47 protein-coding genes, 1 tRNA gene, 1 pseudogene and 1 other annotated feature (1 of these 50 running past the window's edge) are annotated in these 57,671 nt (G+C 44.6%); of the genes and pseudogenes, 43 read left to right on the forward strand and 6 right to left on the reverse strand.

Going from position 1 to position 57,671, the window contains the following annotated elements; translation table 11 throughout:
* Window positions 1–140 precede the first annotated feature (140 nt).
* From H8S54_RS12125 to H8S54_RS12215, 20 genes are all read left to right on the forward strand, one after another.
* Complete coding sequence (locus H8S54_RS12125) at window positions 141–770, forward strand: HNH endonuclease (RefSeq protein ID WP_186901574.1); 630 nt, start codon at window positions 141–143, stop codon at window positions 768–770.
* 354 nt (window positions 771–1,124) lie between these two features.
* Window positions 1,125–1,913, forward strand: a complete 789-nt coding sequence (locus H8S54_RS12130) for a DUF5986 family protein (protein WP_147343033.1) — start codon at window positions 1,125–1,127, stop codon at window positions 1,911–1,913.
* A 48-nt stretch (window positions 1,914–1,961) separates the two neighbouring features.
* Window positions 1,962–3,155 (forward strand): XRE family transcriptional regulator, encoded by a 1,194-nt coding sequence (locus H8S54_RS12135; RefSeq protein ID WP_117854406.1) that lies wholly within the window; start codon window positions 1,962–1,964, stop codon window positions 3,153–3,155.
* 499 nt (window positions 3,156–3,654) lie between these two features.
* Window positions 3,655–5,112, forward strand: a complete 1,458-nt coding sequence (locus H8S54_RS12140) for a hypothetical protein (RefSeq protein ID WP_117854405.1) — start codon at window positions 3,655–3,657, stop codon at window positions 5,110–5,112.
* 220 nt (window positions 5,113–5,332) lie between these two features.
* The gene (locus H8S54_RS12145; RefSeq protein ID WP_021925051.1) at window positions 5,333–6,163 is read left to right on the forward strand and encodes an MBL fold metallo-hydrolase; all 831 of its coding nucleotides are present in this window, start codon (window positions 5,333–5,335) and stop codon (window positions 6,161–6,163) included.
* Window positions 6,160–6,990, forward strand: coding sequence for an SDR family oxidoreductase (locus tag H8S54_RS12150; protein WP_021925052.1), 831 nt, complete (start codon window positions 6,160–6,162; stop codon window positions 6,988–6,990). The genes H8S54_RS12145 and H8S54_RS12150 overlap by 4 nt, the downstream gene beginning before the upstream one ends.
* Window positions 6,991–7,152: 162 nt before the next feature.
* Complete coding sequence (locus tag H8S54_RS12155; RefSeq protein WP_021925053.1) at window positions 7,153–7,380, forward strand: hypothetical protein; 228 nt, start codon at window positions 7,153–7,155, stop codon at window positions 7,378–7,380.
* Window positions 7,381–7,446: 66 nt separating this feature from the next.
* Window positions 7,447–9,840: an AAA family ATPase gene (locus H8S54_RS12160; RefSeq protein ID WP_021925054.1), complete on the forward strand. Its 2,394-nt coding sequence runs from the start codon at window positions 7,447–7,449 to the stop codon at window positions 9,838–9,840.
* Entirely contained in the window at window positions 9,837–10,889 is a 1,053-nt protein-coding gene (mcrC, locus tag H8S54_RS12165; protein WP_021925055.1) for a 5-methylcytosine-specific restriction endonuclease system specificity protein McrC, read from the forward strand. The genes H8S54_RS12160 and mcrC overlap by 4 nt, the downstream gene beginning before the upstream one ends.
* Window positions 10,886–11,488 carry a class I SAM-dependent methyltransferase gene (locus tag H8S54_RS12170; protein WP_021925056.1) on the forward strand — a complete coding sequence of 201 codons (603 nt, stop codon included), beginning with the start codon at window positions 10,886–10,888 and terminating at the stop codon, window positions 11,486–11,488. Before mcrC ends, H8S54_RS12170 begins: the two co-directional genes overlap by 4 nt.
* Before the next feature lie 33 nt (window positions 11,489–11,521).
* Entirely contained in the window at window positions 11,522–11,830 is a 309-nt protein-coding gene (locus tag H8S54_RS12175; RefSeq protein ID WP_021925057.1) for a helix-turn-helix domain-containing protein, read from the forward strand.
* A gap of 92 nt (window positions 11,831–11,922) precedes the next feature.
* Entirely contained in the window at window positions 11,923–12,072 is a 150-nt protein-coding gene (locus H8S54_RS18305; protein ID WP_021925058.1) for a hypothetical protein, read from the forward strand.
* Window positions 12,018–12,362 carry a hypothetical protein gene (locus H8S54_RS12180; protein ID WP_021925059.1) on the forward strand — a complete coding sequence of 115 codons (345 nt, stop codon included), beginning with the start codon at window positions 12,018–12,020 and terminating at the stop codon, window positions 12,360–12,362. Before H8S54_RS18305 ends, H8S54_RS12180 begins: the two co-directional genes overlap by 55 nt.
* A gap of 99 nt (window positions 12,363–12,461) precedes the next feature.
* A tRNA-Ser gene (locus H8S54_RS12185) sits at window positions 12,462–12,535 on the forward strand.
* Window positions 12,536–12,871: 336 nt separating this feature from the next.
* The gene (locus H8S54_RS12190; protein WP_330600181.1) at window positions 12,872–13,489 is read left to right on the forward strand and encodes an HAD hydrolase-like protein; all 618 of its coding nucleotides are present in this window, start codon (window positions 12,872–12,874) and stop codon (window positions 13,487–13,489) included.
* A gap of 127 nt (window positions 13,490–13,616) precedes the next feature.
* The gene (locus tag H8S54_RS12195; protein WP_186901575.1) at window positions 13,617–15,320 is read left to right on the forward strand and encodes a hypothetical protein; all 1,704 of its coding nucleotides are present in this window, start codon (window positions 13,617–13,619) and stop codon (window positions 15,318–15,320) included.
* A 385-nt stretch (window positions 15,321–15,705) separates the two neighbouring features.
* Window positions 15,706–16,182 carry a low molecular weight protein-tyrosine-phosphatase gene (locus H8S54_RS12200; RefSeq protein WP_117854403.1) on the forward strand — a complete coding sequence of 159 codons (477 nt, stop codon included), beginning with the start codon at window positions 15,706–15,708 and terminating at the stop codon, window positions 16,180–16,182.
* Between the two features lie 228 nt (window positions 16,183–16,410).
* Window positions 16,411–16,688, forward strand: a binding site (T-box leader).
* 154 nt (window positions 16,689–16,842) lie between these two features.
* Window positions 16,843–17,793, forward strand: a complete 951-nt coding sequence (locus H8S54_RS12205) for a bile acid:sodium symporter family protein (protein ID WP_173765588.1) — start codon at window positions 16,843–16,845, stop codon at window positions 17,791–17,793.
* 292 nt (window positions 17,794–18,085) lie between these two features.
* Window positions 18,086–19,690 carry a phosphoenolpyruvate carboxykinase (ATP) gene (gene pckA / locus H8S54_RS12210; protein ID WP_117854402.1) on the forward strand — a complete coding sequence of 535 codons (1,605 nt, stop codon included), beginning with the start codon at window positions 18,086–18,088 and terminating at the stop codon, window positions 19,688–19,690.
* Window positions 19,691–19,966: 276 nt separating this feature from the next.
* Window positions 19,967–20,956, forward strand: a complete 990-nt coding sequence (locus H8S54_RS12215) for a DUF5688 family protein (RefSeq protein WP_186901576.1) — start codon at window positions 19,967–19,969, stop codon at window positions 20,954–20,956.
* A 117-nt stretch (window positions 20,957–21,073) separates the two neighbouring features.
* On the opposite strand, the gene H8S54_RS12220 is transcribed toward H8S54_RS12215, so the two are convergent.
* The 3 genes from H8S54_RS12220 to H8S54_RS12230 all read right to left on the reverse strand — a co-directional run bounded on the left by H8S54_RS12220 (window position 21,074) and on the right by H8S54_RS12230 (window position 23,952).
* Window positions 21,074–21,868, reverse strand: coding sequence for an ABC transporter ATP-binding protein (locus tag H8S54_RS12220; protein WP_021925533.1), 795 nt, complete (start codon window positions 21,866–21,868; stop codon window positions 21,074–21,076).
* Window positions 21,861–22,787, reverse strand: coding sequence for an ABC transporter permease (locus H8S54_RS12225; protein WP_021925534.1), 927 nt, complete (start codon window positions 22,785–22,787; stop codon window positions 21,861–21,863). Before H8S54_RS12225 ends, H8S54_RS12220 begins: the two co-directional genes overlap by 8 nt.
* 187 nt (window positions 22,788–22,974) lie before the next feature.
* Window positions 22,975–23,952: an ABC transporter substrate-binding protein gene (locus H8S54_RS12230; protein ID WP_021925535.1), complete on the reverse strand. Its 978-nt coding sequence runs from the start codon at window positions 23,950–23,952 to the stop codon at window positions 22,975–22,977.
* A gap of 146 nt (window positions 23,953–24,098) precedes the next feature.
* On the opposite strand from H8S54_RS12230, the gene H8S54_RS12235 reads away from it, so the two are divergent.
* Window positions 24,099–24,863, forward strand: a complete 765-nt coding sequence (locus H8S54_RS12235) for an N-acetylmuramoyl-L-alanine amidase (RefSeq protein WP_186901577.1) — start codon at window positions 24,099–24,101, stop codon at window positions 24,861–24,863.
* 153 nt (window positions 24,864–25,016) lie between these two features.
* The gene (locus H8S54_RS12240; protein WP_186901578.1) at window positions 25,017–25,619 is read left to right on the forward strand and encodes a YdcF family protein; all 603 of its coding nucleotides are present in this window, start codon (window positions 25,017–25,019) and stop codon (window positions 25,617–25,619) included.
* Window positions 25,620–25,723: 104 nt separating this feature from the next.
* On the opposite strand, the gene H8S54_RS12245 is transcribed toward H8S54_RS12240, so the two are convergent.
* A complete protein-coding gene (locus tag H8S54_RS12245; protein WP_117854400.1) occupies window positions 25,724–27,010 on the reverse strand; it encodes an HlyC/CorC family transporter in 1,287 nt (428 codons plus the stop codon).
* A gap of 384 nt (window positions 27,011–27,394) precedes the next feature.
* On the opposite strand from H8S54_RS12245, the gene H8S54_RS12250 reads away from it, so the two are divergent.
* The 13 genes from H8S54_RS12250 to aspS all read left to right on the forward strand — a co-directional run bounded on the left by H8S54_RS12250 (window position 27,395) and on the right by aspS (window position 44,808).
* The gene (locus tag H8S54_RS12250; RefSeq protein WP_117854399.1) at window positions 27,395–29,440 is read left to right on the forward strand and encodes a hypothetical protein; all 2,046 of its coding nucleotides are present in this window, start codon (window positions 27,395–27,397) and stop codon (window positions 29,438–29,440) included.
* Between the two features lie 75 nt (window positions 29,441–29,515).
* Window positions 29,516–29,866, forward strand: a complete 351-nt coding sequence (locus tag H8S54_RS12255; protein WP_021926838.1) for a TIGR04086 family membrane protein — start codon at window positions 29,516–29,518, stop codon at window positions 29,864–29,866.
* Between the two features lie 71 nt (window positions 29,867–29,937).
* Window positions 29,938–30,078 carry a six-cysteine ranthipeptide SCIFF gene (scfA, locus tag H8S54_RS12260; RefSeq protein WP_021926839.1) on the forward strand — a complete coding sequence of 47 codons (141 nt, stop codon included), beginning with the start codon at window positions 29,938–29,940 and terminating at the stop codon, window positions 30,076–30,078.
* Window positions 30,079–30,176: 98 nt separating this feature from the next.
* On the forward strand, window positions 30,177–31,544 hold the full coding sequence (scfB, locus tag H8S54_RS12265; protein WP_186901579.1) for a thioether cross-link-forming SCIFF peptide maturase: 1,368 nt from the start codon (window positions 30,177–30,179) through the stop codon (window positions 31,542–31,544).
* 72 nt (window positions 31,545–31,616) lie between these two features.
* Complete coding sequence (gene secD, locus H8S54_RS12270; RefSeq protein WP_117854398.1) at window positions 31,617–34,040, forward strand: protein translocase subunit SecD; 2,424 nt, start codon at window positions 31,617–31,619, stop codon at window positions 34,038–34,040.
* A gap of 104 nt (window positions 34,041–34,144) precedes the next feature.
* Entirely contained in the window at window positions 34,145–35,857 is a 1,713-nt protein-coding gene (recJ, locus tag H8S54_RS12275; protein WP_186901580.1) for a single-stranded-DNA-specific exonuclease RecJ, read from the forward strand.
* A gap of 161 nt (window positions 35,858–36,018) precedes the next feature.
* Window positions 36,019–36,543, forward strand: a complete 525-nt coding sequence (locus tag H8S54_RS12280) for an adenine phosphoribosyltransferase (protein WP_021926843.1) — start codon at window positions 36,019–36,021, stop codon at window positions 36,541–36,543.
* Window positions 36,544–36,631: 88 nt separating this feature from the next.
* Entirely contained in the window at window positions 36,632–38,965 is a 2,334-nt protein-coding gene (locus H8S54_RS12285) for a RelA/SpoT family protein (RefSeq protein WP_243000355.1), read from the forward strand.
* A gap of 19 nt (window positions 38,966–38,984) precedes the next feature.
* On the forward strand, window positions 38,985–39,614 hold the full coding sequence (locus H8S54_RS12290; RefSeq protein ID WP_021926845.1) for an MBL fold metallo-hydrolase: 630 nt from the start codon (window positions 38,985–38,987) through the stop codon (window positions 39,612–39,614).
* Window positions 39,562–41,145 (forward strand): coproporphyrinogen dehydrogenase HemZ, encoded by a 1,584-nt coding sequence (hemZ, locus tag H8S54_RS12295; RefSeq protein ID WP_186901581.1) that lies wholly within the window; start codon window positions 39,562–39,564, stop codon window positions 41,143–41,145. Before H8S54_RS12290 ends, hemZ begins: the two co-directional genes overlap by 53 nt.
* A gap of 16 nt (window positions 41,146–41,161) precedes the next feature.
* Window positions 41,162–41,734, forward strand: a complete 573-nt coding sequence (locus tag H8S54_RS12300; RefSeq protein WP_186901582.1) for an HD-GYP domain-containing protein — start codon at window positions 41,162–41,164, stop codon at window positions 41,732–41,734.
* Window positions 41,735–41,747: 13 nt separating this feature from the next.
* On the forward strand, window positions 41,748–42,998 hold the full coding sequence (gene hisS / locus H8S54_RS12305) for a histidine--tRNA ligase (protein WP_186901583.1): 1,251 nt from the start codon (window positions 41,748–41,750) through the stop codon (window positions 42,996–42,998).
* A 13-nt stretch (window positions 42,999–43,011) separates the two neighbouring features.
* Window positions 43,012–44,808 (forward strand): aspartate--tRNA ligase, encoded by a 1,797-nt coding sequence (gene aspS / locus H8S54_RS12310; protein ID WP_021926849.1) that lies wholly within the window; start codon window positions 43,012–43,014, stop codon window positions 44,806–44,808.
* A gap of 79 nt (window positions 44,809–44,887) precedes the next feature.
* On the opposite strand, the gene H8S54_RS12315 is transcribed toward aspS, so the two are convergent.
* The gene (locus tag H8S54_RS12315) at window positions 44,888–46,012 is read right to left on the reverse strand and encodes a hypothetical protein (protein WP_173765568.1); all 1,125 of its coding nucleotides are present in this window, start codon (window positions 46,010–46,012) and stop codon (window positions 44,888–44,890) included.
* 308 nt (window positions 46,013–46,320) lie between these two features.
* Between H8S54_RS12315 and H8S54_RS12320 the strand changes: the two genes are divergently transcribed.
* From H8S54_RS12320 to H8S54_RS19385, 7 genes and pseudogenes are all read left to right on the forward strand, one after another.
* A complete protein-coding gene (locus H8S54_RS12320; RefSeq protein ID WP_186901584.1) occupies window positions 46,321–47,844 on the forward strand; it encodes an efflux RND transporter periplasmic adaptor subunit in 1,524 nt (507 codons plus the stop codon).
* Window positions 47,841–48,512 carry an ABC transporter ATP-binding protein gene (locus H8S54_RS12325; protein WP_021926852.1) on the forward strand — a complete coding sequence of 224 codons (672 nt, stop codon included), beginning with the start codon at window positions 47,841–47,843 and terminating at the stop codon, window positions 48,510–48,512. Before H8S54_RS12320 ends, H8S54_RS12325 begins: the two co-directional genes overlap by 4 nt.
* Window positions 48,513–48,516: 4 nt before the next feature.
* Entirely contained in the window at window positions 48,517–50,592 is a 2,076-nt protein-coding gene (locus tag H8S54_RS12330; protein ID WP_186901585.1) for an efflux RND transporter periplasmic adaptor subunit, read from the forward strand.
* An 11-nt stretch (window positions 50,593–50,603) separates the two neighbouring features.
* Window positions 50,604–51,875, forward strand: a complete 1,272-nt coding sequence (locus tag H8S54_RS12335; protein ID WP_186901586.1) for an ABC transporter permease — start codon at window positions 50,604–50,606, stop codon at window positions 51,873–51,875.
* A gap of 282 nt (window positions 51,876–52,157) precedes the next feature.
* On the forward strand, window positions 52,158–54,536 hold the full coding sequence (locus tag H8S54_RS12340; protein ID WP_186901587.1) for an extracellular solute-binding protein: 2,379 nt from the start codon (window positions 52,158–52,160) through the stop codon (window positions 54,534–54,536).
* A gap of 76 nt (window positions 54,537–54,612) precedes the next feature.
* Window positions 54,613–55,917: a sensor histidine kinase gene (locus H8S54_RS12345; RefSeq protein ID WP_186901588.1), complete on the forward strand. Its 1,305-nt coding sequence runs from the start codon at window positions 54,613–54,615 to the stop codon at window positions 55,915–55,917.
* A 441-nt stretch (window positions 55,918–56,358) separates the two neighbouring features.
* Window positions 56,359–56,430 (forward strand): annotated as a pseudogene (locus H8S54_RS19385) (hypothetical protein); the annotation flags it as partial.
* Between the two features lie 16 nt (window positions 56,431–56,446).
* On the opposite strand, the gene H8S54_RS12350 reads toward H8S54_RS19385, so the two are convergent.
* Complete coding sequence (locus H8S54_RS12350; RefSeq protein WP_117854388.1) at window positions 56,447–57,124, reverse strand: response regulator transcription factor; 678 nt, start codon at window positions 57,122–57,124, stop codon at window positions 56,447–56,449.
* A gap of 198 nt (window positions 57,125–57,322) precedes the next feature.
* Here H8S54_RS12350 and H8S54_RS12355 point away from each other — a divergent pair, with 198 nt between their 5' ends.
* On the forward strand, window positions 57,323–57,671 hold the beginning of the coding sequence (locus tag H8S54_RS12355; protein ID WP_243176810.1) for a carbohydrate ABC transporter permease. 497 nt of this gene lie beyond the right edge of the window; 349 of the gene's 846 nt are visible here — the first part of the coding sequence; its start codon is at window positions 57,323–57,325; its stop codon lies off the right edge, out of view.

The following is a 57,671-nucleotide window of genomic DNA, read 5'->3' on the forward strand; positions in this document are numbered from 1 at the left end:
AGTTACATCACAATAATAAAGGAAAAACGTACCGCTTTGAGCAGAAAACGCATACCGCTAAATCAGAATGGATGTACCGCTAATTTCAGAATAGGCGTACCGTTCGGGCAGAATTTGCAGATTCAACGATTAAACATTATTTGCAAGCGTTGAAGTCTATTTCAAAATTTCTTGTTGAAAAAAAGAAAATAAAACAGTCAATATATGAGATTAAAGATATTGATGATTTAGTGGTAGTAAAAGAATATCTGTATAAGGATCCTGACTTTGTTGATTTGGATACACGCGGACATCGAATGTACAGCGTTGGTTTTAATCATTATTTCAGATTTGCTAATGGCGATGGATTTGAAAATATTCATGAGCAGATAAAAAGCATGGATATTGAAATTCCAATTGCGAATAAACAGATTGTTACTATAAATACGTGGAAAAGATCTTCTATAATAAAAATGCAATCTATAGAATCAGCTGGATATAAATGTGAAATAAATTCAAACCATAAAACTTTTACTGCAAAAAGAACAGGAAAACCATATATGGAAGGACATCATGCTTTGCCAATGAAGTACCAGAACAGATTCCAAAATAGTTTGGATATTTATGCTAATGTAATTTGTTTATGTCCAACATGCCATAGGCGATTACATTATGGTGTTGAATCTGAAAAAATGAATGTTGTAGATAAAATATATTATGATAGGTCTGATCGGTTAGCTGCAAGTGGTATAAAAATTGGAAAAGAGGAATTTGAAAGTTTAATAAAATAGTATTTTTAGACAAAGGCAGTATAATTAAAATATTCTATTTACGGTATTAGTGGATTATTGAAAGGTATTCATATAAATTTGTTTTTTGAAAGATAAAAAAGTTCTGTATTTATAGACGTGTGCCCAATATTTTTATGTAGTGATAAAAATATTTTGTTTGGAATGAAATTTTTATAATACTGCTAAAGTAGTTGTAGCTGAGGTAACTAAATATAAAAAAGGTTTAAGAACAATCTGATATGAGTTGACATATTAGATTGTTCTTTTGAAAATAAATTAACAAAATAAAAGAAATATCAAAATAAACTTGACAAAATAAGCGATTTATGTAAAAATACGAATAGAAAATCTCTTATGGAGGTAAATGAATTAATGACAATAAGCGACAATCTTATGACTACGATGACAATGATCGGAAAAGCAATTGAAAAAGGTGCAGTTGAAGATGTCAGATCATACTTTCAAAATTGTAATACGATTACTACAAATGGAATGCCAGGCGTAAGGGCAGACAAAGTTAATACGAATCTGAGTAAAATGGTGGTTTCTGAAGATGTGAAAATTAAGGTGTTTAGTAGGAGTTCGTGGAAGGGGGTTCTGGTAGTAGACAATGGGAATAAAGCGTTGTTTTCTGTCTGTACCAAAAACACCCTTAATAGGATTATCAAAAATAGAGCTAGGAGAAGTCCTCATTATGCACAGACGATGGTCAATACAATCAATAAAGATGAGGTTGCAGAAGTAAAACAGATGACTATTGCTGATTATGATCCAACATTTACATCGGCATTTAGCGAGGAGGACTTTGAAAAAGATTTTTTCTCAATAATGGAAGAGGCTGTATGCGAATATGAAGGTTATCGTTTTTGGATAGTTTCATATGAAGTTGAGAAATTTGTAATGAAAAGCTTATCGGCAGTTTTGATGGACAAAGATTTTGATAAAGTTCAAGAAATATCGATACTTGAAGCATTAAAACCAAACTTTGGGGAATTAACAGCAGTAGAGCCAAAACCAGAAGAGAAAAGAGATGTGCGTAGCTTACTCTCTGTTAAAGCAAAAATACCTGCAAGCAAATCTACTGAACCAAAAAAACGTACTGAAATATTGCCGAAGTCTGTAGAGGAGAATAAGGAAGCATAAGTTCTTCGACAATAAGTTATTAAATAAAATTATGTTTCCTGTACAGATATGAATGTACAAAAATTTAATGGTCAAAGATTAAAAGAGGCTTTACAATTTAGGGGAAAAAAAATGACAGAGCTTGCTGATGAAACTGGCATCAGCAAGCAATCATTGTCTCTTTATGCAAATGCTGGAAATAAGCCTCCCTTTGAGAATGTTGAAAAAATTGCAAGAACATTAGACTTTCCGGTTGATTTTTTTACATCTGAGGATTTATGTACTGTATCGACGGGAAATACGTATTTTAGATCTCAGGCATCAGCAACTAAAAAATCTCGAAATGCACAGAAAATAAAGCTGGAATACGTATCTAAAATGTATGAAGTGATTTTAAATTATGTGAATGTTCCAGAACTAAATCTTCCAGATACGACAGGGATCGATATACCTGAAGATATTATTAATGTAGATTCTGAGCAAGCAATTAATGAAATTGAAAAATTGGCTATGTTAATTCGTGAATTTTGGGATCTAGGAAGCGGACCTATAGATAATTTACAGTATGCACTGCAGTCTAATGGAATAATTGTGACAGGATTTAGAAATGTAGACAGTGATATAGATGCATTTAGCCAGCAGATTAAAATAGATGGAAAAACAATTTATATAATTGCATTGGCAATTGGTTCAAAACCAATTGAAAGGCTTCGATTTGATATGGCTCATGAATTAGGACATATATTGTTGCACACTTGGGGAGAGGATAACGAAGAAATATCAAGGGATGAGTTTAATGCAAGAGAAAAACAAGCTAATATGTTTGCCAGTGCATTACTGCTTCCTAAAAAGTCTTTTTCGAAGTCTGTTTCTGCCTATCCAACAAATATAGATTACTATTTTGCTTTAAAGAAAAAATGGAAAGTGTCTATGCAGGCAATGATGTATAGGGCAAGACAACTGGATATTATCTCAGCAAATCAGTTTCAGTATATGATGCGTATAATGTCGAAGAATGGATATAGGCTACATGAGCCTGGAGATAAACCGGGAGAAATTGGAGATACAATTTTTCAAGCTGCATTAGACATGTTGTTTGAAGGTGGATATCTTACTGTAAGTGAGTTATTAAGGGAATTTGGAAGATATGGAATTTATCTTTCCCAACATGACTTGGAGAATCTTATGTATCTTAGAGAAGGAACGTTGTATCAGGAATCAAAAGTGATACCGTTTATGACAATTAAGAAAGATACAGAATAACAATTCACCTGATAAGGTAAGAAAGTATTCGCTTTATCAGGTGTTTTATTGATAAAAGAGGAAATTTGTCATAGATATTGCGAAATAAATACATACAGTAGCATTAATAATATTGTAATTAATGATAGCTTTTTGATGATTGGATCAGTTTGATTTTATAATTGTAGGATATATATTTTGAACTTAATTAAAAGAATCTATGATAGAGTTGGGGATGAACATTTGAGTGGTATATGGTAGGAGAAATGCCATTTTGGAGAGGGGATATTAGAGCAGCATAAGGAGTGATGGTACTGGAAATATAGGTATGCAGTACAAAAAATGTTTATAGTATATTTGGAAAAAACTAAATATCATAACAATAAAACACTATATATAGACGACGGTAAAATATAAGACACAATATATTGCAAAGAAAACGTTGACTTGATCGTACGTTTGTTCTATAATATCTTTTGGAACTATCAATTCTTCTCTTTTTTCTACGGAGGAATTAAACGTGTCAATAAAGAAAACATCTAATAATCTAATTTTACACAAAAGAGATCTGGTATTGTTAAAGCGAAGTGAAGAGGCGAAAAATATAGAAATATATGGTAATATGTATGAATGTTTAAAAACATATAATACTTTGTCGGCAGCTCAGTTAAAGGAAGATATAGCTTTTGATGATAAGGCGCGTATGATTTTAAATCATGATACGAAGATGATGATGGACCGTATAAAAAATGAATGGCACGCAAAGTCATCATTTGAGATTGCTGATAATGAAGTGCATTGTCAGTTGTGTAGTAGAAAGACGGTATATATATGTTATATCGAAAACAGTATAACTGGAGAGGAACTGCATGTTGGATCTGAGTGTGTGAAGCACTATAAAGATATAAAAGGGGCAGGGAGTGTAATTTCTAAGGTAAGTTCATATAGAAGAGATGTAAAAAAAGATGCTAGACAAACTGAATTTGACGTAGCACTTGGCGAAAATATAGATTTCTGTAAAAATGCTAATAATAAGATTGAACAGTTCCCTATGGTTTTGCCTTATAAATTGCATAGTGATTTAAAAAGTGTAATTGCTATGTGTAATCGAATTAGAACTGTTTATATATCTTCTGGAGGAGATTTAAGCGAAAGTATTAATAAATTTAACTTGAAAATGAATGAGTTTTGTGAACTATACGAAAGAGCTGAAAACTGCTATGCAAAAAATAGAAGAAATCCTTTATTATGTACAAGAAAAATTGCAGACTGGTTGCTGAAAAACGGTTATAAATATGTGATTGAGAATATACAAAAGGCAAATGGAATTTTAAATGAGGAAACTTTACAATTTATATATGAACCTGAATTTATTAAAAGAAATATTTTTGTATTTGAAAAGTGTCTAAAGCAAAAGGATGTAACTTTTTTGGGAACCAAGGGTACTGTAATACGATTTAAGATACAAAATGACCGTTTCAAGCAACCCATTTTTTTTACAATGCCTATTAAAGACTTTATGAAAAAAATTGGATGTCATTGTCTAACACAAGATGGTTATAGGTATAGTAAATCTAGTCTTTCAGCATCTATTGAAATGACTTCAGAAAATTTAAAAAATGTTTTTAATTATTATGTAAGTATATTAAACAATACAGATTGTATGCTTATATTCGAACGGCGTGTATCAAAATATTATTGGGAAAGAAAACAGCATTTTACGGTAAGTCCATGGTCGATTCATAGCAGAGAAATTGATCCGATTTATAAAATTGCAACATTAGACACTATTTTAACTTTTATAGGAGATGTGTTATTTATTGATGGAAAATCGGAGAAAGAAATTTCCGAAATCATTATTGGAAAAATTAAAAAAGGTGGAAAATGGATACCTAAGGAAGAAAAGAACCGTGGAGTTAAAATTGCTGTTGAAGCTGCTGGTATGCAAAAACGGAGAGAATTTATACCTTATTCATAAGCGTTAAATAAGGTGGGATATGAAGAAAAAATGAGCTTTAACAAAATGCGGCTTGACTTTTTCGCTTGCACCCATTAAGGGTTCATAGTATCATATATCTTATAAAAAGATAGTGATTTTATGAATCCTTTTTGTTTTCATAAGAGGATTTATAAATTCGGACAATATCCCTATACACTTTATTAGAAATCATAAATTTTCTATGTCAGGAGAACCAACCATGACCCTTACAATCCTAGGCACCGGCAACGCAGTAACAACCGAGTGCTACAACACCTGCTTCGTCCTGCACGAAAGCAATCAATATTTCCTGGTAGATGGCGGTGGAGGAAGCCAGATCCTCCACCAGTTGAAACATGCCGGAATCGATTGGAAAAAGATAAAAACTATTTTTGTGACGCACAAGCATCTCGATCATATTACCGGGATAATCTGGATGATTCGCATGATCTGTCAGTCCATGAAGCAGGGCGAATACGAAGGCGAAGCAGTCATATATGCACATGATGAAGTGACCACCTTGCTCCAGGATTTTTCCGAAAAACTGCTGCAAAAGAAAGACACAGAGTTTATTGGAAAGCGTCTTCATCTGATACCTGTGACAGATGGCGAGTCGAAAGAGATTTTGAACAAAAAAGTTACCTTTTTCGATATACAGTCAACGAAGACCAAGCAGTTTGGCTTTTGCATGGAATTGGGAAATGGGGAGAAATTAACATGCTGCGGAGATGAACCATACCATCCCTGTGAGGAAAAATATGCGAAAAACAGTACATGGCTTTTGCATGAAGCGTTTTGTATGAGCAGTCAGGCGGAGATTTTCCATCCGTATGAGAAACACCATTCTACTGTGAAGGATGCCTGCGAACTGGCGGAGAAACTTCATGTGAAAAATCTGCTGCTGTATCATACAGAAGATAAAAATATTGCGCACCGAAAAGAGCTTTATGGAAATGAGGGCAGAAACTATTTTTCCGGCAATCTTCTGATCCCGGATGATCTGGAATCGTTTTCTATTTTATTTTCAAAGAACGGCAAAAGGGAATCATGAAAATGAAACTGCTTATTACAGGAACAACAGGATTTGTAGGACATAAAATCATGGAATCATATGCTCAGGCGGCCGCTGCACCATCTCTTCGAAATGCAACTCAGGAGAGGATAAAGCGAATGGTTGAGGAAAGTGAAGCGGATGTGGTGATTCATACCGCGGCAATTTCTGATATCGGGACCTGTCAGAAAAATCCGGAAGCATCGTATTTTGCAAATGTGCAGATTCCGGTGTATCTGGCTCATGCATGCAAAGACAGAAAATTGATCTGCTTCAGCTCCGATCAGGTATACAGTGCCTGCGAGGAGAATGGACCATATATAGAAGATGTAGTAAAGCCGGGAAATATTTATGCGGAACATAAGCTGGAGATGGAGCAGCGGGTGTTGGATTTGGTTCCTTCTGCCGTGATGCTGCGGGCGGAGTGGATGTATGACTATGTTTCAAAGAAGCCGAATTATTTTCTGAATATGATACATGCGAAGCAGCAGGCGGCGTTTAGTACCAGACAGTTTCGCGGAATTACCTATCTGAAGGAAGTGGTTGAAAACATGGATCATGTGATGGCTTTGCCGGGAGGCGCGTATAATTTTGGAAGCGAGACCACCCAGTCCATGTATGAGATCACAGAACAGTTTTTAGATTTGCTTGGAAACCAGGTGGCGGTTCAGGATGCTCCGCCAAGACATAATTTGTGGATGAATTGCGAAAAGGCGAGAAAATATGGTGTGGAATTCAGTGATGTTTTTGATGGGCTGAAGAGATGCCTGAGGGATTATGAAAGGACGAATAAGACGCTTAGGGAAGGGAATTCTAATGAAAAATAATGAATAAACCTTTTGATTGCAGTGGATTCGTACATACAGGAAGATGATTATTTTGAGTTCCAGCATAAGAAAGTCACAAAACAGGTGGTATTTTGTAGTATGTGGGTGGTTGAACACTGAATCGACTTATTACTTTTAAAAGAGCATATGAGGTGGAAAACAATGGTAGATAAGAAAACATTGGAAGAGGTTTATAAGCAAAATTTGGAAAATGATATCATTAATGCAATTTCCGAAATAAAAGGGATTGATTTGCGGAAGGCATTTGATATTTATTATTCCAGTAAACTTACTGAACAAATTTCAAATGGCAGTTATGGAATAGAAAATATGGATGCAAAATATCTGGCGGAAGATTTGATTGAGAATGAGCCAGATATTTTTGAATAAATATCACGCTCTAGATGATGGAAGTGTAAATTTAGATATCTATATGAAAATTAAGGAGATTCACCAATGTTCAATAATTCCTACCTAACCGATGCCATTGCCTGCTACAAGAAGGATTTCATCCAAATGCAGTGGCCGAATGAAAAGTACAAATGGGAGGCTGTGAAGTGTTTTCAGGATAACTGGGATGTGAATGCGGCTGATTTTGCGGATATGCTTACACGTTCGCTGGCAAAGACTTATAATCTGTTGGTTTCTATGAATAATTTTCCAGGAAAAATGATTGAAGGTTTTGCAAAAGCAGCACCGGAGGAAGTGCGGGCGATGTATCTCGCACTTTTTGATGAGACTCAGGATGTGATTTCCAGAATTCTTGCGTTTAAGGATCAGGCGGGAATTTTGCTTGAGAAATATGGAAATGATGCAGCGCAGCATTACCAGTACGAAAATGCCATCACCACCTACCTGTGGCTCAGATATCCGGACAAATATTACATTTACAAATACAGTGAAGTGAAAAACGCCGCAGCAGAATTAGGCTGTGATCTTAGTTTCCGAAAGGGTCATTACGGGGAAAATCTGCGGAACTTTTATGCCTTTTACAATGCGCTGTGCGAAGAACTGAAAAAAGAGGACGAGCTGAGAAGGATGCTGAAGTCTCAGCTGACAGAAACCTGCTATCCGGATCCGGAACTTAGGACGCTGACAATGGATCTTGGCTTTTACATCAGCCGATTTTACAGCCAGCGAAACCGTGCATCTGCAGATGAGTGGTGGCCCAAAGCTGAAGACTACGATCCCGGCATAACGGTGCAGGAGTGGAAATGCTTGCTGGCTGACGAGGAAGTTTTTAACGAGAGCAGTCTTGAAATTATGAAGCGCATGCTGGATTATGGCGGCAAAGCTACTTGCACCCAGCTTTCCGTGAAATACGGAGAAAGCCCTAATTTTTATAATGCCGGGTCTTCTGCTCTTGCAAAGCGCATTACTGAGAAAACCGGATGTCCGGTCTGGCAGCAGGATGGCAGTACGAAATGGTGGCCCACTCTATATATAGGAAAAAAAGCAGGCACAGATGAAGAGGGCGTATATATCTGGAAGCTGCGGGAGGAACTGGAAGCAGCATTGAAAGAAACAGATTTGTCCCAGATTTCATTGTATGTTGTTTCCCAGGAAGAGGACGAGCCGCATTATTGGTGGCTGAATGCCAATCCAAACATCTGGAGTTTTTCGGATCTTGCTGTGGGAGAGGTGCAGTCCTACACCCTTTACAACGAGAACGGCAATAAGCGCCGCATTTTTCAGAATTTCCTGGACGCCAAAGCTGGGAATTTCATCATCGGTTACGAATCCTATCCAGTGAAACAGGTGGTGGCGATTTGCAAAGTAACCGCAGAGCAGGATGGAGAGCAGATCTATTTTGAAAAAGTTGAGGGACTTTCTGCGCCTATTGATTATTTGACTTTGAAGGCCTGCCCGGAGCTTGCGCGAATGGAGTACTTTGTCAATCAGCAGGGAAGCCTGTTTAAGCTTACCAAAGGAGAATTTGATTTTATTATGGATATGATTCGTGAGAACAATCCGTCTGCATTTTCCGGGCAAAGGACAGAGCCGTATACAAAAGAAAATTTCCTGGAAGAGGTATATATGACGGAGGCGAAATACAACCGTCTTGTGTCCGTGCTTTTGAGAAAAAAGAACATCATCCTTCAGGGAGCCCCTGGCGTGGGAAAAACCTTTGCCGCAAAAAGATTGGCCTATTCGATCATGGGAGAAAAGGACGAGAGCCGGGTGGAATTTGTACAGTTCCACCAGAATTATTCCTATGAAGATTTTATTATGGGATATAAGCCGGAAGGGGATTCTTTTGCGCTGAAATATGGGATTTTCTATCGGTTTTGCCAGAAGGCTGCAAACAACCCGGACAAGGATTATTTTTTCATTATTGACGAAATCAATCGTGGAAATATGAGCAAGATTTTTGGGGAACTTCTCATGCTGATTGAGAAGGATTACCGGGGAACCAAGACGGCTCTGGCGTACAATGGCTTGAGTTTTTCGGTTCCGGAGCGGGTACATATTATTGGAATGATGAATACGGCGGACCGGAGTCTTGCCATGATTGATTATGCTCTGCGGAGAAGATTCAGCTTTTTTGAGATGGAGCCGGGATTTGAGTCAGAAGGCTTCGTGAAATATCAGAACGCTCTGAACAGTGAATTGTTTGACTCCTTGATTGGCAAAATAACAGAACTGAACAAAGAAATCACAGCAGACAGATCTCTAGGAAAAGGCTTCTGCATCGGACACAGTTATTTTTGCGGCATGAAGGCGTGCACGGCAGAAAAACTGCTTGAAATCGTGGATTTTGATGTTCTTCCCATGCTGGAAGAGTACTGGTTTGACGACCTGGATAAAGTACAGCGCTGGGAAAATATTCTCCATGGGGTATTTCAATGACGAGAGATAAAAGTATTCTCATAAAAAATATTTATTATATGCTGTCCTACGCTTTTCAAACGCTGAACCAGTCTAATTATGAGGAGATTGCGGCAGAGAAGTTTGAGGATATGCAGAATCTTTTTGCCGCAATTCTGGCGAAGGGCATTGGTTTTCAGCTGAAGCAGGGCCTGTATCGGGAATACCGGAACTGTCAGGAGGATTTGTCTGTCATGCGGGGAAAAATCAATATGCAGGGAACCATCCGGAACAAAATGTCCAGAAGGCAGTTGCTGGCCTGCGAGTTTGACGAGCTTTCCGAAAACAATCTGCTGAACCAGATTTTGAAATCAACGGTTTTGCTTCTTTTGAAGCACGGGAATGTGAAAGCGAGATATAAGGATGATCTGAAAAAGAAAATGCTGTTTTTCTCTGCTGTGGATACGCTGGAATTAACATCTGTCCGCTGGTCTGCCATACGGTTTGGGCGGAACAATCAGAATTACCGGATGCTGATCAGTATCTGTCAGCTGCTTGCAGAGGGCTTGCTGCTTACCACCGAGCAGGGAGAATACAGGTTGGCTGCTTTTCTTGATGAGCAGAGAATGTGCCGCCTTTATGAGAAATTTATCCTGGAATATTACAGAAAACATTTTCCCCAGCTGTCCGTAACTGCGTCCCAGATTCCCTGGGCGCTGGACGATGGAAGCGGTACCATGCTTCCCGTCATGCAAAGCGACATCACTCTGCAGCTTGGCAGCAGCGTATTGATCATTGACGCAAAATATTATTCCCATACCACACAGGAGCATTACGGCAGACATACACTGCATTCTGGCAACCTTTATCAGATTTTTACTTATGTGAAAAACAAAGATTACGCTTTTGGCGAAACACCCCACAAGGTTTCCGGCCTTCTTCTCTACGCCAAAACAGAAGACCAAATCCATCCTGACCAAACTTACCAGATGCATGGAAATGAGATTGGGGTGAAAACATTGGATTTGAATTTGCCCTTTGAGGGGATTCGGAAGCAGTTGGATGGGATTGTAAGGGAGATGCTGTTATGAACCAAAATGAAAATCAGTGGGACAAGCTGTTAAAAATAAAAACCACCGGCCGGGATGATTCCCGCGCGGATCAATATCGCTATCCCTATGAGCCAACGCCGTATTGCGTCCTGGAACGGCTGGCGAACAGCGGCCTAATCAGAAAGAAAAATGTGGTATTAGACTACGGAACCGGAAAAGGCAGAGTGTGCTTCTACCTGTCCTACCAGACAAGATGCAGCTCAATCGGCGTAGAATACGACGACAGAATTTACGCCGGCGCCAGAGCCAATCAGGAACAGGCTGTATCCGGGAAAAGGACTTCCTTCGAACTGACAAGCGCCGAAGAATACCCAGTACCGACATCCGTAGACCGCTGCTATTTCTTCAATCCCTTTTCCATAGAAATCCTCCGAAAAGTCCTGTCCAGAATCTACGAATCCTACTACGAAAACCCAAGGGAAATCCTGCTGTTTTTTTATTATCCCTCAGAAGAATACATCAGCTGCCTGATGACAGAAGAGCTGTTGCTGTTTTTTGATGAGATCGATACGGAGGATTTGTTTGAGGGGAAGAATGAGAGGGAGAGGATTGTGGTGTTTTCGGTGGGGGGAATTTAAAATCATGAAATAAGAGAGAAAGGTGGGCTAAGAATGATTCCGTTAATTGACAAAAAGCAAACTGGAATTAATTTGCGCAGAATTATGGATGAATGCGGTTTTACAGTAAAAGATGTTCAGCAGTATTTGAGATTGGGTAGTATTCAAAGTGTGTATCACTGGTTAAATGGGATCAGTATGCCATCTGTAGATAATTTGTATGCGCTTAGTTATCTGTTTCAGGTTTCAGTGGATGACATGCTGTGCGGAAGCAGAAAGAGAATTCTTACAGCAGAAAATCAAGTACAGTTAAAGCGAATGCGTATTTATTATGGCAAAATAAAAGCAATTGAGGCAGCGTAGAATTATACTACAAGTACAATGACAAAAGAGAAATTCTCCTGTAAAATTATTTTCAGAAAGCGACTTGGAAATAAACTATGGGAGGATTTTTTATGGGAGAAACAATGCTGGTGACACAGGCTTTGGACGAGAGGGACCTGTTAGTAAAAAAGATAACAGATAAGATTGAAAAAGCAAGCTTCGTGGCATGGATTCCTATGATGGAGATGCTGATTTTGAAGGGAAGCTTCAGGAGAAGTTAAACAATGAATATAATGAGCGGGTACGTTTTTGTGATATGAAGAATAGTCAGCTTCAGTCCACTGCAGAGAATATGCGTTTAAGTATTCTGGGGCGTGATAGTAAGGGGAAAGATGAGAAGCCATTAGGCGTTGTAGATGCGTATGTAAGGGAGAATACCGCTGAACTTGTTGATCCGCTGGATGTAAAGAAGAAATTAGGAATGCTTGAAGAAAAGCGAAACATTCTGCTTACAGAATTGGATACGCAGATTAAAGTGTCGAATGCGACTACTTTTATTGAAATTGCATAACTGCATTGTCTGCATTACGAAAAATCCTGAACTCAGTTTCCCTGTAACAGGGTTATGTTACAAGAATATACCAATTCTGATGAAAATTTGGGTACTCAATTAGTAAGTGGCGCAGTTGGTAGCGCACATGGCTGCTAACCATGATGTCGCGGGTTCGAATCCTGCCTTCGAAAATTGGGGTTATTAATATGATGTTGCAGAACATCTCCAATTGTGAATCATTTTGGGTTATGTTTGAACGGTTAATTCTGAATGGTCAACGATTTTGTTCTTAAACCGTTTTTAATAAATTGACAACTTTACTTTAGGCATAGAAATGTGCCGAAATCCATGAACAAGGTTAAGGTGTTAAACTGATTGACCAGGGATAAGCCTCATGGCTGTAATGCAGGCAGAATAATATATGAAATTGTGGAACAATATGATAAGGTGCTTGCAGAGATGCAGGCGTTTTTTATATAAGTGGATAAGAATACATGCTTTGTATGGTATTAATGAGGAAAGTAACTGTGATAGTTGACAAAAACATAAATTGTGAACTTCCTAAAAATTTTCCCCTAAACACAACAGCTGCTTTTTTAAAAGAACAGGCAGCGGGCTGTTCCGCATTTGTAATTGGAGAAGCGGGTTTATTAAATGCCCTTTATGATGTTGGCATAACAATGAATGATGTAAACCCGGATTATGTTATTGTTGGAGAGGGCCGTTCCTATTCGCTGGATACCTTGACTCAGGCAACAAATCTGGTTTTAAAGGGAGCTAAGCTGATCGGGGCAAATTCAGATGTTTCAGGCCCAATTGAGAACGGTATTGCCCCTGCATGCCGGGCGTTGATCGCACCTATCGAAATGGCAACTGGTACAAAGGCATATTTTTGCGGAAAGCCTAATCCACTGATGATGCGAACAGGATTAAATATGCTTGGTTGTCACTCAGCAGAGGCTGTCATGGTTGGTGACAGAATGGATACAGATGTGATTTCAGGAATGGAAAGCGGTATGTCTACTGTGCTTGTTCTTTCCGGATGTTCGACAAAGGATACACTTAAAATGTATGCATATCGTCCAACTATGGTTTTAAATGGAGTGGGAGATATTCCTGCCAGGGCAAAGTCAAAAGCAGAGTAATATCAGATGGGGAAGCGTTCTTTTAATCTTTGACCACGAAACCCAATGACAACTGTAATGAACAATGCTATAGTATGTTTATAAGGAGTTTTTTGCATGGAAAATAAGATTACTATGGAGAATACAAATGAATTTACCAACTTTTTTAAGAAAATCAGATGAACTTACAAAACAGTTATCAAAGGACCAGTTGCTTGCTGTTATCCATGAAATTGCCAGAACATTACCAGAGCATAAAAGAGAAATCTTTTTGGATACTTTAACAGCAGCTTCCCAAACCACTGCCACGGACTCCCCCAAAACAACTTGTGACGATCATCAGCAGCTGCTTATAGAGCTGAAACATAATCAGGAAATATTAGCAGAAATCAATAACGGTATCCGATGCCTCGATAGCGAATATAACGAAGAATGGGATGACTGGTATAACAGTGATGCGGATGAAGTTCTTTTTTCAGATTCCATGGGTGTTTTATCTGAAATTGAAGACACGATCCGGCTGATTCATAAATGTATTGATCTGGCAGTATATAAAGAAGGCTGTGAACTAGCCGAAACACTGTCTGTACTGGAGATCACTGCAAAAGGAGATTATGAGGATTTTTGCGGTGAACCTCTTGGCATAAACGACCTTTATGAACACGAACTTTTGTCTGGCTCTATGGAAAAAACAGTTCGTGAATGCTTATATCTGGAATACCAGGGAAATAGATTGGAAGATCGTGCAGAAGAACTGCTTTGCATGATCCATAATTTTCAGTGTTACTCTGTGCGGCTGGAAGATGTTCTCCAGACAGGAAACTTTGAATTACCTGAGTTTGAGCAGTTCCTTCCGCTTTGGATTGAATACCTGGGAACCCACAGCGGAATGGGTGTAAAAATACTTTTGAAAGAAGCCCAGTCTATGCTTCAGGATGAACAGCAGATTCTCGATACAGCCAGAAAATATGCAAATACCTGTCCTGAGTTATATAAGCAGATCTTGGAGCAAAACTCTGATCCTGATAAAAATCAGCGTATGATGAGCATTGGTATAGAAGCATTGGAAAGGATTTCCGAAAACACAAAAGTCCGGAGCGAAATAGCTCTGCTTACAGCCAAATATGCATGTGAAAATAATCAGGAATCAGTATGCGAATATTGCTGGCTGGAAGCATTCCGCTCTAATCCGTCGCTTGTTCATTACCTTCGTCTGCGCTTCTGCGGAGACAACTGGGAAAATAACAAACGACAGGCAGCAAAAATCTGCCAGGGTCTATATAAAACGGATAATGAATTATATTTTATGCTTCTTTTCTGGAATAAAGAATTTGATACTGTAATGGCCCAGGGCATGAGTGTAAGAGAATCACTTGGCTGGTCATTTACCTTTATGAAGGAGGGCATCACCAGCTTTTTACTTCTGTTATATCAGGGAACAGATTTGCCTGCAGGATTATCCTGTTTATTAAACTATATACAGCAAAAATATGAATTTACGGCAGAAGAATTTTATAAAGGAACCGGACATACCTGCACAAAGAACAGTACTGAGTTATTGTGGGAAATCATCTGCAAATGGAAACAGGAGGTAAAGATTTCGAACGAAGACAGAATACGTTGGATGAATAAAATTAACCAGCTTATTTCCCTGCGGGTAGATGGAATCATGACTGCCAACAGAAGAAAATACTACCATGAATGTGCTGCGTTTATTTCTGCTTATGGTGAAGTAAAGGAGTCTCATGGAATTATCGGTGAAAAAAATACATTTATGGCAGAATATCGCAAACGATATCCAAGACGGAGTGCATTTATACAGGAATTGGTGAAATTTGGATATGTGAAATGATTGGGTTCCCCATTTCCCATAACACTTATGTAATGTGCCAATGGCATAATCAGCCAGCATCTTCTGATTCCAAAGGATAAAGCATTCGGTTCGTTTTTTATATACTCAGAAACTGAAGACAACAGTAAGGAACAATGCTATAATTCATTAGTAAAGTATTCTTTTCATCTGGTGAAATTGTTATAAATGGAAGTCATGATATATGTGCTTTTGACAATACTCATGACATTTCAGAAGCTATTTTTGAAAAAAAGCATTCTTTTAAAGCCTTCTTTCGGAGGCTTTTTAAAGAAATATCCAGTAAAAACAAATATCCGTTAGGAAAGCGTATATTTAGATTATTCAATGTAAGAAACACAATGAGATAAGATAGGAGCAAAAATATATGATACGAGTACTTTTCGTTTGTTTAGGCAACATTTGCCGCAGTCCTATGGCAGAATTTATTATGAAATCAATTGTTTCCGAACGCAGTTTGTCAGACAGATTTTATATTGCATCCGCAGCCACCAGCACGGAAGAAATCTGGAACGGAGTGGGGAATCCGGTTTATCCTCCGGCGAAACGGGAGCTGGCGAAGCATGGGATTTCCTGCGAGGGAAAAAGAGCAGTGCAGATCACCAAGGCGGACTATGGGAAATATGATTACATTCTGGGGATGGAAGAGCGCAATATCCGAAATATCCTGCGGATTGTAGGAAAGGACCCGGAGCACAAAGTAAAGCTTTTGCTGGATTATTCCGATCATCCCAGAGACATTGCAGATCCCTGGTATACCGGGAACTTTGAGTCTACTTATCGGGATGTGGTGGAAGGATGCGAGGGATTTCTCTTATATTTGGAACGAGAGGGAAGAATATAATAAGATAATGTAACAGAACTGTGGCAGGTGAGGAAAAAGATGCAATGTATTATAAATAATGGGAAAAGCAACAAAGTGAAAAACAGAAGTGCAATAATTATGAAGGCAATACCGAACTTCAGAAATACTGCACAAAATAAAAACGCCAACTTGTATAATTTGTCCAACTTTTTTCGCTGCCTCCCTTGACATTTCCACTTCACCGTACTACAATAACCTCAATCTAAGAATTTCGCAATGACGAGGAAGAGTAGCAAGAAGGGGAATCCACAGAGAGCCATCGGTGGTGAGAGATGGCGAGGAAGCTTTTGTGAAAATCACCTCTGAGCTTTCGGACTGAAAAATAGTACCTATCTGCTGATGAGCATAGAAGCGCAGTATCTATTCGAGTAAGTTCGGACGGTTAACAGTCGTTATCCTGTTTCTCATTTTATAGGATGAGTAGTGAGTGGCTGCATGGCAGCAATAAGAGTGGTACCGCAGAGGATTTTGCCTTTGTCTCTTAACTGGAGACAGAGGCTTTTTTATTATCCGCTTGTGCCAGAAACGCGGAGCTGTTGACACTGCCTCTCACACAGAGGAAATACCATCATGTGAAATCCCTTGGAAAATCAAGGAAGACAGCAACACTGCCTTCAAAATCACGAAGGAGAAACCAAAATGGAAACACTGAAAAAAATCACAAACTTTGTCAGCAAGTACATGGCAGTGATCGTAATCGCAGTTGCCGCACTTGCGCTCTTTGCACCGAACACAGTCAGCTTCATCAAGACCAGCTACGTCAACACCCTGCTTGGAATCGTAATGTTCGGTATGGGACTTACCCTGAAGCCAAACGACTTCAAGGTTGTATTCAGCCGTCCAAAAGATGTGATCATCGGCTGTATCGCACAGTTTACCGTAATGCCGCTGTTAGCTTTTGCTCTTACAAAAGTATTTCAGCTTCCGGCAGAGCTTGCCATCGGCGTAATCCTGGTAGGAACCTGCCCTGGCGGAACATCCTCCAACGTTATGACCTATCTGTCCAAAGGAGATGTGGCATTGTCCGTTGGTATGACTGCAGTATCCACAGTGCTTGCTCCGTTTTTAACACCTCTTCTTACCTATTTATATGCAGGCCAGAAGGTAAACGTAGACATGTTCAGCATGTTCCTTTCCATTGTAAAGGTAGTAATCGTTCCAATCGTACTTGGATTTGTGATCAACCATTTCTTCAAGAAATTTACAGAAAAAGTAGTAGAGATCCTTCCGCTGATCTCCACCACAGCCATCGTGGCCATCGTAGCAGCTGTTGTATCCGCAAACTCTGCTAAGCTGATGACATCCGGACTTCTCATCGTAGCAGTTGTTATCCTGCATAACCTGCTTGGATATGGTGTTGGCTACGGAATCGGCCGTGCATTAAAGCTGGATACTACAAAATGCCGTGCAATCTCTATCGAGGTCGGCATGCAGAACTCCGGACTTGCAACCTCCCTTGCGACCACACATTTTGCACAGTATCCGCTGGCAACCATCCCAGGAGCTGTATTCAGTGTATGGCATAATATTTCCGGTGCAGTTCTTGCAAATATTTATGCACGCAGCGCAAATAATAAAGAGGCAGAATAAAACATTATATAGGGTTCTGAGGGATTTTCCTCCGGGCCCCTTTTATGTTGATAAAACTTTAACAAAATTTCAAAAAACGCAAAAATTGTGTTGATTTTATCCACCAGATATGTATAATATATGATAAGGAAAAAAGGAATCCACCCGGTTCCATTCCTTAGGTTTTGTACCATAGAAGCTGGTGGCGCAAGTAATATTTTCGATAAGGTATTACGGTGAAACAGCGTGTATCAGCCATAGAATCTGCATTCGCAGATGAATTCCATTTTAGAGAAAAGAGGTTAAGTGTAAGATGGCAAAAATCGATTTAACAAAGTATGGTATTACCGGAACTACAGAAATTGTTTACAACCCCTCTTATGAAATGTTATTTGAAGAGGAGACCAAACCAGGTCTTGAGGGCTTTGAAAAAGGACAGGTCAGCGAGCTTGGCGCTGTTAACGTTATGACAGGTATTTATACCGGACGTTCTCCTAAAGACAAATATATCGTAATGGATGAGAATTCCAAAGACACCGTATGGTGGACATCTGACGAATATAAGAACGACAACCATCCTGCAACACAGGAAGCTTGGGCAGCAGTGAAAGAGATCGCTAAGAAAGAACTCTCCAACAAGAGACTTTTCGTAGTAGATGCATTCTGCGGCGCTAACAAAGATACCCGTATGGCAATCCGTTTCATCGTTGAGGTTGCTTGGCAGGCACACTTTGTAACAAACATGTTCATCCAGCCTACAGAGGAAGAACTCAAAGACTTCGAGCCAGATTTCGTTGTTTACAACGCTTCCAAGGCTAAAGTTGAGAACTACAAGGAATTAGGCCTTAACTCTGAGACAGCTGTAATGTTCAACATCACAAGCCGTGAGCAGGTTATCGTAAATACATGGTACGGCGGAGAGATGAAGAAAGGTATGTTCTCCATGATGAACTACTATCTGCCGCTTAAGGGCATCGCTTCCATGCACTGCTCTGCAAACACAGATATGAACGGTGAGAACACCGCTATCTTCTTCGGCCTTTCCGGAACAGGTAAGACTACACTTTCCACAGATCCTAAGAGACTTCTCATCGGTGATGACGAGCACGGCTGGGACGACAACGGAGTATTCAACTTCGAGGGCGGCTGCTATGCTAAGGTTATCAACCTTGACAAGGATTCTGAGCCGGATATCTACAATGCAATCAAGAGAAACGCTCTTCTTGAGAACGTTACACTTGACGGTGAAGGCAAGATTGATTTCGCTGATAAGAGCGTTACAGAGAACACTCGTGTATCTTATCCGATCAACCACATTGAGAAGATCGTTCGCCCGATCTCTTCCGCACCGGCTGCTAAGAACGTTATCTTCCTTTCCGCAGATGCATTCGGAGTACTTCCTCCAGTATCTATCCTGACACCAGAGCAGACTCAGTACTACTTCCTGTCTGGATTCACAGCTAAACTTGCTGGTACAGAGCGTGGAATCACAGAGCCTACACCTACATTCTCAGCTTGCTTCGGACAGGCATTCCTTGAGCTGCATCCGACCAAATATGCTGAAGAACTCGTTAAGAAAATGGAGAAGAGCGGAGCAAAAGCATACCTGGTTAACACAGGATGGAACGGAACCGGAAAACGTATCTCCATCAAAGATACCCGTGGTATCATCGATGGAATCCTCAGCGGCGCTATCTTAACAGCTCCGACTAAGAAGATCCCATTCTTCAACTTTGAGGTTCCTACAGAGCTTACAGGCGTTGACACAGGCATCCTTGATCCTCGTGACACATACGCTGACGCTTCTGAGTGGGAAGTAAAAGCAAAAGACCTTGCAGACCGTTTCGTTAAGAACTTCAAGAAATACGAAGGAAATGAAGCTGGTAAAGCGCTTGTTGCTGCTGGTCCTCAGGCTTAATCTAACTTTATAAGATTGAATGATTTCGGGTCTGCCGTGTATGCGGCAGGCCCGTTTTTGTGGAAAATTTCGCTGCATTCTGTCGATGAAAACTACTTTACAAATCTGCTCATTTCTTATATACTATCCATACAGCAACTCAAAGGGAAGCAATTCACAGCTTCCATCTTTTTTTCATAAGCAGGCCGTCTGCAATGCACAGCAGGGCCAGCAATCATCAGGGCGTTTCGCCCCTTTTATTTCAAAGCGATATTTTCAAGCAGAAAGGAACTGAATATGAGCAAAGAGTATGATGCATTTGTGGAGAATCTGCGCCAGCTGTTACTAGAACGTTTGGGGCTGAAAGAAGAACAGATTTTTTTCAAGGAGCAGGATGAACAGGGGATGACGCCTAGCGGTGATCGGCTGTTTGTGGAATGCCATGCTTACCCGGCAGGAAAAGAAGTGTGCGGAATCCATACGGAAGAGCTTTTTGATGACTATGAGGACGGTGTGTCTCTGGAAAAAATTGCAGACACAGTGGAAAAAGAAATCCGCAAACTGAGAAATGCCGGATTTTTTGAGAAAACCCAAAATCTGAACAATTACGAGAAGGTGAAAAATGACCTTTTCATCCGGCTTTTGAACCGGAAGAAGCACAAGAAAGAGCTTTCAAAAGCGGTATACCGGGTAATCGGGGACATTGCCCTGGTATTGTACATGCAGGTAGGAGAGGTGAAAGGATGCACCACCAGCATGAAAATACGCCGTGATTGTCTGGATAACTGGGGGCTTGACGAGAAAACGGTTTTTGAGGCGGCTCTTTTGAATACATATTTTATTTCCCCGCCCAGAATTTTCCTGTGGGAAAAACTGATCGGAAACCCGGAGTACAACGGAGAATGCTTTATGGATCTGAACCAGGAATTTGAATTGCGAAGAGAGAATGTGGGAAACTGTCTCAGCACAGTAAGAAGGACAAACGGAGCGGTAGCGGTGTTTTTACCAGGCGTGGCAAAAAGACTGGCGGAATTGATGAAAGGAGACTTTTATCTGGTGTTTACCAGTATTCATGAGGTGATGGTCCACAGCGTGCGTATGGCCTATCCAGAGGATCTGCAGGAGGTTCTTAGGGACACATTACGGGAGGCTACGCCGGAGGAGGATTTTCTCACAGATAAGGTATATCGGTACTGCCAGGAAACCGGGGATTTTATGGTGTATAAGGGAACTGTGTTTCTGCAGGTGGGAGGCCCCCACGAAGAGGACGAGAAGGAGACAAAGTAAAGCGTCTATCACCTGGGAAAGCTTTTAAGGGCAAAAAACTGCCGCCAGAACCAGAAGTCTGACGGCAGTTTCCAGAAATTTTAGGAAATACAGGTTTTTTTTCGGAAAGTATTTTGCTTATCCAAGAATTGCGGAGTCATTGGAGAATTCTTCTCCGCTGGCTTCCTCGAATTTATCCAGAAGCTGTTTCACGGTAAGCTTTTTCTTTTCTTCACCCTGGATGTCGAGAACGATTTTTCCGTTCATCATCATGATCAGACGGTTGCCGTGGGCGATGGCGTCCTTCATATTGTGGGTGATCATCAGTGTGGTAAGGTGATCGCGGTTGACAATTTTGTCTGTAATGTCCAGAACCTTTGCTGCTGTTTTCGGGTCAAGGGCTGCAGTGTGCTCATCCAGAAGGAGAAGCTTCGGTTTCTGAAGGGTAGCCATCAGAAGGGTAAGCGCCTGTCTCTGGCCTCCGGAGAGAAGACCTACCTTGGAAGTCAGACGATCCTCAAGACCAAGGTTCAGGATTTTCAGAAGCTCTTTGTACTCAGCACGCTCTGCCTTTGTGATTCCGGGGCGGAGAAGCCTTGTTTTGCCGCGGCGCTTGGCAAGAGCTAAGTTCTCTTCAATTCCCATGGTAGCAGCAGTTCCGGTCATAGGATCCTGGAATACACGTCCAAGATATGCGGCTCTTTTGTACTCGGAAAGCTTGGTAACATCTGTTCCGTCAATGATGATCTGGCCCTCGTCTACCGGCCATACACCTGCAACTGCGTTCAGCATTGTGGATTTTCCGGCTCCGTTGCCGCCGATTACGGTAACGAAATCACCTTCATTGAGCTTCAGGGAAAGACCGTTTAAGGCTACCTTCTCGTTGATGGTTCCCGGATTAAAGGTTTTGTATATGTTTTTGATCTCAAGCATTGTTCTTACCTCCACGTTTTGCTGGTTTTGCGAAATATTTTCCCTTCCAGTAAGGTACTGCCAGGAATACAGCAACTACAAGTGCGGACAGCATTTTCAGAAGGTCTGTGTCGATACCCATCCAGATTACAGTCTGAAGTACCAGATAGTAGAGAATGGAACCGAATGCTACGGACAGAAGGCGGAGTGCGAAGTTGCGGAAAATGCGGCTGAAAATCGCCTCGCCGATAATAACGGCAGCAAGTCCGATTACGATCGCACCACGTCCCATGTTTACGTCTGCGAAGCCCTGGTACTGAGCCAGAAGAGCACTGGATAAAGCAACAAGTCCGTTGGAAACCATAAGGCCAAGAACCTTGCAGAAATCTGTGTTGATACCCTGTGCACGGGACATGTTAGGGTTGCATCCTGTTGCACGAAGGGAGCAGCCAAGCTCGGTTCCGAAGAACCAGTACAAAATAGCGATGATCACTACAATAAACAGTGCAACGATCAGAATGGTGTTCTGGGTGATCGGCACGTTTTTGATTCGTCTTAGGGAGATCAGGATCGGATACTTGTCAACGTTGATGGCCTGGTTTGCTTTTCCCATGATCTTCAGGTTAATGGAGTAAAGGGAAAGCTGGGTCAGGATTCCGGCAAGGATGGCTGGGATTCCCATAAAGGTGTGGAAAATACCAGTGACAAGTCCGGCCAGCATACCGGCTAAGGTTGCTGCCAGAAGAGATACCCATACGTTATGTCCGCTGATCATCATCATGACACAGACAGCACCTCCGGTACACATGGTACCGTCTACGGTCAGATCGGCGATGTCCAGAACACGGAAAGTAAGGTATACACCGATTGCCATAATACCCCAGATCAGTCCCTGGGCAGCGGCACCTGGAAGTGCCATTATTAAGTTTGCGATTTGCATGTTTTTTTCCTCCTGCATGCCAAGCTGCGGCAGCGCTGCGGCGCAATACAGCTGATTTTTATTTAAGGACAAGTCTGTTTAGAAACGACACAAACAGCGAGAGAGGATTCCCTTCCCGCTGTCTGTGTTTATGCTGTCTGAAACAGCTAAATGTCCAAATAATCTGTCAAATCAATATTAATATGTATTATTCAGCGTCTGCACCGATTGCAACGTAATCATCCGGAACTTCGATTCCAAGCTCTGCGCAGATGTCTGCGTTGTACTCTTTTGTGAAGTTAGGTGCGTACTCGATTGGCATTGTAGAAATGTCTTCGCCGTCTTTTAAGATCTTAACTGCCATTTCTCCAGTTGCTTTTCCAAGGTCATAGTAGCTGATGGAAAGAGTAGCAACACCGCATCCGGAGCAGATTCCCTCTTCACCTGCGATTACCGGAACCTTTGCCGGAAGGCAGATGTTGTTGATCAGCTCGGTGTTGGAAGCTGCTGTGTTGTCTGTTGGAACATAGATGACATCGCTGTCTGCAACTGCGTTTGTTACAACAGAGGAGATATCGTTGGAATCAGAGAATGCGTAGTATTCGCAGGTGTATCCAAGATCCTCAAGTGCAGCCTTAACAGTGTCTACCTGGTACTGGGAGTTCGGCTCAGCGGAGCAGTAGAGAAGTCCTACGTTCTTTGCATCTGGGAAGAGCTCGTTAAGCATTGCTGCCTGATCCTCAAGTGGAGCAAGGTCTGATGTACCGGAAATATTTCCGCCTACAGTGCCGTCGAAATCAGTAAGATCAAGAGCTACGCCATATTCTGTTACTGCGGTGCCAAGGATCGGGATATCGCTTGTTCCTGCTGCTGCAGCCTGAAGAGAAGCAGTAGCGTTTGCAAGGATCAGGTCTACATTGCTGGATACGAAGTTGTTGATGATGGTGCTGCAGGTAGCGGAATCGCCCTGTGCATTCTGCTCATCAAATGTAACGTTCTCCTCGCCGAGACCTTCTTTGACTGCATCCTTGAAGCCTTCAGTTGCGGCGTCAAGTGCTTCATGCTGAACCAGCTGGCAGATACCGATATTGTATGTCTGCTGTTCTTCAGCGTGTACGGTTACTGTACCTGCAAGACCTGCTACCATAGCTCCGGTCATAATTACGGATAAAACCTTTCTTTTCATAATTTGTTTCCTCCTTAAAAACATTTTCGTAGTTTAAAGTACTGTCTGCACAAAATAATACCGCTTTAAAGCGTAAAAGTCAAGTAGCTTTTGGCAGTTTTTTACATATTCTAATAGAGAAAGAGTGTAAGGAAGGTCATTTTGACATGCCATATTCCATTATGATAGATGCCGGGCACGGCGGATCGGATCCGGGAGCTGTATATAAAGGCCGCAGGGAAAAGGATGACAATCTCACCCTTGCCATGGCTGTTGGGAAAATTCTTTCCGAAAATGGGATAAAGGTGCTGTATACCAGAACTACGGATGATTACATTTCCCCCTTTGAGAGGGCAAGACTTGCCAATGAGGCGAAGGTGGATTATTTCATTTCCTTTCATCGGAACAGCAGCCCGGAGGTGAATCAGTACAATGGAGTGGAGGTGCTGGTTTACGACAAATCCGGTGTGAAATATGAGATGGCACAGAATATTGTAGGTGCCCTTGGAGAACTGGGCTTTCGGGAAATCGGGGTTCAGGCAAGACCGGGGCTTGTAGTGCTGCGAAAAACCAAGATGCCGGCTCTTCTGATTGAAACCGGGTTTATCAATTCTGATGAGGACAATCAGCTTTATGATGAGAAGCAGGAGGAGATTGCCCAGGCGATTGCCGGCGCCATTCTTGGAACTTTGGATCAGCAGCAGGGAGAGGAGCCTTTGTATTACCGGGTGCAGACCGGTATTTTTCGCAAACGGGAAAACGCGGACCGCATGCTGTATATGCTGCAGGAAAAAGGATATCCAGCGTATATTCTGCAGGATGGGGAATTCTATAAAGTGCAGGTCGGGGCTTTCGTGCAGTTGGACAATGCGATCCGCATGGAACAGCAGCTGCGGGATGATGGCTACAGCACCCTGATCGTGACAAAATAAGACGGGAGAGATTTCCTGGGTGGAAAAATAGCTGGAAAAACATTATAATGCAGATAACAACATGCACAGGCTTTTAAATTAGGAATGGATGCATGATCAGATATGTCTGTTTCGTTGGTAAAAGCTGGCAGGAGCTATGAAAGGAACAAAAGAATGGATTACAGTGAATTTCTAAGAACAGCAGAGGATTTTGTATTTGCAGAGGATCAGCCTGAGAAGGCGGATATTATTTTTGTGCCGGGAAACGGGTTTCCCCAGATGGCTGAGCGTGCGGCGCAGTTATATAAAGAAGGCTATGCTCCTTATATTCTGCCCAGCGGAAGATACAGCATTACCCTGGGGAAATTTGTGGGAGTGCAGTCTCACCAGGAAATTTATGACGGAGAATATGAGACGGAATGGGAATTCTTAAAGAGCGTTCTTATGAAGAACGGTGTTCCGGAAGAGGCAATCCTGCGGGAAGACCAGGCAACCTTTACCTATGAAAATGCCATTTATTCCAGACAGGTGACAGACAGGGCGGGAATTCAGGTGAATAAGGCAATTTTGTGCTGCAAGACCTATCATGCCAGACGCTCTCTGATGTATTATCAGATCCTGTACCCGGAGGCGAAGATTCTGGTCTGCCCGGCCTGCCCGGATGGAATCACCAGGGAAAACTGGCGGGAAACGGAAGTCGGGTTGGAAGCCGTCACTGGAGAAATTGACCGGATCGTGAAACAGTTCTGCCTGATGCTGGGAGATAAGGGGCGTTAAAATGTGATTTCGAAAACAAAAATCCGAATCCCCATTTTAATCGAAAGGGGTTCGGATTTTTTGCATTTTAAATATATAATTGTGGATCGTGTATCGGGATATGATCAGTCTTCTTGGTTCTCATCGGTCTTTTTGCGTTCCGGCAGCCAGATATGAACCAGCTCAATGCGGTTCTTGTCGAGGGCTTCTACAACCAGCCGCATACCGTCTTCCAGAGTGACGGATTCGCCTTCACGGGGCAGGCAGTCCAGCTGCTCGATAATGTAGCCGCCGACGGAATCATAGTCTTCCGATTCCAGTTTGGTTCCAAGGGCTTCGTTCAGGTCGCTTAACTTGGCAGAACCAAGCACCTGATATTCTCTTCCAGGCTGGATTTCACAGATCGGCTCTTCTTCATCCTCGTCATACTCATCCCGGATCTCCCCAACAATTTCTTCCAGCAGGTCCTCCAATGTGACCAGTCCGGCTGTGGAACCATATTCATCCAGTACAATGGCAAGGTTCACGGAAGCCTTGCGCATCTCCATCATCAGATCTGTGGTACGCTTATATTCATAGGTAAAATAAGGCTCACGGAGAATTTTCCGGATGGAAAACTGCTCATTCTCCGGGTAGAGAAGCAGATCCTTGATGTTGATAATCCCGATTACATTGTCTGTATTGTCCTCATAAACTGGGAAACGGGTGTGCATGTCTTCCTTGAAAATATCCATCAGCTCCTGGTAAGTGGAGTTTACCTCAATAAAGGTCATGTCAATTCTGGGAATCATCACATCCTTGGCGGCAGAGTCACCGAAATCAAACACATTGTAGATCATCTGCTTTTCTTCCCGCTCGATCACGCCGTTTTCCTGGCCTACATTTACCATGGAACGAAGCTCGTGCTCGGTGATGGTGTCCCTCTTGGCATTGGGATCAACACGGAGAACAAAAAGAATGCCGTTGGCTAATTTCCCTACAATGTAGATGACAGGGGTGAGCACCACCATCAGTGCATAAATCGGTCTTGCATAGGTAAGTGCCAGGTCATCGGCCTTAAGGGTGGCAATGGTCTTGGGGGTGATCTCGCCGAAAAGCAGCACTAGCAGAGTCATAACACCTGTGGCGACACCGATGTACATGCTTCCGAACACCTTCATAGTAAAGGTAGTGGCAAGGGAAGATGCCGCAATGTTTACAATATTGTTACCAATTAATATGGTGCTGAGCATCTTGTTGGAGTTGGAAATAACCTTCTCTAACGTAATGGCCCGCTTGTTCCCCTGCTCTGCAAGGGAATGGATCCGAATGCGGTTGGCAGCTGTCATAGACGTCTCCGCAGAGGAAAAGAAGGCGGACAGCAACACCAGAATCAGTATGGTGACCGCCTGTATAGGGACACTTGAATCCAAACTATATTCACTCCTTTTTGATAATTATAATAAGAAAAATATACATGATTCAGTGGGAAAAAGCAAGGAAAAAATGTTGGCAATAAATGACTTTAGGAAAACATCCGGACTGGAAGACAAACGAAAAAGCCAGCTTTAACAAAATGTAAAAGTATATGTAAAAAAGTAGAATTTAGGGGTGTCGAAAAAACGGGAACTGTGTTATAATTCGATTTGGTAGAAAATAAAATAAAATGTTACAAAACATTTACAAAAGAGTAAAGATTTGATATAGTATAAATATGGGCGCAAAAAAACATAAATGTTCTGCCGGATCAGGCAGAAACACACCGTTCCATTGATGATAAATATAATTTTATATATACATACAACAGAGGTGCCAGGATGAAGAAGAAAAAAAACGTTATGTACAGAAAAAGTGTATCACTACTTGCAGCAGCTGCCATGACAGCAGTGCTGATGACAGGACAGGTTTATCCGGTCCTTGCAGAAATTGGAAATATTGAAGCGAATCTTGAGACATCCAGTCTTATTCCAGATAATGTAACCATTGACCAGCCGGCAGCCCTTTCTCAGGTGGCACTGCCAAAGAGCGACTACGGAACTCTTTCCTGGGCGGATGGAACCTTCGTACCGGATAAGAGAGTGCAGGCCTGCGAAGTAATCTTTAAGCCGGCTGAGAATGTAGATCTTTCTTATCTTCCGGGATGGGATGCCCAGAAGAAGGTTGTCAAAGGCACCGTCAATGTTGTGGTAAGCAGTCTGGAGGATACCGCTGATGATACTCAGGATTCATCAGACACGGCAGAGACTCCGTCTGCCGGGGAATCCCAGGAGAATGGTTCTTCTGATACCCAGGCTCCGGCAGAAAATGCAGGAGAAACCCAGAACCCGGAGGAAGCAGCCCCTGCGGAAACACCGACAGAGACTCCAGCAGAGACTCCGTCCCAGGAGCCAGCGGCAGAGAACCCGGATGTTCCGGCAGCTTCCGACAGTACAGAGGATACCGGGAACTCCGACAAAGCTGACCAGCCGGAGAACGCTGATACCGCAGAGAAGGCAGGAAATACCGCAGACGATCTTTTAAAGGATGCGCCTGTTACAGAAGCTCCGTCCGCTGCAGATGCAATCCTGCCAGATGAGACAGAAGCTGACAATGCACTGACAGCTGCTTCCGGTGAAGAGACCAAAGAGGACACCTCCGCTAAGATTACAGAAGCAGCTGAAGAAGACAGCACACCGGATCAGGCCGAAGAACCTGCAGCTTCCGAGGTGCCGGCAGAGGATACCGCCCAGAATGAAAGCGCAGGCGGAATGCTGAACGATAAATTCGGAGACCTTATGCCAGGAGCAACTGTGCTGGATGAAGTGGAGCCATCTGAGAATACGGACGAAGCTACAGAGGAAGATACTTCTTCCGATGAGAAAAATATTTTTGACAATCCGGCAGATTTCACTGTTTCTGACACGAGACCGAATACCGCAGAGGACGATCTGACAGAGGAAGAGCAGGCTGCAAGAGCCGCAGAGAACCATACCTGCGAGGGCATTACCGTATCTGGCATTGACCTTCCGTGGTATGTACAGTTCCAGGTGGAAAGCGGCGAGAGCTACGAATTCAAGAACGAAGAGAAAGCCAATATTTTCCAGTCCTATGAGTTTAAATTATGGGATCTGAAGAACAATACCGAGTACGAGATTCCGGATGGCCAGTATGTAAGTGTTACCATTCCGGTAAAAGAGGGCTATGAGTATTCCATCGAGCATCTGCTTGCCAACGGTGCAACAGAGACAATCGTTCCAAGCGTGAATGGAAGCACAATGGTATTCAGTACCCATTCCTTCAGCCCATTTGGAATTGCAGGCTTCCGCCCGATCATCGGAGATGAGATCGCCAACGGCGCTTATGGAGATAACGGAACTCCGACTCCCACACCTACCGTGACTATCAGCGGAACACCGACACCATCCCCATCCGTTACCGGAACCGCAGGTGCAGGAATTGGTGGAACAAGCGGAACGACTGGTACAAACGGAACCACAGGAACCGGCACTGATGGAACAGCCGGAACCGGAACAGACAGCAGCAATGGCGGTTCAGCATCCAGTACAATTGGCACAGCTGATAATTCCGGAAATACCAGCACATCTGGAAACACAGGAAATACTTCCGATGCAAACAGCACTTCCGGAAATAGTGGAAACAGCAGCACAGGAACTGGCGGAACCTCTTCTGCAAACGGAAGCAGTTCCAGCAATGGAAACAGCCAGTCCTCCGACAGCACTGCAAACAATAACGGACAGATCCAGACATCCAACGCAGTTAAAACCGGTGATGAGACTACAGTCCTTCCATTTGTCCTTCTGCTGATGACAGCAGCTGGAATGGTGGCAGCCGTATTTGGCATCCGCAGAAAAGAAAATGAATAAAAAGAAAATGAATAAGCTTACAGGCGAATAACCACAGCAGCCCTCCCATATATTCCATATAGGAGGGCTGTTTTTATGAAAGTAAGAGCGATTTTGAGATCACTGCTTTTTTCTTATGCAGTAACAGGAATTTTCCTGCTGCTTCTGGCGTTTCTTCTGTTTCAGTTTGACTTGGGGGAAAAGCCGGTATCCGCCGGGATTGTGGCGGTGTATATCCTGTCCTGTCTGCTTGGAGGCTTTATGGCAGGCAAAATCATAAGAAAGGACAAATATCTCTGGGGAATCCTTGTAGGAGTCTTTTATTACCTTCTTCTGATTACGGTCTCCTTTGCGGTAAAAGGCAAATGGGATATGAGCCTGATGCACGCTGTGACCACATTTTTCATGTGTCTTGGGGGCGGCGCACTGGGAGGAATGCTTTCGTGAAAAAAATACTTTAAAAATAAAAAAAGATATGATATACTAGGCGAAGATAATATACATAAGGAGGCTATATCATGCAGCATATCAAAACATTAAATACAAAGAATCTGCAGAACACTGTAAAGAAGGGCGGATGCGGCGAGTGCCAGACATCATGTCAGTCCGCATGCAAGACATCCTGTACAGTAGGAAACCAGAGCTGCGAGAACAAATAAGTAGGAGACATTTCTATTTAAAGCAGCTGGAAACGTATGTAAGCAGCGGTGTAACAGCCGCTGCTTATTCATGCAATAGGAAGAAAGGATATAATAACATGAGTCTGATTCACCGTTATCAGAACAATGGCTATAACATTGTGCTGGACATTAACAGCGGATGTATCCATGTTGTGGACGAGGTCACCTATGAAGTGCTTCCTTATATGGAAGAAGGCCTTGACGCAGCAGCCATTGTAGGAAAACTGGGAAATCAGTTTTCAGAGGAAGATATTAGGACATCAGTGGCAGAATGTGAGAAGCTGAGGGAAGAAGGCATGCTTTTCACAAAGGATGTATACGAGAATGCCATTGATGCATTTACAAAGAACCGTCAGACAGTGGTGAAAGCCCTCTGCCTGCACATTGCACATGACTGTAATCTTGCCTGCCGCTACTGCTTTGCAGAAGAAGGGGAATATCACGGAAGACGTGCCCTTATGTCTTTTGAGGTGGGCAAGAAGGCATTGGATTTCCTTATCGCCAATTCGGGCTCCAGACACAATCTGGAGGTTGACTTTTTCGGCGGCGAGCCGCTTATGAACTGGCAGGTTGTAAAAGACCTGGTAGCATATGGCCGCGAGCAGGAGAAAATCCATAATAAAAAATTCCGTTTTACCCTTACCACCAACGGCGTCTTGCTCAATGATGAGGTAATGGAATTCTGCAACAAAGAGATGGAAAATGTGGTCCTCAGTGTTGACGGCCGCAAGGAGGTTCATGATTTCATGCGCCCGTTCCGCAAAGGTGCCGGCAGCTATGATCTTATTATGCCTAAGTTCCAGAAGTTTGCAGAATCCAGAAATCAGGACAAGTATTATGTAAGAGGAACCTTTACTCATCATAACCTTGATTTCTCCAAGGATGTGCTTCATCTTGCAGATCTTGGCTTCAAGCAGATTTCTGTGGAACCGGTGGTAGCTGATCCGGCAGAGGAATACGCACTTCGTGAGGAGGACCTGCCGAAGATTATGGAAGAATACGATCTCCTTGCCAAAGAGATGATCAAGCGCGAGAAAGAAGGCAAAGGCTTTAACTTCTTCCACTTTATGATTGATCTTACCGGTGGTCCATGTGTATATAAGAGACTTTCCGGATGCGGAAGCGGTACAGAGTATCTTGCCGTAACTCCGTGGGGAGATTTTTATCCTTGCCACCAGTTTGTTGGTGAAGAAGAATATCTGATGGGAAATGTAGACGATGGACTTGTAAGGACAGACATCCAGAAGGAATTTAGCGGATGCAATGTTTATACCAAGCCAGCCTGCAAGGAATGCTTTGCAAGATTCTACTGCAGCGGCGGGTGTGCAGCCAACGGATATCATGCTCATCAGGATATCAGAAGTAATTATGAAATCGGATGTGAACTCCAGAGGAAGCGTGTGGAGTGCGCCATCATGATAAAAGCCGCACTGGCAGAAGACTGATAGCTCTTCGCCAGCTGCGAAGATTTCTGTCAGCCCTGCTTTTGCGAAAAACCAAAAAGAAGGGACAGAACAATGAAAAAATCAAGAGGAATCTTAGTCCTGATTCTGACTGCCATCATCACAGTGTTCTTCTGCTTTACGGCTGCAGTAGGTATTGGTCCTACAGGAACCGGAGCTGCAAAGAACATTAAGACCGGACTTGATCTGGCCGGTGGTGTGAGCATTACCTATCAGGCAAAAGACAGCGACCCAAGCAGTGAGGACATGAAGGATACTGTCTACAAGCTGCAGAAACGTGTTGAACAGTACAGCACAGAAGCACAGGTATACCAGGAAGGCTCCGACCGTATCAATGTTGAGATTCCAGGTGTAACAGATGCAAATGCCATTCTGGAAGAACTTGGCCAGCCAGGTTCCCTTTGCTTTATCACACAGCAGGATGAGGACGGAAACGCAAACTTCCAGACTGATGCTAACAGCGAGACCGGATACTCCCTGGCAAGAAGCCTGGATGAAATCCGTGAGGCAGGCTGTGTGGTACTGGAAGGTACTGACGTGGCAGATGCTACAGGCGGTGCGATCCAGCAGCAGAATTCCAGCAGCAGGGAATATGTAGTTGACCTGACTCTTACAGATGAAGGAAAGACCAAATTTGCAGAAGCTACCCAGAACAATGTAGGCAAACAGATCGCCATCATTTATGATAACGGCGTATTAAGTGCTCCAAGAGTAAATGAAGCCATCACAGGCGGTAAGGCACAGATCAGCGGTATGGAGAGTGTTGAGAGAGCGCAGGAGCTTGCTTCCTATATTCGTATCGGTTCTCTTAGCCTTGAGCTTACAGAGCTTCGTTCCAGTGTTGTAGCAGCACAGCTTGGTGAGGAAGCAATTTCCACCAGCCTTATCGCAGGTATGATCGGTCTGATCATCGTCATTTTGTTCATGATCATTGCTTACCGTGTACCTGGTGCGGTTGCAGGCTTATCCCTGATTTTCTATACAGCAACTATTCTGCTTACCTTAAATGCATTTGACATTACCCTTACGCTTCCGGGTATTGCAGGTATCATCCTGGGCATTGGTATGGCAGTAGATGCCAACGTTATTATTTATGCACGTATCCGTGAGGAAATCGGCGCAGGCTCTACCGTGCGCGCCGCAATCAAAGCCGGATTTTCCAAAGCATTTTCTGCAATCTTTGACGGAAACATCACAACTCTGATCGCAGCATTCGTGCTGATGTGGCTGGGTACCGGTTCTGTTAAGGGCTTTGCTTACACTCTGGCACTTGGTATTGTGGTTTCCATGTTCACAGCACTGGTATTCTCCAGACTTGTGATTAATGCATTATATGCAGTCGGAGTACGTGATGAGAAATTTTACGGAAAGACAGAAGAGAAGAAGGTTATCAACTTTGTTGGAAAGAGAAAATTCTGCTTTACTCTTTCTATTATCCTGATTCTTGCAGGACCGGCAGTCATGCTGATCCACAGTACAACAGGCGGAAAAGCCCTGAACTACAGCCTTGAGTTTTCAGGCGGTACTTCTACCAATGTTACCTTTAATGAGGATCTGGACATTAAGACCATTGATTCTGAGGTTACACCTGTTGTAGAAGAAGTAACAGGAGATAAGAATGTACAGCCTACCAAGGTTGTTGGAACCAAGCAGGTTATCATTAAGACTCGCGCATTGACTCTGGATGAGCGTGAAGCTCTGAACAAGGCACTTGTGGATAAGTTTGATGTAGATGAGTCTCTGATCCAGGCAGAGAGCATTTCCGCTACTGTCAGCAATGAGATGAGAAGAGATGCAGTAGTTGCCGTTATCGTTGCTACTATCTTCATGCTTCTTTATATCTGGTTCCGTTTCAAGGATATCCGCTTTGCGGGCAGTGCAGTACTTGCACTCCTCCATGACGTTCTGGTTGTCCTTACCTTCTATGCGATTTCCAGAATTTCCGTAGGAAATACCTTTATCGCTTGTATGCTGACCATCGTTGGTTATTCTATCAATGCTACAATCGTTATCTTTGACCGTATCCGTGAGAACCTTCACGGAAGCAGACGTCTGGATGAGATTGAGGAAGTGGTCAACAGAAGTATTACACAGACACTTACCAGAAGTATTTATACTTCCCTTACTACCTTTATCATGGTAGCAGTTCTTTATATCATGGGTGTTTCTTCTATCCGTGAGTTTGCTGCACCATTGATGGTTGGTATTATCTGCGGTGCATATTCTTCAGTATGCATTACAGGTGCACTGTGGCTGGTAATGAAAAAGAAAATCGGCGCAGGACAGGATACTGTGAAAGCTGCAGCGGCTGCAGCACCTGCTAAGAAGACAGCACAGAGTGCAAATACACAGAGTGCTCCGGCTTCCAACGCACAGGCTCAGCCGAAGAAGAAAAACCGCAAGAGAGTTCAGGAGCGTCTTGCAGCACAGGAAGCTGCAAAGAATGCCGAGAACAGTTCTTCCGAAGAAAATAAATAAAAGAGATGTTAAGCCGGGACAGGCGTGAAAACCTGTCCCGGCTTGCTTTTTATCCGGATTCATATTAAAATTGCGTAAGACCATATGATACGAGGAGAAAAAGAATGGAAAAATGGGTAGTAACCGCGAAAAAGGCTGATTTCCAGGGAATTGGCAGGAAATATGGGATTGATCCGGTAATTGCAAGGATCATCCGCAACAGAGACATAACAGGTGATGAGGCTATAGAAGAATATCTGAATGGAACCCTGGCAGATATCCCCTCCTGGAAACTTCTGAAGGACATTGACAAGGCCGTGGAAATCATTTCCGGGAAAATAGATGCAGGAACCAAAATGCGGATTATCGGGGATTACGATATTGACGGAGTGACAGCTACCTACATTCTTTTGAAAGGCTTTAAGCGCCTTGGAGCAAATGTGGACACTTACATTCCAGATCGTGTGGCAGACGGCTATGGAATTCACGACCATCTGATCAAAAAAGCTATGGAGGACGGCATCGACACCATTGTGACTTGTGACAATGGCATTTCCGCATCAAGCCAGATCACCTATGCAAAAGAACTGGGGATGACTGTGGTGGTGACCGACCACCACGAGGTGCCTTTTACTGATACCGAAGAAGGAAGAACTTACATCCTTCCCCCGGCGGACGCCATCATCAATCCCAAGCAGGCAGACTGTACATACCCCAACAAAAATATCTGCGGGGCTGTGGTAGCCATGAAGCTGGTTTTTGCCCTTTATGAGAAATACAGGCTTCCGGAAGAAGAAAAAGAAGATTTCCTGGAGCCTGCGGCAATCGCTACAGTGGGGGATATTATGGACCTTCAGGGAGAAAACCGTATTCTGGTAAAGGAGGGACTTGCCCGTCTGCCTTTTACCAAAAACAAAGGCCTGAAAGCGCTGATCCGGGCCATCGGCCTGGAAGACCAGAAAATCACCTCTTACGACATTGGATTCCGTCTTGGCCCCTGCATCAATGCCAGCGGCAGACTGGATACCGCAATGCGCTCCCTGGCACTTTTACAGTCGGAGGATGAGGAAGAGGCTGCAAAGCTTGCGGGAGATCTGAAAGCCCTGAACGACAGCCGCAAGGCCCTGACGGAAAAAGGAACGGAGAAAGCCTACAAGCTGATCGAGAGCAGCAACCTGAAAAACGACCGGGTAATGGTAGTATTTTTGCCGGAATGTCACGAAAGCCTTGCCGGAATTATAGCTGGAAGAATCCGGGAAAAGTACCATAAGCCCACCTTTGTCCTTACAAGAGGGGAAAAGTCCTTAAAAGGCAGTGGCAGATCCACGGAAAACTATTCCATGTACGAGGAACTGGTGAAATGTGACAGCCTTCTGGTACAGTATGGCGGCCATCCTATGGCAGCAGGCCTTTCCATTGAGGAAGAGAATGTGGAAAAATTCCGCCAGACCTTGAATGACAACTGCACCCTGACAGAAGAGGACATGATTCCCAAAATCGTAATCGATGTGCCTATGCCTATTTCCTATATTAACGAAGAACTGGTAGAGCAGCTCTCCATTCTGGAACCTTTTGGCAAGGGAAACACCAAGCCTCTTTTTGCCCAGAAAAATCTTCGTGTTTTAAAAGTGGGAATATATGGAAAGACTCAGAATACAGTGAAGCTGCAGCTGAGGGACCCGTCCGGTGCTGTGATGGACGGCCTTTACTGGGGCGAGGCGAAGGAATTCGCGGATTTTGCCAGGTCTCATGAGACCATTTCCGTGACCTATTACCCAAGGATCAATTCCTATATGGGAAGAGAATCTCTGCAAATTGTTATACAAAATTACTGCTGATCAGTGAATAATCATGTAAAACCACGAAAAATGCGGTATTTGCAGGGAGCGTGTCGGTTTGACATTGATTCTGTATGTAAAAAGTGGTATACTGAAAAATAATTATGATGCCGGGGGTGGCTGCTGCTTTCCCCACATCCCTATATCTGAGGAGGCTCTTTATGAAAAAAATAGAGGAATATGTAAGAAGCATACCGGATTTTCCGGAACCGGGAATTATTTTCAGAGATGTGACAAGTATCCTTCAGGATGCAGACGGACTGAAGCTTGCAATTGATTCCATGCAGGACTGCCTGAAGGACGTTGATGTAGATGTGATCGTAGGTACCGAATCCCGCGGATTTATTTTTGGAATGCCTATCGCATACAATCTTCACAAACCATTTGTTCCAGTCCGCAAGAAAGGCAAGCTTCCATGCGAGACCATTTCCGCAAGCTACGATCTGGAATACGGCAAGGCAGAGATCGAAATCCACAAGGATGCCATCAAGCCAGGCCAGAAGGTTGTAATTATCGACGACCTGATCGCTACAGGCGGTACTGTTGAGGCTGCTGCCAAGCTGATCGAGCAGCTTGGAGGAGAGGTTGTGAAAATCGTGTTCCTGATGGAGCTTGCAGGCCTTGAGGGACGTAAGAAACTGGAGAAATATGATGTGGCTTCCGTAATCCGCTACGAAGGCAAATAAATGGATGAGTCTGTTTCGCCAGATGCCTGTCATGGATCATGAGGGCAAATGCTGACGCAGATAGTATAGAAACAGGCAGGTGTAAATTATGGCTGATGTTATTACAGAAAGGGGCGGGACACCTGAAATGTCCAAGGAGGATATGGAGAAGCTGGAGTCTGTGAAGAAGGCAGATGCAGCTGTGAAATCCATGCACGACTTTACAAGCCCTGAAGTATTATATAATGAGCTGATCGCCAGCATTAAGAAATATCATCCTTCTACAGATATTACGCTGATCCAGAAGGCATATGAGACTGCGCGGGAGGCCCACAAGGACCAGAAAAGAAAGTCCGGGGAGCCTTATATCATTCATCCGTTATGCGTAGCAATTATTCTGGCAGATCTGGAACTGGATAAGGAGACCATCGTTGCAGGACTTCTCCATGACGCTGTGGAGGATACCTGGATGACCTGCGAGGAGATCACCAAGGAATTCGGGCCTGAGGTGGCTCTTCTGGTTGATGGCGTGACCAAGATCGGACAGCTGTCCTACTCCACAGATAAGGTGGAGATGCAGGCAGAGAGCCTTCGCAAGATGTTTCTTGCCATGGCCAAGGATATCCGTGTGATCCTGATCAAGCTTGCAGACCGTCTTCATAACATGCGTACCCTTCAGTATATGACTCCTGCGAAGCAGAAGGAGAAGGCAAGGGAGACCATGGACATCTATGCGCCCATTGCCCAGCGTCTTGGTATTTCCAAGATCAAGGTAGAGCTGGATGACCTTTCCCTGAAATACCTGAAGCCGGATGTGTACTACGATCTGGTTGAGAAGGTAGCCCTTCGCAAGAGCGTCCGAGAGGAATTTGTGGGCAATATTGTGAAGACTGTGAAGCAGCATATGGTGGAAGCAGGCATCAAAGCACAGGTAGACGGACGTGTGAAGCATTTCTTCAGCATCTACAAGAAGATGGTGAACCAGAACAAGACTATTGACCAGATCTACGATCTGTTTGCAGTGCGTATTCTGGTGGATACCGTGAAGGACTGTTATGCGGCTCTTGGCGTGATCCATGAGATGTATAAGCCCATTCCGGGACGCTTCAAGGATTACATTGCAATGCCTAAGCCAAACATGTATCAGTCCCTGCATACCACTTTGATCGGACCAAACGGACAGCCTTTTGAGATCCAGATCCGAACCTTTGAGATGCATAAGACTGCGGAATATGGTATTGCTGCACACTGGAAATATAAAGAAGCATCTGACGGCAAGGCCTCTTCCGGCAACCGTGAGGAAGAGAAATTAAACTGGCTGCGCCAGATCCTGGAGTGGCAGAGGGACATGTCCGACAATAAAGAGTTCATGAGCCTTCTTAAGAATGACCTGGATCTGTTTGCGGACAGTGTATACTGCTTTACCCCGCAGGGAGATGTAAAGACCCTTCCCAACGGTTCTACCCCTATTGACTTTGCGTACAGCGTACATAGTGCTGTAGGAAACAAGATGGTAGGCGCCCGTGTAAACGGCAAGCTGGTTCCCATTGAGTACCGGATCCAGAATGGTGACCGTATTGAAATCATCACTTCCCAGAACTCCCAGGGACCAAGCCGTGACTGGCTGAAGGTGGTAAAGAGTACCCAGGCGAAGAACAAGATCAATCAGTGGTTTAAGAAAGAGCTGAAGGAAGATAATATTCTGAAAGGCAAGGAAATGCTGGCTCAGTATGCCAAGAGCAAGGGCTTTAAATTTGCCAACTATGCCAAGCCTCAGTATATGGATGCGGTTCTTCACAAGTATGGCTTCCGTGATTGGGATTCCGTGCTGGCGGCCATTGGACATGGCGGCCTGAAGGAAGGCCAGGTATTTAATAAGCTGGTAGAGGCTTATGACAAGGAGAATAAGAAGAACCTTACAGATGAGGAAGTTCTGGAGGCAGCAGCTGCAGAGAATCAGGATAAGAAGCATCACATTAAGAGCAAGAGCGGCATTGTAGTGCGTGGAATCCATGATGTGGCAGTGCGTTTTTCCAAGTGCTGCAACCCGATCCCTGGAGACGAGATCGTGGGTTATGTCACAAGAGGCCGCGGGGTTACCATTCACAGAACAGACTGCGTCAATGTGATGAATATGTCTGAGATGGACAGAAGCCGTCTTCTGGAGGCAGAGTGGCAGCAGCCGGAGACCAAGCAGGATGAGCATTACATGGCAGAGATCAATGTGTATGCCAACAACCGTACCGGTCTTCTGGTGGATATCTCCAAGATCTTTACCGAGCGCAAGATCGATATCCGCAATATCAACTGCCGCACCAGTAAGCAGGAGAAGGCGACGATTTCCGTAAGCTTTAACGTCAGCTGCAAGGAGGAACTGAACTCTCTCATTGAGAAGATCCGCCAGCTGGAGAGCGTTTTAGATGTGGAGAGAACTACAGGCTGATGCCGTGAAAGGATAGAATATGGGCAAACTTGAATTACAGCAGTGCGTTCTTGGCCCTGTATATACCAATTGCTATATTGCAAAAAATAAAGAGACAGGTGAAGCGCTGATTATCGATCCGGCAGATTCACCTTCCAAGATAGAATTAAAAGTGAACGCTATGGGCGCAAGGCCTGTGGCAGTGCTTCTCACACACGGTCATTTCGATCATATTATGGGCGTGGAGGCAGTGCGGGAAAAGTATCAGATTCCTGTTTATGCCTGTCGTCAGGAAGAGGAAATGCTCCGGGAGCCTTCTGTGAATATGACAGACCAGATGGGGAAATCCTGCTCCATCCGCCCGGATGTATTTCTGGATGACCTGCAGGTATTTGAAGCGGCGGGATTTTCCATCCAGATGATCCACACGCCGGGACATACCAAGGGAAGCTGCTGCTATTATCTGAAAGAGGAAGGCGTTCTGTTCAGCGGAGATACTCTGTTCTGCGGCTCTGTAGGCAGGACAGATTTTCCGGGAGGAAGTGCCAGCCAGATCCGGGACAGCCTGCACAGACTGTTGGCCGCTCTGCCAGATGACACCAGTGTGTATCCGGGACATGATACTTCCACAACAATCGGCTACGAAAAGAGGTACAATCCATTTGTGTAAAATAGGAATCCTGCTGCTTGACAGGGATTTCGAGCATGATGTATATGAATTAATAAAAGCGTTTTATCCGGAAGGAGATATCCACAGCCTCTACGAAAAGGACGAAGAGGAGTACGATATCTTCTTTACTGTGGAGAGGGATGAGAAGGATTTCATCATCCGTTATGAGACAAAGGACAAAAAAGGTGCAGCGCGGGCGGCTGTGACCACAGGTGCAGATTTAAAGGAAGAAAGCAGTGAGGCCAAGAAGCCAGAGGACGGCGCACAGGAAAGTCCCAAAATCATGGATGCCCATGAGCTTCGCAAAGCCAACAAGGACGGCCTGAAATATGTTCTCTACAATGTGCTGGTGAAGCTTACCGGAAGAACCCTTCCATGGGGCAACCTTACCGGAATCCGCCCGGCCAAGCTTGCCATGGGGATGATCGAGAGCGGCATGAAGAATACTGAGATTGCTCAGGTAATGCGGGATCACTATCTGGTCAGTGCCAAGAAAACAGCGCTTGCCATCACCATAGCAAACCGGGAGCGGGCACTTCTCCAGGATATTGATTATGAGCACGGCTACAGCCTTTATGTAGGCATTCCCTTTTGCCCCAGTATCTGTCTGTACTGTTCCTTCAGTTCCTACCCGCTGAAGATCTGGCACAAGCGTGTGGATGAGTATCTGGATGCCCTGTGTCTTGAGATTCGGGAAACTGCTAAGATGATGAAGAACTACAAACTGGACACCATCTACATTGGCGGCGGTACGCCTACCACCCTGGAGCCGGATCAGCTAAGGCGGCTTCTGGATCAGCTGGGAGAATCCTTCGGATTTGACGGGCTGGTGGAGTTTACCATCGAGGCAGGCAGACCAGACAGCATTACAAGAGAGAAGCTGGAAGCCATCCGGGAATATCCTGTGACCAGAATTTCCGTGAACCCTCAGACTATGAACCAGAAAACTCTGGAAATCATCGGCAGACGCCATACAGTGGCGCAGACCATTGAGGCATTTCAGCTTGCCAGAGAATTAGATTATAACAATATTAACATGGATCTTATTGTGGGACTGCCTGGAGAGGATATTTCCATGGTCAGAAACACATTGGATAAGATCAAGGAACTTTCCCCGGACAGCCTGACCGTCCATTCCCTGGCTGTGAAGCGTGCAGCCCGCCTGAATATGTTCCGTGACAAATATCAGGAAATGACCTTTGAGAACAATCAGGAGATCATGGATCTGACCCAGCAGACAGCTTATTCCATGGAAATGGGTCCCTACTATCTGTACCGTCAGAAGAACATGAAGGGAAATTTTGAAAATGTAGGCTATGCAAAGGTTGACAAAGCCGGGATTTACAATATACTGATTATGGAAGAAAAACAGCCCATCATCGCTCTTGGAGCAGGCGGTTCTTCCAAGCTGGTGTTTGACCATGGAAAACGGATCGAGCGCGTGGAGAATGTAAAGGATGTAACCAGCTACATTGCCCGCATCGATGAGATGATCGAAAGAAAGCGTACAGGAATCGGAACCTGGTTATAGAGGGGAGGGAAAATTCTTGGAAGAGCTTTCGAAAACCCAGTCAGAAGGAACGGACAGACTTCTGGAATTTGACCTGTCTGCAGAGCTGAAGCATGGAATTGCAGTAAGCAATCTGGTCTATGCCCTTGCCATGGAGCTTGGCCTTCCCCATGAGCAGTGCTATGACCTTGCCATAGCCGGAATGCTTCACGACATTGGAAAGCTGAAGCTGAGAAGCTACATCAACGGACAGGAGAAGAACCCTCTTGTGATCGAGGAACTGAAATATGTCCGTATGCATTCCACCCTTGGCTACGAGGAACTAAAGGGCCAGGGCTATTCAGATTTTGTTCTTGAGAGTATTCTCTATCATCATGAAAATTACGATGGAAGCGGTTACCCGTCCAATTTGGCAGGGGAAGAGATTCCCATCGGCGCCAGGATCCTGCGGGTATGCGACGTGTTCTGTGCCCTGAGCCAGGACCGCTCCTACCGCAAGGCCTTTGACCGGCGCACCGTGATGGAACTGATGATAGATGAAATAAAAAACTTTGATTTGGAAGTATTTCTTGCATTTCAAAGAGTAGTACATACCAGGAAAACTGGTTGATGAAGGAGGAAACATGGCATTAAAGAAGAAGCCGGTTACCGGCATGAAAGATATTTTACCAAAGGAGATGGAAATCCGTAACTATGTTACCGGACTGATCCGCGAGACATACGGCTCCTTTGGATTTACTTCAATCGAGACTCCGAGCGTGGAGCACATTGAGAACCTTTGCAGCAAGCAGGGCGGAGACAATGAGAAGCTGATCTTCAAAATCCTCAAAAGAGGCGAGAAACTGAAGCTTGACCAGGCAAAAGAGGAGGCAGATCTTGTAGATTCCGGTCTTCGCTATGACCTGACAGTACCCCTTTCCAGATATTACTCCAACAACGCCAATGAGCTGCCGGGACCGTTTAAGGCACTGCAGATGGGCTATGTATGGAGAGCTGACCGTCCTCAGAGAGGCCGTTTCCGTCAGTTTATGCAGTGTGACATTGATATTTTGGGTGAGCCCACTTATATGGCTGAGATCGAGCTGGTGCTTGCAACCACCACCCTTCTTGGCAAGCTTGACTTTCACAACTTTACCATCCGCATCAATGACCGCCGTATCCTGAAGGCTATGGCTGAGTACAGCGGATTCCCGAAGGAAAGCTTTGACACTGTATTTATCATCCTTGACAAGATGGACAAGATCGGTCTTGAGGGTGTAGCCAAAGAGCTTGAGGAAGAGGGCTTTGCAAAAGAGAGCATTGACACTTACCTTGCGATGTTCAAGGAGATCAGCTCTGACATCCAGGGTGTAAGATACTGCAAGGAGAAGCTCTCTGGTGTGCTGGATGAGCAGATCGCAGCAGATCTTGAGACCATTATTTCCACAGTAGAAGCTGTGAAAACTGCTGATTTCAAGATGGCATTTGACCCGACTCTGGTACGAGGCATGTCCTACTACACAGGTCCGATCTTCGAGATTTCTATGGATGAGTTCGGCGGCAGCGTTGGCGGCGGTGGACGTTATGATGAGATGATCGGTAAATTTACCGGAAACAATACAAGCGCATGCGGTTTCTCCATCGGATTTGAGCGTATTGTTATGCTCCTTCTGGAGAGAGGCTACCAGATCCCCACAGCGAAGACCAAGAAGGCATATCTCATTGAGAAAAATATGCCGGCTGACAAGCTGATCGAGATTTTCCGCCAGGCGGAAGAGGAGAGAAAGACTGGAATCCAGGTTAACATCTCCATTATGAAAAAGAACAAGAAATTCCAGAAAGACCAGATGGCTGCAGAAGGCTATACAGAATTTGTGGAATTCTTCAAGAGATAAAGGAGGCAGCAAAATGGCTGAGAGTATGCAGGGACTGCACAGAACCTGCCGATGTGCAGAAGTGACCACACAGATGGTTGGTAGTGAAGTAACCCTTATGGGATGGGTTCAGAAGGCTAGAGATAAAGGAGGAATCATTTTCGTAGACTTACGTGACCGCAGCGGTATCATGCAGCTGATCTTCGAGAATGGCTCCATTGATGAGGAAGGCTTTGCAAAAGCCGGCAAGCTCAGAAGCGAGTTTGTAATCGCAGTAACCGGTACTGTTGAGAAACGTGGCGGTGCTGTCAATGAGAACCTTGCAACAGGTGAGATCGAAGTAAGAGCAAAATCCCTTCGTGTTCTTTCCGAGGCAGAGGTTCCTCCGTTCCCGGTTGAGGAGAACAGCAAAACAAAAGAGGACGTTCGTCTGAAATACCGTTATCTTGACTTAAGACGTCCGGACCTTCAGAAAAACCTGATCTTGAAAAGCCGCGTAATGCAGCTTACCAGATCCTTCTTTACAAACGAGGGATTCCTGGAAATCGAGACTCCTATGCTTGGCAAGAGTACTCCAGAGGGAGCAAGAGATTACCTGGTACCGTCCCGTGTACATCCAGGCTGCTTCTATGGTCTTCCGCAGTCACCGCAGCTGTACAAACAGCTTCTGATGTGCTCCGGATATGACAGATACATCCAGATCGCAAGATGCTTCCGTGACGAGGACCTTCGTGCTGACCGTCAGCCGGAGTTCACACAGATCGATATGGAGCTTTCCTTCGTTGATGTTGATGATGTAATCGATGTAAACGAGAGATACCTTTCTTATCTGTTCAAAGAAGTTCTTGGCATCGATGTGAAGCTTCCAATCCAGAGAATCACCTGGCAGGAAGCTATGGACCGTTTCGGCTCCGACAAGCCGGATATGCGATTTGGCATGGAGCTTCATGATGTAAGCGGCATTGTGAAGAACTGTGGCTTCTCCGTATTTACAAGTGCCCTTGAGAACGGCGGAAGCGTTCGCGGTATCAACGCTGAGGGACAGGGAAGCATGCCTCGTAAGAAGATCGACAAGCTTGTAGAATTTGCAAAAGGCTACGGCGCAAAGGGTCTTGCATACATTGCAATCGCAGAAGACGGCACAAGAAAATCCTCCTTTGCCAAATTCATGACAGATGAGGAGATGGACGCACTGGTAGCTGCTATGGATGGTAAGGCAGGAGATCTGCTTCTGTTCGCAGCAGACAAGAAGAAATTGGTTTATGATGTTCTTGGCGCACTTCGTCTGGAGCTTGCAAAACAGATGGATCTTCTGGACAAGAACGAGTACCGTTTTGTATGGGTAACTGAGTTCCCGCTGCTTGAGTGGAGCGAGGAGGAGAACCGTTTCACAGCTATGCATCATCCATTTACCATGCCGATGGACGAGGATATCCCGCTTCTTGACACAGATCCGGGCGCAGTTCGTGCCAAGGCTTATGATATCGTACTGAACGGTAATGAGATCGGTGGAGGAAGCGTTCGTATCCATCAGGATGATATTCAGGAGAGAATGTTCAAGGAACTTGGATTTACACCGGAAGCTGCCCATGAGCAGTTCGGATTCCTTCTGGATGCATTCAAATACGGAGTTCCGCCTCACGCTGGACTGGCTTATGGCCTTGACCGTTTGGTTATGCTGATCGCCAAGGTTGACAGCATCCGTGACGTAATCGCATTCCCGAAGGTGAAAGATGCATCCTGTCTGATGACTCAGGCTCCCCAGCGCGTAAGCGAGGCACAGCTGAATGAGCTTGGACTGGAAGTGGAAAAAGAAGAGACAGAAGAATAAAAAAGACAGCAGAAATGTTATGATTGTTATAAAAAAATCCCGCTTTGACTGAATCGCCAGAGCGGGATTTTTTATGTGATCAGGAATCTTCTTCACTGTCTTCTACAGGGCTGGAGCTTAAGGTTCCGAACAGTGCCTGTCCGAATACAGAGCCTGCGTCCTCAAGCTTCCAGGAAGCTCCGTCGTTGATCAGGGTAAAGGTTGTGGTCACTGTTTTTTCTTCTTTGTTCTCCTTGATGGAGTCGATCAGAAGCTGGTAGGATTTGTTATAGCGCTTCTGGGCACCGTCGATGACCGCATCCGTAGAGGAAAGGTAATCATCTAACTGAGACTGATAGCTGTTTAAAATTGCCTCGCTGTCAAAGGTGGTGATATCCGCCTTTACAGAAGAGTGGTAGCCGGAAACAGAGGTTTCCCCGATGCTGTAGTTAAAAATGTTATGAACCTGTTCCACCAGGGCATTTGCAAGGCTGATCTTGTTGGGATCCTCTGTGCTTACAATAGAGTCGGCATTCAGGTAATTGGCCAGTTCCTCAGTGGACATATTTTTCAGCGTGTCCAGATACACAAGAAGGGTATCCTCAGGTGAGAGAATATCGGGATCCGACAGATAGTTCATAAGACCGCCTACCAGATCATTTTCCAGTGTGGTGGTACGCTTGATCTCCCATATGGTTTCCTCATTTTTTTCGGAGGCGGTAAGGGTGATGCTGCAGTTGCGTTCTACGGTCTGGTATTTGTTGGAGCTAAGAAGCTGGTTCAGAAGCATGTACCGGTCTTCCAGGGTGACGGTCTGGTCATCCTCTGTATCATCTGAAGCAGCCAGCGCAATTTCATGCTTCAGCAGCGCCTTGGAAAAATCCTCGGCAAGTGCCCGGGCATCCAAGGTAAACAGACGAAGGCTTACTTTGGCAATTGCTTTGTCCCGGTTCACGGAGGTATCCAGAATCTTGTAATCGAAATCCTGGAAAAACAGGGAGAAAACTTCCTCAACATCTGAGGACATTGCGGCGTCTTCCAGGTCGCCGGGGAAAATTTCCTGGTAGGAAATGTATTTCTGTGTGGTGTCGGAATCCAGATGCTTCAGAAGATCCAGTTCCCGCTTTACTACTTCGTCAATCTTTTTTTCTTCTTTACCTGTACAGCCGCAAAAAAGAACTGCACACAGAAGCAAAAGAGGAAGCAGAAATTTGACTGACTTCATACAGTTTTTTCCTTTCATTATAAGTAGGTGCATTATACCATTTTTCGGTATAAAAGTCAAAAATCCCTAAAACATATACGATATTTCTAAAAAAAGAGTGAAAAAATTGTGAAAATTGCATTGAAAAAGACCCTTGTTTGCCAGGAAAGCTTTTCTTTTGGGAAAGAATCTGTTATGATTAGTTAGGTAAATGCAGATGACAGGAGAATGTACCTATCTGTTATAATGCAAATGATATAAAGAATAATTCCAGTGTAACTGTGAAGGTACTGAACAGTTACATTCCAGTTATCGTACGGGAGGTAACTATGAAGAAAAAATTTTTTGTCATCGGAGGAATTATTATACTGGCTGGAGCGGCAGGCGCTGGCGGCTGGTATTATTATAAAGAGAATTATGCGAACTCATCCGCCGCATCCGGGCAGGTGGCTTATGTGACTAAGATCAGCACATTGCTTGGAGAGGATTCCGGTGTGGTGAATCGGTTTGCCGGAGTGGTAGAGCCTCAGGATACTGTGAAGGTAAATATTGAGAACGGCAGAACCGTTACCGAGGTAAAGGTGAAAACCGGTGACGAGGTCAAGAAAGGCCAGCTGCTTTTTGAATACGATTTAAGCAGCATCCAGGACAGCTTAAAGGAAGCACAGCTTGCACTTGACCGTCTGAAGAATGAGGCGCTCAGTTTGAATGAGCAGATTGCCACCCTTGAGAAAGAGAAGAAGAAAGCCAACAAGAGCAGCCAGCTTTCCTACACCATTGAGATTGAGACCAATAAGATGAATCTCAAGAAGAATGAATATGACCAGATCAGCAAGCAGGCAGAAATTGACAATCTGCAGGCAGCCACCACCAATACAGAGGTGCGCAGCGAGATCGATGGCGTCATCCAGAAAATTGATACCAGCAAGCTTGGCAGCTCAGATGGAGATACTCTTGACAACAGCATGGGCTCTGATTCCGGAAGCTCTGATTCCGATAATTCATTTATTACCATTTTGAGCACAGGTGCTTACAGAATCAAGGGATTGGTTAATGAGCAGAACCGTAATTCCGTTGTTCCGGGATCCGCTGTGATCGTGCGCTCCAGAGTAGACGAGAATCAGATCTGGCGCGGCACTATGGGAGCTGTAGATGAGCAGAGTGCATCCAGCAGCAACAATAGCAACAGCTATATGTGGGGAGGTTCCAGCGGCGATGACACCACAAGCTCCAGCAGCTATCCATTCTATGTAACTCTGGATTCCTCTGACGGGCTTATGCTTGGACAGCATGTATACATAGAGATGGACGAGGGCCAGGAAGACAAGAAGACCGGCGTCTGGATCGGAGATTATTACATTGTAGATGCAGACACAGAGAACCCTTATGTATGGGCTGTGGATTCCAAGGGACGGCTGGAGAAGCGTTCCGTAATCCTTGGACAGCATGATGATGAGCTTTCCGAATATGAGATTGCAGACGGTCTGACTGAGGATGACAGCATTGCATTCCCGTCAGACAGCCTTGAGGAAGGCATGGGCACCAAGGACATGGCGGATATGACAGATGAGGATTACGCCAATATGCTGGATATGGAGAGCAGTGCAGACGGAGATCTTACTGATGAAATGTACCCTGATGAAGCATACTCCGATGGAGATACCATGGAGTCAATGGACGGAGAGGCTTCCGCTGATTTCATAGAAGGCGGTACAGATGACAGCATGGATGCCGCCATAGAGGATTCTTCTATGGATGGGGACTATACAGAAGAGGATATGGAAGGCTTCACGGATGAGAACATGGATGAACCACAGCAGTACGGTTCTGATGATATGGAGGCAGCAGGATGATTCTTGAACTGAAGGGGATTTATAAGGATTACCAGCAGGGAAAAATGACCGTTCCTGTTCTTAAGGATGTGAATTTTTCCATGGAGGAGGGGGAATATGTGGCAATTATGGGTCCCTCCGGTTCTGGCAAATCCACATTGATGAATATTATCGGCTGTCTGGATCAGGCAACCAAGGGAACCTTTTTCCTGGATGGAGAAGACATCAGCAAATGCTCTGAGAATGAGATGTCAGATATCCGTCTGAACAAGATTGGATTTGTATTTCAGAGCTTTCATCTTCTTCCAAGGCAGTCTGCCATTTCCAATGTGGAAATGCCGTTGAACTATGCACATGTGCCAAAGAAGGAGAGAAGGGAGCGGGCATTTGCAGCCCTTGACAGAGTGGGGCTTGCAGACCGTGTGGATTTCAGGCCGAATCAGCTGTCAGGAGGTCAGATGCAGCGAGTTGCCATTGCCAGGGCCATTGTGAACAACCCCAAGCTTCTGCTTGCAGATGAGCCGACGGGTGCTCTTGACAGTAAGTCCGGCAAGCAGGTGATGGAGCTGTTCCAGAAGCTGAATGACGAGGGCGTTTCAGTTCTGATGATCACACATGATCCGGAAATCGCAGCCCATGCCAAGCGGGTGGTTATGATCCGTGACGGTGAGCTGCAGGAAAAGAGGTGATCCCATGGGCAAAGTAAAAAAAGTAATCATAGGCGTGGTTGTCACAGCTCTTGTGGGAACCGGCATCGGCGGCGGACTTCTGTATGTGCGCAAGGGGAGCCAGAAGGAGGTTCTTGTGGCAAGCGTCAGTGATCTGGCAGGAGAGAACTACGGCTCCGATAACACGTTAAGCGGAAATGTTTATGCCAATGCCACCCAGAGAATCACGGTGGACAAGGACATGATCATTCAGGATATTTTTGTAAGCAAGGGAGACGAGGTGAAGCCGGGAGATAAGCTGATTTCCTTTGATATGACCCTTGTGGATATGGAGCTGAATATTGCCAAATTGAAGCTTCAGAAGCAGCAGCAGGATCTTGCAACAGCAAAGAAGCGTCTTACAAGCCTGCAGAATGGTGGTCCGATCCTGGATTCCGATGCCAATTCTGCGGACAGCCTGATTGATTCCGGTTCTGATTCGGGCTCTGGCTCCGATTCCGGAACTGGTTCTGGAAGTGATGGTGCAGATGATATGGCATCTGCCAATGTAACCGCATCCGATCATTATCTGGCAGTTGCCATGCAGCCTCTTTTGCTGGCTGCTGTTGCAGATGGCTTCGGGGACGGACAGGAAAGTGCTGAAGCTGCAGCTGAGGTGACAGATGCAGGAAGCGAAGATTTGGGAATGGCAGATTCCGATATGGCAGATGGCAGCGAAGACCTTGGTGAGGATCTAGGTGGGGATTCCACCTCTGCATCTGACTACTATGGAAAAACAGAGGATGACAGCGGATTCAGCAGCGATGCGTCTGCATCCGACCAGAATGGTTTTATTTCAGATGGAAATAACGTAGATCCTACTCAGGATGGAGACAATTCCCTGAATAAAAATGAAGGGTTTGTGGATGGAGACGAACCGTTCTATCAGACACTGGATTATGATACAGAACCCTTTATGGGAGAGGGAACCGAAGAGAATCCGTATCTGTATCTGTGTTCCAGCGCTAAGGGCAAGGTAACCGTGACAGGAGCATTCCTCAATAAGATGGCAGGCTATAATGCTGATGGAACCATGCTGATTCATCCAGGCGGCTACTGGTATCTTCTGGAGTTTCATCAGAACGATACCATAGCAGATTACGAGAACAGGAAGCAGTCCTGTACAGGCTATTACCTGATTGAGGGAAGTCTGCTCTCCAACCCTGTGGACCGATTCGCAGAGCTGGATTTCACAGTGGAGGATGCCCTTCAATATGACAAGGGAAATAATGATAATCCGGACACTCCAGGTGGGGGCGGTGACAATGGAGGCGGTTCTTCCGCTCTTACCCGTGCAGAGGCAATCCGAATTCAGAAAAAACGAATTGCCAGTCTGGAGCTGGATATACAGGAAAGTGAAATTAAGATCAGCAAACTGGAGAAAAAAGCAAACAGGAAACTGATTACCAGCAAGCTTGACGGTATTGTAACTACAGTAGGTGATGCTGCCACAGGTAAGAATTCAGAATCTGATTCCTTTTTGGCAGTGAAAAGCAAGGACGGCTATTATGTCCAGGGAACTGTAAGTGAACTTATGCTGGATAAGATGACGGAAGGAACCATGCTAAACTGCAACTCCTACGGGGAATACGGATACGCCACGTTTGAGGCAGAAGTGGTACAGGTATCGGATTATGCAGTAAATGGAGAAAGCTCCTATTCCTATTACGGAGATACCAACCCCAATGTTTCCTCTTATACCTTTACCGCTAAGATTGTAGATGACACGGCGCAGGTAAGTGTAGGCGACTGGGTGGATATCCAGCTGGAAAATCAGGAACAGGAGTCAGAAGGAATTGTGCTTTCCAAGGCCTTTGTCCGCACAGAGGATGGAGTCAGCTATGTATATAAAGACGTTAATGGTGTTCTTAAGAAACAGATTGTCAAGGTAAAGCAGAACGTCAATGGTGGTATGTATGTGTTGATCAGCGGCGGTCTATCCATGGAAGATAAGATTGCTTTCCCGTATTCCAAATCTGTACAGGAAGGTGTTAAGACAAAAGAAGGTTCTCTGGATACGTTTATGGGATATGATTCTGCATCGTATTCAGGTATTGGTTAAGGAGGAATTTCATGTTTGAAAATATACGTCTGGCATTCCAGGGCATCTGGTCACACAAGATGAGATCTTTCCTTACAATGCTGGGTATTATCATTGGTATTGCATCTATTATTGCAATTGTGTCCACCATCAAGGGAACCAGTGAGCAGATCAAGGAGGATCTGATCGGTTCCGGCAACAATACGGTGAATATCACCCTTTCCCAGGGCGACAGTGCCTACAGTGCGGACTATTACAGCGACAGCTCTGTCGTTACCCCGCTTCTCAGCCAGGAGCTGAAGAACGAGGTTCTGAAAGCTGACCATGTTGTGAATGCAACCTTTTTCTATAGCAGAACAGATTACAACAGCAATGTTTACTATGAAAACAGCAGCTTTTCCGGCGGAAAGGTGTATGGCGTAGACAAGAATTATCTGGATACCTGCGGCTATCAGGTGCGCTCGGGAAGAGGCTTTGTACAGCAGGATTACGATGATTTCCGCAAGGTTGCGCTGGTGGACAGCTATGCGGCAGATACTATCTTTCCAGGAGAGAATCCGGTGGGAAAAATTCTCGAGATCGGCTCTGAGCCCTTTACCGTTGTAGGGGTTATACGGCAGGCTTCCGACAGTCTTCCCAATATGGATTCTCCAAATGAATTTTACAATTACTATGAGAGCATTATGGGAACGGTGCTGATTCCAAATAAGTGCTGGGCAATCCCGTACAAATTTGATGAGCCTGAGAATGCCATTATCCGTGTGGACAGCACTGATAATATGAGTGCTGCTGGTTCCGCAGTTGCCAAGATCCTGAACAAATCCATCAGCAGTACAAACACGAACAGCAGCAGTAATCTGAAATACAAAGCGGATGATGTGATGCAGCGTGTACAGGATCTTCAGAAACTAAGTGAGAGCACCAACTCCCAGCTGATCTGGATCGCAAGTATTTCCCTTTTGGTTGGCGGTATCGGTGTTATGAACATTATGCTGGTATCTGTAACCGAGCGTACCAAGGAGATTGGTCTTAAGAAAGCCATTGGGGCAAGGAAGAAGACCATCCTGAACCAGTTCCTTACAGAGGCAGCTGTACTGACCAGTGTAGGCGGTATTATCGGCGTCATCCTTGGAATCGGACTTTCCAAGGTGGTATCCAAGGTGGCGGGCTCGCCTACCGCTATCAGCGTTCCTGCTATTGTAGGTTCTGTAGTGTTCTCTATGCTCATTGGTATTATCTTCGGTCTGCTTCCATCTGTGAAGGCAGCCAACTTAAATCCGATTGACGCGCTGAGAAGTGAATAAAAGATAAAATTGTTTTAAAAGAAGCAGTCAGAAATGTGAATGAGAGGATTCGTGTTCTGGTTGCTTCTTGTTTTGCATCGGAGGTTTTTCATATGCTGCGTTCTGCGGCCTGCTGTCTCGTTAAAGCTTTTGCAGAACAGGAATGGGCCATGTTATAATATTTAGAGATTGAATAGAGATTCCTTTGTTAAAGTGGGAAATATAGAAATCTGTGTGGTGCTTCAAACAAGCTCCAGGTGGATTCTTGACAGAAACCTTAACAATGGAAGGAGACTTTTTAATATGGGAAAATATAAGAAATGGAAGCGGCTTGTATCTGTATCCACAGCCGCGTGCATGGCAATTACAGCAGCCAGCCTGACAGGATGCAGTGGCGGTGACAGTGGAAGCAGTCAGTCAGGTAATGAAAATGCAGAAAAAAAGGACGCATCTGGTTCCGGGGAGTCAAAGGCAATGGGACGCTATCTGGAAGAAGAACTGGCAGTGCCAAAGGGCTGCATGGAAATTTCCAGTCTGCAGATTCTGGAAGACGGAAGCATGGAAATGATCGCACAAAATGGAGATGGCGTGCTGTGCCTGTATAAGTCAGCAGATCAGGGAGCAGACTGGGATGAAGGCGTGACGCTTGCAAGTATTTTTGGACTGGAGAGTTCCAATGGGGAGCTGTTTTATAAAACAGCCCTGGGAAAGGATGGAAGCATTCTGGGCGGCGTATATGTAGAAGCTAAGGATGAAAATGGCCTGGGAATCATGGATTACTATTACTGTCCGGCTGGCGGTGAAGGTAGAAAGCTGGAATTTGAAAATGCAGCAGATGGTTTGGCCTGGGGGATGAAGATCGGTGCAAACGGGAATCTGTTTTTGCAGTTTTCAGGAAACGGAATTCAGGAAATCAATCCAACGGATGGCAGCATCGTTCATGAATATGAAAAAGGAAGTTCTACAGATTATATGGGTGTCACTTCTGAGTATCTGATCATAGTTTCAGCCGGTGAGGTGTATTATTATGATGTGGCCACCGGTAAACCTGCCGAGGGTGGTGATGTTCTTACGGAACAGCTGAAAAAGACGCCCTCCAATCTGGAATTTGGAAATTCATCTGGTACCTCTTTGATGTTTATGGACGGAGATGAGGAAGGAACCGTATTTTATGTGGACAGCACCGGTCTGTATCGGTATGCTTTTGGGGGCAATGTGATCGAACAGGTGATTGATGGAAGTCTGAATACCATTAGCTCTGCGAATAAGGCTTTTGAAGATATGGTATTAGGTCCTGACGGAAAAATTTATATAGCAGAAATCGATTACAATTCCAGTACAATGTCTGGAAAGCTGTATTCCTATACTTATTCAGCAGACACTCCAACTGTGCCGGATACAGAGCTTACCATTTATTCTCTGGAAGACAATTCCAGCATTCGTCAGGCTGTGGCCATGTTCCAAAAAAAATATCCGGATATTTATCTGACTCTGGAAACGGGAATGTCCGGGGATGATGGCGTGACCCGTACAGACGCGCTGAAAACCCTGAATACAGAGATTATGGCTGGAAAAGGACCGGATATTCTGATCCTGGATGGAATTTCTTCTGAGACATATGTGGAGCAGGGAATGCTGGAGGATTTAAGCGGTATTTTAAAAGCTGCGGGACTGCTTTCCAATATTGAAGAGGCGTATAAAAGTGAAGATGGAAGCATTTATGAGATGCCTGTGAAATTTGGAGTCCCTATGATCGAAGGAAAGAAAGAGGATGTGGATGCCGTGACGGATCTTACCTCTCTGGCAGATGTGACGGAAAAACATAAAGAGGAATACGGGCTTTCTACAGAAACATTTTGTAAGCTTCCTCTTGCATATTCCATGTATCCGAAAGCATTTCTGGAAGAACTGGCAGATGACAATTCAGCAGCCTGGGTGAAAGAAAACGGAACCTTGGATGAAGAAAAAGTGAAAGAGTTCCTTGAGCAGGCCGGAAGAATTTATCAGGCTGGAAAGGATGGCATCGAGGAATTAAAATCTGCTTATCCGCAGGCCTTTGATGAGGGTCAGCAGGCAGAGTATGACAGGTCTTACGGCATCTCAGGGGAGACCATAATGCTGCTAAACGGGAACTGCAGCTTTGCTGTGGGCGGTGTCTATTCTCCTATGGATTTTGCATATGTGACTTCCATGGCAGACACCGATTCTTCCTTGTCCTATGGAATTTGGAATGGACAGGCTGCAAACTGCTTTATCCCGGTGAACAAAATCGGAATCAGCTCCAAGGCCTCCCAGAAGGAGGCAGCAGAGAAATTTGTACAGTATCTGTTTTCAGAAGAGGGGCAAACAGTTTCGCAGAAGGACGGATTCCCTGTAGTGGAAAGCGTGTACGATGGAGAGGACTACTGGAATCAGGGCGAAGAAGGAAAGGTTCTTGGCAGCGGCTATAGAGACAACAGCGAAACCGGTCAGGGAGTGGAATATAAGATTGTGGTTCCGTCTGCTGATAAGGTAGACGCACTGAAGCAGCTTGGAAAAACACTGACTACTCCGATTCTGGATAATGCCATTATTACCAGTGCGGTCAGTGAGGCTGGCGTGCGCTATCTGAACGGGGAAATCGGACTGGATGAGGCTACAAATGCAGTGATTCAGCAGGTGAATCTGTATCTTGCAGAGTAAATTTGATTGTAATTAACAGGAGGGGTGCTGCAGCTGGGGAGAAAGTACCAGCTGCAGCGCAGTATGGAGAGTATAAATGTTTAAAAAGCTGCACAGGCAAATGACAATATTTTCGGCATTGATCACAAGCGGGATTCTGATTTTGATGGCAATTGCCAGTCTTGTGATTTTTGAGCGGGGACTTACCCGCAACAGCTATGAGAGGTTTTTAAATAATGGAAATTCCTGTGTAGCTTACCTGGAAACCCAGAGCGTGCTTTCCCACAAATGGATCCTGGAAGCCAAGCAGGAATATGGAGTGGAGCTTCGGATCCTGAATAATGGGAAAAGGCTGTTTTTTGACAAGCTGAATGAGGAAAGCAGCTCCAATGCTTCAGGGGAAAATGGCCGGAAAAGCTCTGTGGAAAATATGCTGGCGGAGGCTGCCAGAATCTCCAGGGAGGAGCAAGGGCTGGATGTAGAGTATACGGGAAGCATTTCCCTTCCCAAAGAAGTTTATTTTGAGACAGCAGATTTTTATGCATGTACGGCGCTGATTCCAAAGGGAAGCGGCGTGTTAAGCCTGGTGTTGGTGTATCCCCTTGACGGATTGAAGGGACAGATTTTTCACCAGAGGATTTTGTGGGGAGGATTGCTGCTGATCGCGGTGCTGGCACTGGTTGTGTTTTCCTGGTTTTTTACCGGGAAAATACTGCGGCCGCTGGAAGAGAACCGGAAAAGGCAGACTCAGTTTATTGCTTCGGCCTCCCATGAGCTGCGGTCACCGTTGGCTGTGATCTTATCAAGCGTTCAGGCCATAGAGGCGGATCCGGGGGAGTGCAGGCGCTTCCTTTCCACTATTAAAAGTGAGGGAACCAGGATGTCCCGGCTGATCGGGGATATGCTGGCGCTGGCAAATGCGGACAATAAGTCCTGGAGTATTATGAAGTCGCCCTGTGAGCTGGATACTTTGCTTTTGGAGACGTATGAGAAGTATGAGCCGTTGCTTCGGGAAAAAGGAATTTCCATGAACGTGGAGCTTCCAGATGAGTCTCTTTCCCCGTGCAGATGCGATGGCGGACGGATCAGTCAGGTTCTGGGAATCCTTCTGGATAATGGTGCCAGCTATGTTCCTGCAGGTGGAAAAATCAGGAGCGGTGTGGAAGAAAAGGAAAAATATTTTAGGATTTATGTGGAGGATAATGGACCGGGGATTTCGGATGAGAATAAGGAAGCAGTGTTCCAGAGATTTTACCGGGCAGATTCCTCCAGGAAGGATAAGCAGCATTTTGGACTTGGGCTTTGCATTGCAAAGGAGATCGTGACGCTGCATCATGGAAGCATTCGGATTGAGGATACAAAAGGAGGGGGTACTACTTTTGTGGTTCGGCTGCCGAAGTGACAGAGGCTTTTGGGATTGCGTTTATGCAGGTCTGGCGGGATTTAGTGAAGCAGTTGTTACCAGGACGTGAGTTCACAATGTATATTCATCGCAGGTCGTCGCAACACTCCAACGAGCTAACTGCCAACTGCGACTAAACATCTCAGGAGAGCCTTCGATGTTAAGTCTTCGTAGACAGTGGATCTCGTCTCCGTTAAAAGCGCTCCTGGAATGACCTGCTCACGAATATACATTGCGAACTCACTGGTTACTGGCAAAGAGAATGTGCTAAAACGATACTTCTTCGCTGGCGCTGGGAGGGAATTCAGACAGATACACATACTCTAAGGCTCTGCTGTTTCCAGGTGCAAACCCGAAGCCTATTGACCGGCACTAAGGGAATTCCAGCGATGCACAGCCTCTGGGCACCTGTTACTCCTAGAGCGTGTTTGAAAAAGGCTTTCTGCAAAATATATCGCAAAGTGGGGCATGCAGATCGCGGGAATAGTTTTCAATAGCCAGCGTTCCCCTTGATTCACTAAATCCCCTTTCAGTGATACACCTCCATCTGATACCCAACTCCGCGGATGGTTTTTAACTGGAGACTGCTGTCTACGGCGTGCAGGCGGCGACGGAGGAAGTGGATGTAGTTGTCCAGGTTGCCGTCTTCTACATCAGATTCCAGGCCCCAGACGCGGGAGAGAAGAAGGGTTCTGGGGAGTACCTGGCCTGGATTTCGGAGAAACACCTCCATCAGGGTACTTTCCCGCTTGGACAGGGTGCATTCCTTCGCCCCTTTAGAGAGCCGTCCGCACTCCGGATCAAAGGACACATCCCCAAGCTTCAAAAGCCCCAGATCGCCCCATTTGCCAGGACGGCGCATAATGCTGCGGATTCGCGCCAGCAGCTCCTCAAAGGCGAAAGGCTTCACCATATAATCATCTGCACCGCAGTCAAGCCCCGTAATCTTGTCCTCAAGTTCTCCAAGTGCCGTAAGAAAAATCACAGGTGTGGATACATTCGCTTTCCGCGCCTCCTTTAAAACCTGGGTGCCGTCCATAGAAGGAAGCATGCGGTCCAGGATCACAAGGTCATACATGTTTTCCTGCATATAATAAAGCCCCTCCGCGCCGTCCAGGCACACATCCACTGTGAAATTGTCTTTCTCCAGGCGAAGCTTCGTAATCTCCGCCAGTTCTTTATCATCCTCTATCATTAAAATACGCATTGCAAAAACCTTTCTGATCTATTTTCAATTTTGGCATTTTTCTCATTGTACCACAGAAATCTAAAAAATATCTCTAAAAAAATTTCTAAAAAAATCAATTACTCATTTAGAGAGAAAATAGAGATTCCACTGTTATCTTTACTTCATCAGGAAACATCATTTCCTCCAGACAATGAGTGATGAAAAGAGGGTTTATCTTTGAAAAGAAAACGTGCCTTCAAAGGCATTTTATTTATTCTGCCAAGCTTTGCAGGCGTCTGCCTGTTCTGGCTCCTTCCTTATATGGATGTGATCCGCCGCTCCTTTTTCAGTGCAGTGGGAGGGACGTTTACAGGACTGAAAAATTATGAGACCGTTTTTGCTAATCAGGCATTTCTGCTGGCTGGAGAAAATACCATTCGTTTTTTCGGAACCTGTATTCCCTTGCTGGTGCTTCTGTCATTAATAACAGCTGTACTGATAAATGGACTAAAGGAAATGCACAGACAGCTTTTGAAAACAGCCTTTTTACTTCCCATGGCAATCCCGGTTGCCTCGGTTGTACTTT

This window comes from Blautia segnis, assembly GCF_014287535.1.
GTDB lineage: Bacteria > Bacillota > Clostridia > Lachnospirales > Lachnospiraceae > Blautia_A > Blautia_A acetigignens.

What these genes read in the sequence shown, in the direction of transcription:
- H8S54_RS12130 (WP_147343033.1), top strand. Translation starts at nt 1,125, where the DNA reads ATGGAGGTAAATGAATTAATGACAATAAGCGACAATCTTATGACTACG.
- H8S54_RS12135 (WP_117854406.1), top strand. Translation starts at nt 1,962, where the DNA reads ATGAATGTACAAAAATTTAATGGTCAAAGATTAAAAGAGGCTTTACAA.
- H8S54_RS12145 (WP_021925051.1), top strand. Translation starts at nt 5,333, where the DNA reads ATGACCCTTACAATCCTAGGCACCGGCAACGCAGTAACAACCGAGTGC.
- H8S54_RS12150 (WP_021925052.1), top strand. Translation starts at nt 6,160, where the DNA reads ATGAAAATGAAACTGCTTATTACAGGAACAACAGGATTTGTAGGACAT.
- H8S54_RS12155 (WP_021925053.1), top strand. Translation starts at nt 7,153, where the DNA reads ATGGTAGATAAGAAAACATTGGAAGAGGTTTATAAGCAAAATTTGGAA.
- H8S54_RS12160 (WP_021925054.1), top strand. Translation starts at nt 7,447, where the DNA reads ATGTTCAATAATTCCTACCTAACCGATGCCATTGCCTGCTACAAGAAG.
- mcrC (WP_021925055.1), top strand. Translation starts at nt 9,837, where the DNA reads ATGACGAGAGATAAAAGTATTCTCATAAAAAATATTTATTATATGCTG.
- H8S54_RS12170 (WP_021925056.1), top strand. Translation starts at nt 10,886, where the DNA reads ATGAACCAAAATGAAAATCAGTGGGACAAGCTGTTAAAAATAAAAACC.
- H8S54_RS12175 (WP_021925057.1), top strand. Translation starts at nt 11,522, where the DNA reads ATGATTCCGTTAATTGACAAAAAGCAAACTGGAATTAATTTGCGCAGA.
- H8S54_RS18305 (WP_021925058.1), top strand. Translation starts at nt 11,923, where the DNA reads ATGGGAGAAACAATGCTGGTGACACAGGCTTTGGACGAGAGGGACCTG.
- H8S54_RS12180 (WP_021925059.1), top strand. Translation starts at nt 12,018, where the DNA reads ATGGATTCCTATGATGGAGATGCTGATTTTGAAGGGAAGCTTCAGGAG.
- H8S54_RS12195 (WP_186901575.1), top strand. Translation starts at nt 13,617, where the DNA reads ATGAATTTACCAACTTTTTTAAGAAAATCAGATGAACTTACAAAACAG.
- H8S54_RS12200 (WP_117854403.1), top strand. Translation starts at nt 15,706, where the DNA reads ATGATACGAGTACTTTTCGTTTGTTTAGGCAACATTTGCCGCAGTCCT.
- H8S54_RS12205 (WP_173765588.1), top strand. Translation starts at nt 16,843, where the DNA reads ATGGAAACACTGAAAAAAATCACAAACTTTGTCAGCAAGTACATGGCA.
- pckA (WP_117854402.1), top strand. Translation starts at nt 18,086, where the DNA reads ATGGCAAAAATCGATTTAACAAAGTATGGTATTACCGGAACTACAGAA.
- H8S54_RS12215 (WP_186901576.1), top strand. Translation starts at nt 19,967, where the DNA reads ATGAGCAAAGAGTATGATGCATTTGTGGAGAATCTGCGCCAGCTGTTA.
- H8S54_RS12220 (WP_021925533.1), bottom strand. Translation starts at nt 21,868, where the DNA reads ATGCTTGAGATCAAAAACATATACAAAACCTTTAATCCGGGAACCATC.
- H8S54_RS12225 (WP_021925534.1), bottom strand. Translation starts at nt 22,787, where the DNA reads ATGCAAATCGCAAACTTAATAATGGCACTTCCAGGTGCCGCTGCCCAG.
- H8S54_RS12230 (WP_021925535.1), bottom strand. Translation starts at nt 23,952, where the DNA reads ATGAAAAGAAAGGTTTTATCCGTAATTATGACCGGAGCTATGGTAGCA.
- H8S54_RS12235 (WP_186901577.1), top strand. Translation starts at nt 24,099, where the DNA reads ATGCCATATTCCATTATGATAGATGCCGGGCACGGCGGATCGGATCCG.
- H8S54_RS12240 (WP_186901578.1), top strand. Translation starts at nt 25,017, where the DNA reads ATGGATTACAGTGAATTTCTAAGAACAGCAGAGGATTTTGTATTTGCA.
- H8S54_RS12250 (WP_117854399.1), top strand. Translation starts at nt 27,395, where the DNA reads ATGAAGAAGAAAAAAAACGTTATGTACAGAAAAAGTGTATCACTACTT.
- H8S54_RS12255 (WP_021926838.1), top strand. Translation starts at nt 29,516, where the DNA reads ATGAAAGTAAGAGCGATTTTGAGATCACTGCTTTTTTCTTATGCAGTA.
- scfA (WP_021926839.1), top strand. Translation starts at nt 29,938, where the DNA reads ATGCAGCATATCAAAACATTAAATACAAAGAATCTGCAGAACACTGTA.
- scfB (WP_186901579.1), top strand. Translation starts at nt 30,177, where the DNA reads ATGAGTCTGATTCACCGTTATCAGAACAATGGCTATAACATTGTGCTG.
- secD (WP_117854398.1), top strand. Translation starts at nt 31,617, where the DNA reads ATGAAAAAATCAAGAGGAATCTTAGTCCTGATTCTGACTGCCATCATC.
- recJ (WP_186901580.1), top strand. Translation starts at nt 34,145, where the DNA reads ATGGAAAAATGGGTAGTAACCGCGAAAAAGGCTGATTTCCAGGGAATT.
- H8S54_RS12280 (WP_021926843.1), top strand. Translation starts at nt 36,019, where the DNA reads ATGAAAAAAATAGAGGAATATGTAAGAAGCATACCGGATTTTCCGGAA.
- H8S54_RS12285 (WP_243000355.1), top strand. Translation starts at nt 36,632, where the DNA reads ATGGCTGATGTTATTACAGAAAGGGGCGGGACACCTGAAATGTCCAAG.
- H8S54_RS12290 (WP_021926845.1), top strand. Translation starts at nt 38,985, where the DNA reads ATGGGCAAACTTGAATTACAGCAGTGCGTTCTTGGCCCTGTATATACC.
- hemZ (WP_186901581.1), top strand. Translation starts at nt 39,562, where the DNA reads ATGATACTTCCACAACAATCGGCTACGAAAAGAGGTACAATCCATTTG.
- hisS (WP_186901583.1), top strand. Translation starts at nt 41,748, where the DNA reads ATGGCATTAAAGAAGAAGCCGGTTACCGGCATGAAAGATATTTTACCA.
- aspS (WP_021926849.1), top strand. Translation starts at nt 43,012, where the DNA reads ATGGCTGAGAGTATGCAGGGACTGCACAGAACCTGCCGATGTGCAGAA.
- H8S54_RS12315 (WP_173765568.1), bottom strand. Translation starts at nt 46,012, where the DNA reads ATGAAGTCAGTCAAATTTCTGCTTCCTCTTTTGCTTCTGTGTGCAGTT.
- H8S54_RS12320 (WP_186901584.1), top strand. Translation starts at nt 46,321, where the DNA reads ATGAAGAAAAAATTTTTTGTCATCGGAGGAATTATTATACTGGCTGGA.
- H8S54_RS12325 (WP_021926852.1), top strand. Translation starts at nt 47,841, where the DNA reads ATGATTCTTGAACTGAAGGGGATTTATAAGGATTACCAGCAGGGAAAA.
- H8S54_RS12330 (WP_186901585.1), top strand. Translation starts at nt 48,517, where the DNA reads ATGGGCAAAGTAAAAAAAGTAATCATAGGCGTGGTTGTCACAGCTCTT.
- H8S54_RS12335 (WP_186901586.1), top strand. Translation starts at nt 50,604, where the DNA reads ATGTTTGAAAATATACGTCTGGCATTCCAGGGCATCTGGTCACACAAG.
- H8S54_RS12340 (WP_186901587.1), top strand. Translation starts at nt 52,158, where the DNA reads ATGGGAAAATATAAGAAATGGAAGCGGCTTGTATCTGTATCCACAGCC.
- H8S54_RS12345 (WP_186901588.1), top strand. Translation starts at nt 54,613, where the DNA reads ATGTTTAAAAAGCTGCACAGGCAAATGACAATATTTTCGGCATTGATC.
- H8S54_RS12350 (WP_117854388.1), bottom strand. Translation starts at nt 57,124, where the DNA reads ATGCGTATTTTAATGATAGAGGATGATAAAGAACTGGCGGAGATTACG.